Source organism: Aquimarina mytili, assembly GCF_016735115.1.
GTDB lineage: Bacteria > Bacteroidota > Bacteroidia > Flavobacteriales > Flavobacteriaceae > Aquimarina > Aquimarina mytili.
Window position 1 is genome coordinate 57,672 of sequence record NZ_JAERQJ010000005.1, and the last position, 57,671, is coordinate 115,342.

A 57,671-nucleotide genomic window follows, 5' to 3' on the forward strand; every position below is an offset into this window, starting at 1 on the left:
TTCGTTGCAAATTAATTTCGGCCTCTTTTAAAGTGATCAATTTGTTCTTCAACGCTTTGATGGTCGGAGCGAATTTTCGAGTATCCAACCAATTATCAAATTCCAACCTTACTTCTTCGATAATATTTTCTGCCTGAGGAATGTATTGCTGCCTTCTTTGTAAAGTATCATCGGTCATTTTTGACAAATGATCAAGGTGAACTAAGGTAACATTTGGTAATTCGGTAACATCATTAGCAACATTCTTGGGAATAGAAAGATCCAGGATCAATAATGGTTTATCCGAATGGATTAATTGTTTAGAAATTGTTGGATTATGTGCCCCAGTAGCAACAATTAGAATATCTGCATTTTTGATTTCGGATTGAATATTAGCATATTCTTTTACAACAAGATTAAATTTTCCTGCTACTTTTTCGGCTTTATCCTTGGTGCGATTGATCAAAACGATATGATCATTTTTAGTATGCTTTACTAAATTCTCGCAGGTATTCCTACCTATTTTTCCGGTACCAAAAAGTAAAATATTCTTACTAGAAATATCCTCAACATTTTTAAGAATATACTGTACTGATGCAAAAGAAACTGATGTTGCACCTGAAGAAATTTCAGTTTCATTCTTAATACGTTTACTTGCCTGAATCACAGCATTGATAAGCCGCTCAAGAAATGGATTTGTGACCCCAGCTTGTTTAGAGGCTTTAAAACTAAGTTTTAACTGACTTATTATTTCGAAATCTCCTAAAATCTGACTATCTAAACCTGTACCTACTTTAAATAAGTGTGCTACAGCTTTGCTATTTTTATGCACATAGGCTACTTTCTCAAACTCTTCTACTGTACCATGTGTATGTTCACAAAGTAATTTGATTAACTGAAATGGGTGTTGCGCAAAACCATGTAATTCTGTACGATTACATGTAGAGGTAACCAATAAGGCCTCGATACCTTCTTCTTTAGCTTGACGCAGTATTGCATTTTTTGCCTCATCACTTACACTAAAGTGACCTCTGATCTCTGCGTCAGCTTTTTTATAGCTAAGTCCAATGGTATAAAAATTCGTTCCTTTTGCTCTTAGGTGAGGCTCCATCCAATCAAATCTAAATTTTCCGTCACAAAAATATCCTACCTGAATCAGAAAAAATAACGCTAGAAGGGTTTTTAGTATCGAAAAACGTTGTTTAAGACATTATTTGCATTAAAATAAGCAAAAACGCTTATTTTTGTGGCAGTTCATAAGATTCTCTCATCGATAGTTTAGATTTATTCTAAATAAATAACACAAACACAAATGGAAATTGAATTAAAAAATAACGCTCCGGGTATTTTAGAAGAAACTTTAATTGAAGAAGGGTTTCATATTCTTAAATTTCAAAACGAAACTACTGAAAATCAAAAAGTTGTTAGAGACATTGATAGTAATTTTATTCAGTTTCACTTTTGTGTTAAAGGTGCTATTACCTTCAATTTTAACAATGGTAGTTACGCTTTGAACCTTTCTGAAGAACATTCGTTGTTGCTATACAACCCCCAACGCGATTTGCCCATGAATCTGGAAATGAAAAAAGATTCATGGCTGATTACAGTACTCATATCCATTAAAAAATTTCACTCTCTCTTCTCGAAAGAAGCTGACTATATTCCTTTTTTAGGTGAAGGTAACCGAGATAAAAAATATTATAACGATGGGAGTATTTCGCCATCGATGGCCGTGGTATTAAATCAAATTATGAACTATAGTTTGCATCAATCTATCAAATTGCTATACTTCAAAGGTAAAGCGTATGAACTTTTAAGTCTATATTTTAATAGGCCCGAGGATGCCGATATAGAACAATGCCCCTTTTTGGTAGATGAAGAGAACGTGCTCAAAATCAAAAAAGCTAAAGAGATCATAATCGCTAGAATGGCCGAACCGCCAACGCTTCAAGAATTGTCAAAAGAGATTGGATTACCTCTCAAAAAACTTAAGGATGGTTTTAAACAAATCTATGGAGAACCAGTATATGCTTTCTTATTTGATTACAAAATGGAAGTTGCCCGACAACTATTGGCTACCGGAAGTCATAATGTAAACGAAGTAGGCTTAAAAGTAGGCTACAGTACGGCAAGTCATTTCATAGCCGCATTTAAAAAGAAATTCGGCACTACTCCAAAAAAATATGTAACAAGCTTAAGTTAAATACCTGTTACTCTGTTGATTCCACTCTAGGAATCCCAACACCTTTTTGTAAAGAAACAATAGAATCATACATTCCTTGATCTTCTTCATTAGTATCTGCCAATACAGATACAAATTCAAATTGTTCTAATAGTTCCAGGACAAAAGGTAGCTTGTCTTTTTCGACATCTACAATAATACGTTTCATGTGGTTTAATATTGTTTGTTAACAGTCACATGCAACCCATATCTACATTATAGCAGATCGACAATTAAATATTGTTTAATTGCACAGGGTTCATCTTTGCTTTTTTAATCTATATAAAAATACTAAAATAAAACTTCTCAACTTTCAGTTTATAACAATTTAACGTAATTATAAGGTGTGTTTTACCTATGCTAGCAGATTAATCGCACTATTGAAAAGTCTTATCGCTTTTTTGTATTCATGCTCTTAATAGTTTGTATTTTTGCTAAACGCGAAAAAGAAAAAATTTATGAGTAAAGGCGTTCTTCTTGTTAATCTTGGATCACCAGATAGCACTGACCCGAAAGATGTAAAGAAATATCTTGGAGAATTTTTAATGGATCCCAGAGTAATTGATGTCCCGCTTTGGGCAAGAACTTTATTAGTCAAAGGAATCATTTTAAATACCCGTCCAAAAAAATCGGCTGCGGCATATAAAAAAATATGGTGGAAAGAAGGTTCTCCTCTTATTGTGCTTTCTGAAAGACTACAAAGTAAAGTTGCAGAACGCACTGCGATCCCCGTTGGATTAGCTATGCGCTACGGAAGCATGTCTCTTAAAAAAGGATTGCAATCACTGGTAGATCAAGGTGTAACAGAAGTTCTTACAATACCACTATACCCTCAATTTGCAATGGCTACTACTGAAACGATTGATGTTAAAGTCGAAGAACTTAAAAATGAATTCTTTCCAACGCTCACCATCACTTCCTTACCTGCTTTTTATAACAAACCTGAGTATATCGAAGTTCTTTCTAATAGCATTTCAGAAAAACTAAAAGATATTGATTATGACCATCTTTTATTTAGCTATCATGGTGTTCCTGAGCGACATATTAGAAAAAGTGATATTAGCAACGGCAACTGTAAAATGGATGGGAAATGTTGTTTTAAAAAAGGTTCAAAGCAACATGAATTCTGTTATCGTCATCAATGTGAAATGACCACAGTACACGTAGCAAAAAAATTAGGTCTTAAAAACGGAACCTACTCTACCTCGTTTCAATCTCGATTAGGTTTTGATCCATGGTTACAACCTTATACAGATCGTACCATTGAAAGAATGGGGAAAGAAGGCATCAAAAAAATGGCTATTGTAACCCCTGCATTTGTATCAGATTGTTTAGAGACTTTGGAAGAAATCGCCATGGAAGGTCAAGAAATTTTTCATGAAGTTGGAGGTAAAGAGTTTACAACAATTCCTTGTCTTAATGATCGTGATGACTGGGCAGATATACTAGCCAATTGGATAAACGAATGGGTCGCCGTTAAAACTGCTGTAGTATAATGGCAAAAGTCTCTTCTGAAACTTTAGGCACCGAACCTATAGGGAAATTACTAATAAAACAAGCCGTTCCAGCTTCGATCGGGATACTGGTAATGTCTCTTAATATCGTATTCGATTCTATTTTTGTCGGGAACTGGATAGGAACAATAGCTATTGCCGCTATTAGTGTAGTTTTACCTGTTTCCTTCTTTATCGCAGCATTAGGAATGGCCATTGGTGTTGGAGGTTCGAGTATCATTTCTAGAGCATTAGGTGCAGATAACAAAGAAAAGGCTTTACATACTTTCGGAAATCAAATTACACTAACTCTACTTTGCACTGTTTCTCTGGTAATTCTTGGATTAACCTTTGTTGATCAAATTATTCCAAAGTTCGGAGGAAAAGGTGATATTTTTGATCCAGCCAAAATCTATTACATTATTGTTTTATATGGAGTACCGATTCTTGGATTTGCCATGATGGGTAATACGGTTATAAGAGCTGAAGGAAAACCTAAATTTGCTATGACCGCTATGATTATTCCAACAGTTGGAAATCTTCTTATGGATTATTTATTCATTAACGTAATGGATATGGGAATGTATGGGGCCGCTTGGGCAACAACAGGATCATACCTAGTCTGTTTTTTATATATTTTCTGGTTTTTTTCTTCAAGAAATTCTGAACTCAAAATTCGTTTTCGACATTTAGGGTTGCAAAAAGATATTGTTTCTGAAATTGCTTCACTCGGTGGAGTTACATTAGCGCGACAAGCTGTTGTGAGTATCACCTATTTGTTAATGAATAACATTTTATTTGATCTAGGACAAGAAGGTCTGGTTGCTGTATACGCCATTATCGGTAGAATGTTGATGTTTGCCTTATTTCCCGTATTTGGAGTAACACAAGGTTTTTTACCTATTGCAGGATATAACTATGGAGCTCAACGATACCCAAGAGTACGCGAATCTATTAATACGGCTATTAGATACGCTGCGATAGTTGCTACCTTAGTATTTATATGCTTAATGGTATTTCCTACACATATTGTCACTCTATTTCTTAATCTTGACACAAAAGATCCATTTGAAATTCAAAGAAATATTTATGTGATAGAAAAAACTCCAACAGCAATGCGTTGGGTTTTTGCTGCTACCCCAATAATTGCATTACAACTTATTGGCGCTGCTTATTTTCAGGCTGTGGGTAAAGCTATTTCTGCTTTGCTACTTACTTTATCGAGGCAAGGGTTCTTTTTTATTCCATTAATCTTAATTTTACCAAAATTTTATGGCGAGTTGGGCGTTTGGATCTCCTTTCCTATCGCTGATGTATTAGCTACTATTGTTACCGGATATTTCTTGAACCGAGAAATACGAACAAAACTTATGGTATAAAACAGTCTAAACCTTGCAGATCTTTATGACCTGCAAGATCTGTCTTTTACTTAATTCATTTTGGTAGCAGCTTTGCTTATAATCTTCCACTCTCCTTCAATCTTTTTTAGAAGAAAAATATCAATATATCGAACATCTTTATCTTTTGCTATAATTTCGGCTTTTGCCATGGCAATGTCGTTTTCCTGATCAATAGACAGTATATTTCCTATTCGTCCGTTAAACTTTCCTTTTTCCTTCTTCTCAAACCAAGAAACATATTCTGCAATGGGCACTATCCATAACGCTTTTTCTTTATGGGTAAGAAATAAATTAGCTTCTTTATAAAAAGCTTTCTTTATGATTTCTGGTTTATTATACGAGGTTCCCTCGAGATATTGATTAATAGTAACTCTTATCTGGTCATCTTCAGATTGTGCAATGGCACAGGTGCACACTATTAAAAATAAGGTTGTTAAAAAATGTATTTTCATGTGTTTTAATTTTGAAGTGTATTATTCTTTATTCTTACGATCTTTCCGTTATCTTCGTCTGTGAGCATATATAATTTCCCTTTAGGGCTTTGTGCAATTTTCCTGGATCGCACTCTATCATCAATAAATAATTCTTCGGCACTTTTGATCGTATCATTTTCAATGTTAAATCGCCAAAGGCTTCCTTTTGATAATCCCGGCACTAGTAGATCATTTTTCCATTCAGGAAATTCTTCACCAGTATAAAATAACAGCCCGGTGGGTGCCACGGTATGTGGCCAATACCAAACCGGATCAGTATATATAGCATCTGTAATCGTGGGCGGAACATAATCTCTGCTACGATATCCACCAGTGGTTATAATGGGCCACCCATAATTTGCTCCAGCTTTTAGTTGGTTAACCTCATCCCCTTGTCGTGTACCATGTTCGGTAAACCAAATGTTTCCTGTTTTAGGGTCTATGGTAATTCCTTGTGCAGCTCTAATTCCTGTAGCAAAAACTCCGGGTACTGCACCATCACCAAAATCAGGATTATCATCCGGGACGCTTCCATCATAGTTTAGACGATATATTTTTCCGCGTTTATCTTTTAAATCTTGAGCAATAGGGATTTCGGGTTCATCGATTTCTCGAAATAACCGCTCACCCATAGTGATATATAATTTGCCATCGGATCCAAAAGTCATACCACCTCCATAATGAAAATACTCCCGAGTAAACGGTCCTGCTTCGAGTATAGTTTTAATGTCTGTTAAAGAATCATTCTGTAATATTGCTCTAATCACCTTAGTAGCACTCCCCTTTCCTTGTTTTTTGGCAGCATAAGAAATATATAGTTGGTTATTGGTTTTGAAATCGGGATGAAGCAATACTTCAAAAATACCAGAATTATCCCCCCTCCATACAGTACGTATACTATCGGTTAAGTCTCCAGGGAAACCCTTTATGATTTTCTTCTTTTTTGAAGAAAGGTTTACTCTTAAAAGATCCCTATCTTTTTCTGAAACCAGTACCTCGTCTTCAGACAAAAAAGCCATGCTCCAGGGATGTTTAAGGCTATCGATAATGGTTTCTTTAACCGGTTTTGTCTTTGAATATACAGAAATAGGGGTCTCATTTTTTTTACATCCTATAATCGAAATACATATAAGAATAATGAATTTGTTCATGTCTTAATTATTTGGATGCAAAATCGAAAAGACGGTATCAAAATCCTTTAAAAAACATGATTTTTAAAATGATTTCTCTATTTTTTTGAGAAATGAAACCTATAAGCCCATTTGAAAAAGCAAAAAGGTTCTAAAAAGAACCAAAAAGGTATTTCGAAGAACCTTTGAGGTTCTTTGAAGAAGCTAAAAGGTTAAAATTTGAAGCAAAAAGACTCAAAATAGAGGAAGCTTCTTGTTTAAAGGTTACTGAGTATAAAATTCACTTCAATCTTCAAGCTACTCGAAACTGATTTCTATATTGCGAAGGAGTGATCTCGGTTTCAGCTTTAAAGGCCAGATTAAAAGATGTGACATTGCCAAAACCACAATCATAAGCAATGGTAGCAATTTTTTCATTGGCATAGCTCGGATCTACAAGTAATGCTTTAGCTTTTTTGACTCGATAATGATTTATAAATTCAGAAAAATTCTTTTGTTCATTTTCATTAATTACCTGCGATAATTCCCGCGGAGAGATCGAAAGTTGACTTGCGATACTATGCAAAGAAATATCATTTTCTAAGTATACCTCGTTTTCTTCTAATAAATTTTTTACCTGCTGCAGTACCTTTTTAGAAGTAAGACGATCTATAGTAGAATTACTGTATTTTTCCAAAGCAAATACATGGCGTTTTAATAAAAGGTATGAAAACAAATACATTAAAAATGAGAACGAAATAGCACCTAAAATATAAAATGGAATCCACCTTAGAAGAATACCTACATATAACACCCAAATCACACTAACCCCTATAACAATATTTCTATACCACTGTATAAGAGTTTTAGATACTTCATGCATAGTATTCAAAATATATTTCCAACATATCAAAAGGTATATTCCTAAATGTGCAAAAACTAACGCATATGCCAAATACGACATAAAATCTCCTCTATTAGGAATGATAGGGCTACCAAGTACAAACAATCCAAAAGGAATCAAATGAAAATATCGCGTATTTGAAAACGATTGTTGTTTTTCAAAAAGTACCTTACCATACATCCAAAGAAAAGGACCCACTGCCAAAATACTTGAAATTGCCAAATTGCGTATTCTTGGATCCACTTCGATATAGTTATGAAAAACTGATTTTCCAATTCTAATGGTTAATCCTAACAACACAAAAGCCAGCAATCGATTGGCTCTTCTATTCCCTTTTTTGACGGTAAACAGATAAAAACATAAAAATAGAGCCTGAATAACTCCAAGACAACTAAGTACTAATATAAATCCTTGTTGAAACATGTTTCAAAAATAGGGATCATACCCCAGTATACAAGGTTAAAATTACGTGAAAATCTTTTGAAATTATTTTTAATTCCAGACTTTAGTACCCCCTCAAATCTACATGTACAAAATGCTAAGGGTTTCAACTAAAGCTCAACAAATATGCACTCACATTTTAACAGAGTACTTTGCATGCTCTTTTTCGCTTTCGGAAGTATTTTTATTAGCAATTCTCAAATCTATAATCAAGAACTTTATGATGCCCTGGAGTATCGCTTGATTGGTCCTTTTCGAGGGGGAAGAAGTGCTGCAGTAACAGGGGTGCCAAACAAACCCAATTTGTTTTATTTTGGAGCAACCGGCGGTGGTATCTGGAAAACTACTGATGGTGGTCGTACATGGGAAAACATTTCGGATGGATTTTTTGGAGGATCTATCGGCTCTATTTCGGTATCCAAAAGCGACCCTAATGTAATTTATGCCGGTGGGGGCGAAAAAACACTTCGTGGAAATGTATCTTCTGGATATGGGGTTTGGAAAAGTGTAGATGCAGGAAAAACATGGATACAGTCTGGTCTACCTAAAAGTAGACATATCCCCAGGATATCAATTCACCCTACTAATCCAGACATTGTTTATGCGGCAGTTCTAGGAAATATTTATAAACCCACTCAAGATCGAGGAGTCTACAAAAGCATCGATGGAGGGAAAACATGGAAGAAGGTTCTATTTGCGAATAATGATGCGGGAGCAGTTGATTTAACACTAGATCCTAATAACCCAAGAATTCTATATGCCTCTACCTGGAACGCCAGAAGAACCCCTTACAGCTTAAGTTCTGGAGGTGCCGGTTCTGCCCTATGGAAAAGTAATGATAGTGGAAAAACATGGAAAGAAATTTCAAAAAATAAAGGGTTTGCAAAAGATACTTTAGGGATTATGGGTGTTACCGTTTCTCCTGTTGATAGTGAACGCGTTTGGGCCCTGGTAGAACATAAAGAAAAAGGTGGTGTATACCGAAGTGATGATGGTGGCGAAACCTGGAACCTTTTGAATAGTGATCGTAGCCTACGCCAGCGTGCCTGGTATTATACCCGTATTTATGCAGACCCAAAAGATAAAGATGTAATTTATGTAGTAAATGTATCCTATCATAAAAGTAAAGATGGAGGTAAGAACTTTAGCAGTTATAGGGCGCCCCATGGGGATCACCATGATCTCTGGATAGCACCCGAAAACCCTAAACGCATGATCATTGGTGACGATGGCGGTGCCCAAATCACATATGATGGTGGTGAAACCTGGAGCACTTATCACAATCAACCCACTTCACAATTTTATAGAGTTACCACCGATAATAGTTTCCCATATCGTATTTATGTGGCTCAACAAGATAATTCTACCATTCGCATCAATCATAGAAGTACAGGTTGGACCATCTCTGAGGATGATTGGGAACGAACTGCAGGAGGAGAATCTGCCCATATCGCAGTAGATCCAGAGGATAATGATATTGTGTATGGAGGTAGTTATGATGGATTCCTTACACGAGTAAATCACAAAACAGAGACTCTAAGATCGATCAGTGTTTGGCCAGATAATCCCATGGGACATGGTGCCGAAGATATGAAATATCGTTTTCAGTGGAATTTTCCGATCATGTTCTCTAAGCACAATCCAAATAAGTTATATACCTTTTCTAATCATGTGCATGTGACCGAAAACGAAGGACAAAGCTGGCAGGTAATCAGCCCTGATCTTACAAGAAATGATCCTGAAAAACTAAAATCATCCGGTGGCCCTATCACACAAGATAACACTTCAGTAGAATATTACTGTACCATTTTTGCTGCTGCCGAAAGTTCTGTAAAAGAAGGGTTGCTTTGGGTTGGTAGTGATGACGGATTGGTTCACATAAGTCAAGATGGTGGCGCGACATGGAATAATGTTACTCCAAAAGGAATGCCCGAATGGATGATGATCAATAGTATCGAACCAAGTGTTTTTAATGAAGGAACTTGCTATATCGCCGGAACCAAATACAAGTCTGGAGATTTTGCGCCATATCTTTATAAAACTACAGATTACGGTAGATCATGGAGTAAAATTACTACCGGTATTGCCCCAGAACACTTTACACGTGTTCTACGAGAGGATCCTAAACGTAAGGGATTATTATACGCCGGTACCGAAACCGGTATGTACATCTCTTTTAATGATGGTGCAACCTGGCAATCTTTTCAATTAAACCTACCTATTGTGCCAATTACTGATTTGACCATCAAAGAAAATAATCTAATCGTTGCTACACAAGGACGAAGCGTTTGGATAATTGACGACCTTACCGTTTTGCATCAGTTAAATGATGATTTAAAAACTAAACAACATATTTTGTACCAGCCAAAAAATGCATATCGTATGCGAGGCGGTAGTATAAAAGATTCTAAAACCGAAGGAACCAATCATCCTGCTGGTGTTATGACATATTTTTATTTGAAGAATTTTGATAAGAAAAAAGATACCATTGCCCTTACCTATTTCAATGCAAAAAATGATACTCTTAAATCCTATAGCTCAAATGCTAAAGAAAAGAAAGATCAATTAAAGGATCTTAAAAAAGGAGGAAACATGTTTGCCTGGAATATGCGTGGTAGTGGTGCAGAAAAGTTAAAAGGAATGATTCTATGGTGGGCCGATCTTGATGGACCCAAAGCTGTACCCGGCGATTATAAAGTGAGCTTAAGTGTAAATGGTAAAGAAGTATCAAGACAACCTTTTAAAATAGTTGCCGATCCTAGGGCAGAAGCAACACCTCAACAAATGCAATCCCAATTTGATTTTATTACGGATGTAAATAAAACTGTGGACAAAGCTCATAAATCAATCAAAAAGATACGGAAGATCAATGCACAACTAAAAGCTTTCGAAAAACAATATAAATCGGACGAAAAAACCAAAAATTTAGTAAAAAAAGCTTCAGAACTGCAAAAACAGTTTGATGAAATCGAAAAAGCGTTGTATCAAACTAAAAACAGAAGTAACCAAGATCCATTAAACTTCCCTATTAAATTGACGAATAAACTTGGACATCTTAATTCTTTGGTGGGGATGGGAGATTTTGCTCCTACAGAGCAAGATATTGCTGTAAAAAATGAACTCACAAAAAAGATAGAAGAACAATTACAAGCTTTTGATAAATTAATTTCTACAGAAATTGCCGCATTTAATGCCTCGTTTAATACCTTGCAGCTTAATTATCTTTTTGTCGAAGAATAAATGCTCGAATACTATAATTACATAAAATCACTGCACCTTATCTTTGTGATCACATGGTTTGCAGGATTATTTTATATCCCCCGATTATTTGTATATCAAATTGAAGCCTTTGATAAGCCTTCTCCAGATAAAGAAATTCTTGGAAAACAACTTAAATTAATGGCCAAACGTCTTTGGTTTATCATCACTTGGCCATCAGCAATATTGGCTACATTATTTGCAATTTGGCTATTGATTTTAATGCCTGCTTGGTTAGAACAGCCTTGGATGCATGTCAAATTAGGTTTTGTCGTGTTACTTTTTGGGTACCACTTCAAATGTCATCATATCTACAAACAGCTACAAAACGATATTATAAAATGGTCATCTAATCAAATGCGGATGTGGAATGAGGGTTCAACCATTATTTTATTTGCAGTGATCTTCCTGGTTGTTGTCAGAGATGCCGTAAATTGGATTTATGGAGTTGTTGGAATCGTGCTTCTTTCTGTTTTATTAATGTTGGGGATAAAGCTTTATAAAAGAATTCGTAATAAGAATCCAGAAGCTTAATACATAAGAGTACAAAACAATATGTTCTGTATTCCATAATGGATATTTTACGGTTTATATTTCATCATTCGTAATTCGTAATTCTGCATTCGTAATTAGTTTGTATCTTCGTGCCACTTATTAGCATACTACTATGATCAAATCTATGACAGGCTTCGGAAAGTCTATCCTACAGCTACCTACAAAAAAAATTACCATTGAGGTTAAGTCTCTTAATAGCAAAAACTTAGATCTTAATGCAAGAATTCCTTCGCAATACAGAGAAAAAGAGTTGGCAATGCGTAATACCATAGCCAAGAATTTAAGTAGAGGTAAAGTTGATTTTGGGTTGTATGTAGAAATAACTGCAGAAGAAACATCGACAAAAATTAACGAAGCTGTAGTTAAAGATTATATTAAACAACTAGAAGCTATACACAGTGGCGAAACCACAGAGCTATTAAAAATGGCTGTTCGCATGCCAGATGCTTTAAAAACGATTAGAGAAGAAATTGATGAAGAAGAATTTAAAGCAATTAATAACGCGCTTTTAGATGCTTTAAGCGAAATTAACACCTATCGAACAGACGAAGGAAAAGCGCTCGAAAAAGACTTTAACCTTCGAGTTAGCAATATTGGTAATCTACTGGACAAGGTAATCAAAATAGACCCTGAACGAATCGAAGCTGTTAGAGAACGATTACACAAAGCGGTATCAGATCTAAAAGAAGAAGTAGATCAAAATCGTTTTGAGCAAGAACTGATTTACTATCTTGAAAAGTTTGATATCACAGAAGAAAAAGTACGTCTCGCAAATCACTTAGAATATTTTACGACCACTTTACAATCATCAGATTCTAACGGAAAAAAACTTGGATTTATCACCCAGGAAATTGGTCGTGAGATCAATACAATAGGTAGCAAATCTAATTATGCTCCTATGCAACAATTGGTTGTACAAATGAAAGACGAGTTAGAAAAAATTAAGGAACAATTACTAAACGTGTTATAAATGGCCCAGGGAAAGCTTATTGTACTTTCGGCACCGTCTGGTAGTGGAAAAACTACTTTAGTTAAATATTTACTCAACAAAGAAGAATTAAATCTTGGGTTTTCGATCTCTGCTGCATCCAGAGAACCTCGAGGAGCAGAAGTACATGGTAAAGATTATTATTTCTTATCCTTAAGAGAATTTAAAGACAAAATCAAAGCCGATGAATTCTTAGAATGGGAAGAAGTATACCGAGATAACTTTTACGGAACTCTAAAGACAGAAGTGCAACGTCTTTGGGATAACGGAAAACATGTAATCTTTGATATTGATGTAGTAGGAGGTCTAGATATAAAGAGAATTTATCCAGATCGTACTTTGGCTATTTTTGTAAAGCCTCCAAGTATTGAAGAGCTAAAAATTCGACTTAAAAAACGCAAAACAGAATCTGAGGATAAGATTAATATGCGTGTTGCCAAAGCCTCTACAGAAATGGCTACGGCTCCACAATTTGATGCTATTGTTACCAATGATGATCTTGAAAAAGCCAAAGCAGAAGTATATCAATTGGTGAAAAAGTTCCTCTTAGATCAATAGGAAAAATTAAAAGGTTTTTGCTTTCGCAGAAATAAAAAAGGCTTTTTTTAATGAAAAAAATCGGACTATATTTTGGAACCTTTAATCCAATACATGTGGGTCACCTTGCTATAGCAAATCATATAGCAGAGTATTCTGATCTTGATGAAATATGGATGGTAGTAACCCCGCATAATCCTCATAAAAAGAAAAGTTCTTTATTAGACAATCATCATCGATATGAAATGGTGTATCGGGCGACAGAATCCTATTCTAAATTAAAGCCCAGTGATGTAGAATTTAAATTACCTCAACCAAACTACACCGTGTATACCCTTGCACATCTTGAAGAGCACTACCCCGACTATCAATTTAATCTTATTATGGGCGAAGATAATCTCAAAAGTTTTCATAAATGGAAAAACTATGAGGTGATTCTAGAAAATCATCATATCTATGTCTATCCCAGAATAGCTGAAGGAACTGTAGAGACTCAATTTAAAGATCATCCAAAAATTCATAAGGTAGCCGCTCCTATTATGGAAATTTCGTCAACGTTTATTCGTAATGCTATCTCTGAGAGTAAAAATATAAGACCTTTACTTTCGAAAGAAGTTTGGGAATATATCGATCAGATGAATTTTTACAGATAGACTAGTCTTTCCATACCCCCATTAAAAAACTAGTATCACCACCTGATCGATTTTGATGTGATTAAAACTGAAAAGAAACACCTGCATTAAAAATTCCTTTGTATCCGTATCCAAACTCTGCGAATATCCCGAAAGATTTACCATATCGGATTCCAAAAAAATTGAATTGGCAATTAAAATGGTTAACGTTTTCGCTTTCTGATCTTTGACCTACACCAGGTTTTCTTATCAAATCCTGTTCTCCAAAAGTATACCCTACTCCAATTCCCGAATATAACTGCAGTTTTTCTTTAAAAACATATCGATAATCAAACTCTAAAGCAAATGTATTGGCCCTCACAGTTATTTGTTCAGAAATAGTATTCTCGGGTCTTTCTATCTCTTCACTTTCTACTTTTTCTCTAATAAATAATGCACCCAGCCTAAATCTTTTAGAAACTGCTATTTTATAAGATATATAGAAGGCACCACTAGAATTAGTATTAACATTATCATCACCAGAAAATAATGCCGCTCCAAAAGCATTAATTGCGGTTGTCGATGTACCTAATCCGTACCCAATATTGACTTCATTACTTAGGTTCTCTTGGGCCATTAAAAAGCTCAAGTTTAAAAAAAACAAAAGGATACTTAATCTAATCATTTTCATACTACTGAATTTTAAGATTAAAAAAGCATAATCTTACAGGTGGCAGGTTCGTTTTTGAAAAAAGCTAACACATATATAAGATTGCAAGGAACAATACATAGGGGTCCCCTTTACATTATGCATAGTAGACTACTATTAAAATAGTTAATACCAAATAGTACCATTGCTACCTCCAACATCAAATTGTTTTGCATTTATAGGTGGTTGTTGTACTAAAATGCTATGTCTAATACTAAATCTAAATAAAGTACTTGATGTTCTTCTGGATCTTTTCATAGAAACAAAGATTTCACTATTACCTGAACAAGCGATATCATAGAACGACCAAAAATTTTGATCAAATCCTTTAGGTTTTTGAATAATTTTTGGCTGGCCATATACCCAACCATTAATCTGATTATTGATAATGGTCCAGGGTCTTCCATACCCGTCTACGCTTACCCGTGCCCTACCATAATTGCTTGTGAGCCGTTGAACAAATATCCAGTTGTTTCCTTCTTTTTTGAATAATTTGTGAGAATTACCATTACGCGCAACGCCATAAATATTTCCTCCCCCTTCTGAAATATCAACAATTGTATGCCTGGAATACCTACCACTTCCATATGTAAATGTCTCTCCAGAAAAAATCATCTGCCCGTATTGAGTAATATCAATGCTAGTGTTGGAGTTTGACTCTCTGTAACGAAGTATTACCCTGTTATGTTTTACCGCTTCTATATAGCGACCATTTTTCCTTGTATAGACCCAATCTCCTCTGTCATTAGCCCCTATATCCAATGCCCCGGTTGGCGCTGATCTAACATCTTTGGGATACATATCAAGTAAGGCATTTCTATCGATATAAGACAAATATGATTCATTCACAGGATATAAACTGCCATTCTTACGAGTTATGGTGGCTTTATCTGAAGTACAATCATCGAAGGGAAACGAACTAGATATTGAAAAGTTACAAGGATTATATATCATTATCGATCCAAAGTCAAAAGGACCATAATTACGAGTGAATTGTGTTGTAAAATTATGTTCAAAACCAGGTCGAATATTGCTGTAATTGATATTTATATATTGATTTCTATCAGGCCTTGATTGCTCATGAAAAATCCCTAAAGCGTGTAATAATTCGTGCAGTATCGTTCCTGATTTACAGAATTCTGAATTTATTTTGATTTCTTGTCTTCCTCCTATCATTCCCAAAAAGGAAGAACATCCATTTGACTCTACAAAAGCAATATAATTTCCTGATCTTCTTTCTATAAAATCCAGATTTGTTTTATCTTCTAAATACCTAACCACCCAATATATGTTATCTCGTGTTTCTGCGTTCGAGGTTTCTATCCAATAATTAACCCTACTATTTGGCCATTGTTTAAAAATAATTCCTGGGGCAGATTTTGAAACATTATCTTCAACATCAGCATTTTTAAACGCATTAACTTGTTCATCTGTCAATATGATATCTCCTTCTAAGATATTTTGACCATTAATTCGTTCATAAGCAAGTGTTCCTAAAGTTTTTGATTCAAGAGTGATAATTTCTCCATTGCCATCTGATGTTGTAATTTCGGTATCTATTGAAGTTTCTGTACTCACTTCGTTGTCATCTAATTTTTCACAACCAAAAACAACAAGGATGGCCATGATTAAAAATAAAAATTTGGTTTGCATGGTTTTAAGATTTTATATGAGTTTATACTTACTTGGTTAATACCATCTTTTTAGTATCGATAATTTTTCCATTCACAATTAGGCTGTACATATACATTCCTGATGGAAATTCTCCTGAAGTAATGGTAATCTGTTGTTTGCCTAAAAGGTTTTTGTATACTCTCTTTTGTGTTCCCCGCATATCAAAAACATGGATGCTTGCGTTTGATACTTCATTAGGCAGTTCATATCGTATCGAAGTAGAAGTATCTGATGGATTAGGTATATTTTGGTATAGCTTTATTTGCTCTACGGTTCCAAAATCTTCAGGTTGATCCTTAATACCTCTCGATTGTTCTGCATTTATCTGTTGAGATTTTAATTCTTTGATTTCTTCTTTCAGTTCTTTATTGCTGACATTAAGTTCTTTTAACGCTTCAATTAATACCGGTATCAGTCCTTGATAATTTACAGCCTTATACCCATTATGATTGGTTTTTACCAAATCTGGTAATACGGCTTCAAGTTCTTGAGCGATTAGACCATATTGTTTTCCGTTGGGCAACTCAACTCCTGCATCCTTAGTTTTTTTTGAATCCTTAAATTGGTAGCTTACTCCTTCTATCTTATTGATAGTTTCCAAGGCATTATCGATTCTTTTCCTATCTTTTTTAAACTTCTTATCAGAGCCTAGCCACAAACCTGTTGCAAATGCATCCCCGTTTACAAAAAGACGATAGTTATTTTCGATGGATGTGCTTGAAATTGCAAGGTTTCCTGATGTAAAATCTCCTAAAATAAGAGGGGTTGCATTGACTCTACCATTTTGAATGTATAATTTATTATTGGCATCTGTAATTCCTATAGCAGAAGATGTTCCTATAAATACATTATTACTTCCTTTGTTAGATGACCCGGAAACAGTGCCAACATACGTATTGCCCCATCCGTTCTCACTATTAATCCCTGCATTAAGACCAACAAACGTATTATTTGAACCTGTGGTGTTTGAAGCGCCAGCAGACCTGCCTATAAATGTATTTTGTATACCTGTAGTATTTAATTCACCAGCAAATGTTCCCATAAATGTATTATGCCTACCCGCAGTATTTGAATACCCCGCTCGCGTACCATTAAATGTATTATACCACCCAGTGGTGTTTGAATACCCAGCAAGACTACCATTAAATGTGTTATTAAATCCAGTTGTATTTGAGAAACCGGCTTGATATCCTAAGAAGGTATTAAAAGTTCCTGTAGTATTGGATCGTCCGGCATTTGAACCTACAAAAGTTAAGTTATGCGTCCTGGTCACATTCATACCTGCTTCACGGCCTATAAACACGTTATTACTAGCAGAAGTGTTAGAACTACCCGCAAGATGTCCTAAAAAAGTATTGTAATCTCCTGAAGTGTTTGAGTAACCAGCACTTGCTCCGCTAAAGGTATTATTATCTCCTGTAGTATTTGAATACCCGGCAAAACTACCATTAAATGTGTTATTAACTCCTGTAGTATTTGAATATCCAGCTATACTACCACTAAAAGTATTATTCCTTCCTGCAGTATTTGAATACCCGGTTAGTTGTCCTATAAATGTATTATAACCTCCAGTGATATTAGAACGACCACTCTCATATCCTATAAAAGTATTTCTACTACCAGTAGTATTTGATAATCCAGCATTTGTCCCTATAAATGTAAGATTGCTCGCCGTGGTTACACTCCTACCTGATTCGCTACCGATAAAAATATTATGACTACCAGTAGTAAGTCTATTACCTGTAAAAAAACCTATAAGCGTATTCTCTTTACCTGATGTAACTATAGATCCTGACCAATGACCTAAAAATGTATTAGCATTTCCGGTAACTATGTCTCCCGCCACTCCTCCTATCGAGGTATTAAAAAAACCTGCGTTACCAGCATTTTGCCCTAAGTTTGTATTAAGTTGTGCAGTTGCCTGCTGAGATACAATTATCAATAGCAATAGGGCACCACATCTTATACTAAGATTTTTCATGATTATTACGTTTTCAATGAGTTACTAAAATTCTACGGCATATATATAATTCCGTTTTAATTGGAAATCAACATCTTTTTAGTATCGATAATTTTTCCATTCACAATTAGGCTGTACATATACATTCCCGATGGAAATTCTCCTAAAGCAATGGTAATCTGTTGTTTGCCTAAAAGGTTTTTGTATACTTTCTTTTGTGTTCCCTGCATATCAAAAACATGGATGCTTGCGTTTGATACTTCATTAGGCAATTCATATCGTATCGAAGTAGAAGTATCTGATGGATTAGGTATATTTTGATATAGCTTTATTTGCTCTACAGTGCCAAAATCTTCGGGTTGATCCTTAATACCTCCCGATTCCTTAAGGTTTGTTAATTGAGATTCCAGGTTTTCGATTTTTTCCTGTAATACTTCGTTAGCAGCATTCATCTCTTTGAGTGCTTCAATTAATACTGGTATCAGTCCTAAGTAATTTACTGCCTTATACCCATTTTGATTGATCTTTACTAAATCTGGTAAGACCCCTTCAAGTTCTTGGGCAATTAGTCCATATTGCTTTCCACCAGGGAATTGAACTCCTATATCCTTTGTTTTCTTAGAATCCTTAAACTGGTAGCTTACTCCTTCTATCTTATTGATAGTTTCCAAGGCATTATCAATTTTTTCTCTGTCTTTTTTAAACTTCTTATCCGAACCTAGCCACAAACCTGTTGCAAATGCATCTCCATTTACAAAAAGGCGATAGCTGTTTTCGACCGAGGTACTTGAAATTGCAAGGTTTCCTGTTGTAAAATCTCCAATAATAAGAGGGGTAGTATTGACACTACCATTCTGGATATATAGTTTATTATTGGCATCTGTAATTCCAATAGCGGCAGATCTTCCAACAAATACGTTATTACTTCCTTTATTAGATGACCCGGCAACAGTGCCAATATACGTATTGCCCCATCCGTTCTCACTATTAATCCCTGCACTAAGGCCGATAAACGTATTATTGGAACCTGTAGTATTTGACGAACCGGCAGACCTGCCAATAAAGGTATTTTGCATACCCGTAGTATTTAATTCACCAGCAAATGTTCCTATAAATGTATTATGTCTACCTGTCGTATTAGAATATCCTGCTTGAGAACCATTAAACGTATTATACAATCCAGTGGTGTTCGAGAAACCGGCATATGCACCACTAAAGATATTCAGCTGACCGGTTGTATTTGAATACCCTGCATAACTACCATTAAATGTATTATTAATTCCAGTGGTATTCGACAAACCAGCTTGATATCCTTGAAATGTATTAGACTGACCCGTAGTATTAGAAACACCTGCATTATATCCTAAAAAGGTATTGAAGGTCCCAGTAGTATTGGATTTTCCGGCATTTGACCCTACAAAAGTTAGATTATGCACCGTGGTCACATTCCTGCCTGCTTCACGACCTATAAACACGTTATTACTAGCAGAGGTGTTAGAACTACCCGCTTGATGTCCTAAAAAGGTGTTATAATTTCCTGAAGTATTTAAGTAACCGGCACTTGCACCATTAAATGTATTATTATCTCCTGTGGTGTTTGAGTACCCGGCAAGACTACCATTAAATGTATTATACTTACCACTTATGTTTCTAAACCCAGCATTATATCCCTGGAATGTATTAGCCCGGCCCGTAGTATTAGAAACACCTGCTTGATTTCCTAAAAAGGTGTTGAACGTCCCAGTAGTATTGGATTTTCCGGCATTTGACCCTACAAAAGTTAGATTGTGCACCGTGGTCACATTCTTGCCTGCTTCACGACCGATAAACACGTTATTACTAGCAGAGGTGTTAGAACTACCCGCTTGATGTCCTAAAAAGGTGTTGTAATTTCCTGAGGTATTTAAGTAACCGGCACTTGCACCATTAAATGTATTATTATCTCCTGTGGTGTTTGAGTACCCAGCAAGACTACCATTAAATGTATTATACTTACCACTTATGTTTTTAAAACCTGCATTATATCCCTGAAATGTATTAGACTGACCCGTAGTATTAGAAACACCTGCATTATATCCTAAAAAGGTATTGAAAGTCCCACTGGTATTCGATCTTCCGGCATTTGACCCTACAAAAGTTAGATTATGCACCGTGGTCACATTCCTACCTGCTTCACGGCCTATAAACACGTTATTACTAGCTGTAGTAAGATTATAACCTGTATAAAACCCAAGAAGCGTATTGTCATTACCTGATGTAACTTTAAGACCTGACCAATGACCCAAAAATGTATTGGCATTTCCGGTAACTTTGTCTCCCGCCATTCCTCCTATCGAGGTATTAAAATACCCTGCATTACCAGCATTTTGTCCCAAGTTTGTATTAAGTTGTGCAGTTGTTTGCTGGGATACAATTATCAGTAACAATAGTGCACTATATCTTATGCTAAGGTTTTGTAGAATCATTATTGACTTACGAAACATATAAGCTCTAATAATTGAAATAGTTGTAGTCGTTTTCATGAGTCTTAATTTTAAAAATGATAGTTGATTAAAGAAGGGGTAGAAATAGAAAGATGAACATTCATCTCTTAAATAGGTATTGTAACTCTATTTACAATACTATTCAGGGATATTGAATAGCGTAATAATCTCTTGATAAGACATTGCTTTATAGTCTTCTAACGAAGCATTTTTACTGGCAGCAGTGCCCCCTGGAATAATGATGTACCGATACGATCCAAACGAAGTACTGCCTACATTACTGCCGTCAAGAGTTTGTACGAAGATATTTAGTTGACCTGCTGATATACCTAATGTAGTATTATAGAATTTATTACCAGAAAGTATTACAGGAAGTTCAATAATATTATTTAAGGATGCCGTTCTACCATAAACAAGTACAGCGCCCGAATTTCTTATTTCGTCGGTTATTTCGGGAGCATCGATCACAAAAAAATCTGAAGAATCCATAATATCTGCAGGAAAACTTGAGTCTGTCCAGTCTGAATAAATAACATTGGCTGTTCCTGTTTCTCCTTGAGCTCCTTGATCACCCTGAGATCCTTGTTCCCCTTGTAGCCCCTGTTCTCCTTGCGGTCCTATGGCGCCATCTTCTCCTTCACAAGAAAACATAAACAATAAGGTTATCAGAACTGCTGTTACTTTTAAAAAAAAATCCATGGTTTTACTTTTTAGAATTACTATTTATTTAAGCCCCTAACGAGTAGGTTAAAAATTTTGTAAGAATAAAAGTATAACAGACATACTCTAACAACTTTTAGATATGTAACAAAAGCTAACAGGTATGTAACAATTCAATAAAAATAAGGAGAGGTACGCTATACAAAATTTAGCTGGCATTACTTCTTCTATACTCCGTCGGTGTACAATGGTAGGCTTCTTTAAAGCACTTATTAAAGTATGAAATGGTTTCGAAGCCAACATCTACTGCAATCTCTGAAATATGTAAATCAGAATTGTTCAAGAAATGAGTTGCTTTTTTCAAGCGCTCGGTGGTTATAAATTCTGTAGTAGACAGGCCAGTAAGGTTTTTTAACTTTCTGTGCAAAGTCATTCTTGCCATATTCATTTCTTTACTAAATTCCTTTGCAGAAAACGAAGAATCTGTCAACCGGCGTTTCAAAATTTCTTTTACTCGACCCCAGAACCTTTCTTCTGTGGTATTGATCGCGATTACTTTAGGGTCGATTTGGGATTCTTGTCGATAAAGAGCTCGCATTTTTTTTCGTGATGCTATTATATTATTTACTTTGTGAACTAAGACCTTACTTCTAAACGGCTTAGTGATATAATCATCTGCACCCATTTCTACACCTTCTAATTCGTATTCATCGCCCACTTTTGCCGTTAGCAAGATAATTGGAATATGACTGGTGCGTTCATCATTTTTGAGTTCCTTTGTTAATTCAATCCCATCTTTAACAGGCATCATCACATCAGAAATAATCAGGTCTGGAATGTGTTTTTGGGCCAGTTTAATACCTTCTTCACCATTTGCAGCTAATAAAATTTTATAGTTAGTTTCAAACGTTTTTTTCAGTACTCTTCTTAAATCCTGGTTATCTTCTACAATTAAAACCACAGGAATATCATCATCGGTCTTATCATGTGCTGATTTAGAAACTGACTTGTCATTGTTTGAAAATGTAGAATAGAAATCCTCAACCACATCTTCTTTTGTTTCTAACATAAAATCAGAAGCTTTAAACCCATTTCTATCTACCAAAAGCTCAACGGTAAATGTAGTCCATTTGGGATTGCTATGAACTTTTATTTTGCCATGATGTAATTTTACCAATTGTTTTACTAAAAAGAGGCCGATTCCAAAACCCGATTGAAGTTTTTCTGCTTGGTAAAATCTATCAAAAACATTTTTTGCTTGTTCTTCTGTCAAACCTGTGCCCGTATTTTGTACTTCAGCATATAGTATATTGCTACTCACTTTGGCTTTACACAAAATCTTACCACCTGAAGGGGTGTATTTACAAGCATTAGATAACAAATTTGTTATGATTTTTTCTATGATATCTTTATCAAACCAATACCACAATTGACCCGAATTATTGATATCAATCGTATAATCTATTTGTTTTTGTCGGGTTTGATATACAAACGAATGTGCCAAAACATGAAGAAAACCCAATACATCTTCCTTTTGAACTTGAAGTGTGTGTATCCCCGATTCAACTTTGGACACGTCCAGCAATTGATCTACTAAACCCAATAATCTTTGATTATTTCGCTGAATCATTTCAAAATCGGTGCGGTCCTCTTCAGAAAGAGATTGATTTTCAAGTTTTTCCTGGATCGGAACAGACATTAGTGTTAATGGCGTTCTGAATTCGTGGGTGATATTAGTAAAAAAATTACGTTGAAATTCATTGATTTTCTTCAATTTGTCACTTTCGAGAGCCTTTTTAAATTTTTGCAAGTCCAAATAGGATATTACGCTTATAAATAATACAGTTTCTAAAGCTATTAATGGAAGAACGGCGTTTTGATCCATTCTTGTAATAACAATTAGCATATAACCTATTAGTAACAATAGAATCCCAATAAAGACGATTGAAGTATGCGTTACCTTCTTTTTAAAAAACATATAGGTTACGCTAAAAATTATGAAGAATAAGCTGAAACTTACCGTAAATCTCAATAATGAACTTATGTACGGGTAAAAAGGATCAAATATGATAATGGTATTTACCAGTATAGCAAGACCTATACATATGTAAACTATCGTAGTATAGGCTTTTGCGAATTCTTTGTAATCTTTTTTTATATCTATAAAAGATTTTAAAAAGAACAAGTAAAATACCGAAGCAATAATTTGTGAATCTAGGATGATGTAGAAGGAATAGAAAAAATGTTTACTGGAATAAAGAAAATTATTATAGACAAATGGAGTAGAAACAGAATAAGGAACAATCAAAAACAATAGATGTAAGGCGTAGTATAGAAAATATAATTTTTGATGGAAAAAGTAATAAATGAACATATATACAAATGAAATAAACAGTGCACCATACAGAAGCCAGAAAATTGCCTGTTTATAACTTTCTTTTATTTCTCGTTTTCTTTGATCAGGATGTGAATCTATCGGTTTTCTATTATAACACGACACATAGATTTCTTTAGAAAAAGACCCCAAACCATAAGCGGTAATAGGTATGCTTTTAAAAAAGAAAAACTTCTCAAAATCAATTTTTTCTGAATCAATAATGATACTGGATGTCTTTGGAAGAGATGAAATAGGCCCTTTAGGGTACAACAAACCTATGTCGTATTGTTTAAAAGAGCCATCTTTAAGAGGAACATAGATGACAAGATCATCTGATACCGGAAATTCAAACTCTAATCGACTAGGTTGTATTTCAGATTTTAGATCCAATTTGAAGATCGCCCAGTACGAAGTTTTAGTTTTCGGATTCTTGATTCCACGAATTGAAAACATACCGGGGTTAACATCTGGCAAATCTTCAGCCTTTATTTCTTTTGATTCAGAATAGTAAGCTAAATGTAATGGATAAGGTTTGTTTAAGGAATCTAATATTGTGTTTTGGCAGGTTCCGACACACACAACGTGTAGTAAAAAAAACAATACGATATACTTCAAAGCCACTTCTTTTGTTTTGATATCTCTTCTTGTTGAACCGAAACTATACATTTGACTTTATAGCTAATACTGTCCTAACACTTCTTTGAGTCGTTTAAGAAGACGATGCATGCGGCCACTTCCTCCGGCTATAATACCGGCAGTCAATACAATATCGATAGATTGAATAATAGTGACCTGTATTTTAAACAATTCTTCTTCGGTTTCGGGCTGACTAAAAATAATACCGGATATCAGGCGTAACCCAGAGAATGAAAGTACTAACCCAATGGCAAATGCAATAATTGTGGTTCTTCGATGTCTCTTTAATCCATGATTTTCAATTCGTTCTTCTAACCCTTTTTTTTCTCTCATCATCATGGCTATTTTTCGATCCTCCTCTTCTATTTTACCACCTTCCCCTTTGTCGGCTAAAGGTTTTTCTGGATCAATCATCATAGGATCAATAGGAGCATCAATATCATCCATATACTCTTCAATATCGGCAATGCGGTCTTTACATTTCTTCTTCTCTTTCTCTCCTGGATCATCTACAAAAATCTCAATAAATTGTTCTACAATAAGCATCACAACCGATATATACCCCAACATCGCAATAACATTACCCGGGTCTAAATTAGAAAGGTCAACAGGTGGAAACTGCTCTTCAAAATAAACATAAGCTGCAATGGCAAGTACAATAAGAATTATCGCTATTGGATTTTTATACAGCGCTTTCATGTGTTATGGGTTTAAGAGTACTATAAAAGTACAAAAACTATAACATACAATTTATTTGAAATAGTGTATCTATAAAATACCCTATTCTATCGATCTATGTATTGTTGAATATTGTTACATTTATGTAAAAAGTAATTAATAGTAGTTGCTATTATGTGATTGTTAACCCAAATTAGAATATACATGCATGAAAAAACAACAAATGAATCCCTACACACGGTTAAAAATCTAAATAGTGGAGATCTGTTTTTGAAGTTTGGAAAACCTTGTGTAGAAATTGGAATGTTAATTAAAGGCATAATGCGTGGCTTTGTATATGATAATGAGGGAAACGAAATCACAACACATTTCTACCAGGAGGGTGATATGATTATTGGAAGCTTTATTCCAAACACAAATGTAGCAATGACCGTTGAAGCTCTGGAAAACTGTGAAATTTCTGTTGCGAATTATTCTGAAGTAATGAGTAATGTAAATAAAGATAAAGAAATAACAGACGTTATTACCAAACAATTTCAGAAACTAAATAATCAACTTCAATCTCGATTAGTTGCATTATTAAACCTAAACTCGTTAGAGAAATATGAGCTATTTCTTAAAGAATACTCAAGTTTAATTAATCGAATTCCACATTATTATATTGCCAATTATTTGGGAATAACACCAACACAATTAAGTAGAGCCAGAAAACAACTTATTGATAAAGAACGAAGTAAAACACAGAAATAAGATAATTTCAATAACTATTTCTTCTTTTAATACCCCAGGCTCATATTTTCTTATTTAAGAAAATCACTTATCAACAAATGTCGATAGAAATCATCTATCGGCAATATACCTTTGTCCAAAAATAAAGTATAATTATAAAAGTGAATTATGAACAATGGAAAATAATGTAAGCCATACCAAATTATCTGATAACGAGTTTATAACGCAATTCAAAAACTGCACGCTTAACCCGTCAATATTTAACCATGAAGCTCATCTGCGGTTATCTTGGATTTTAATTAATGAATTAGGTCTGGATAGTGCCATAAAAACAATCCAACTGCAATTACAAAATTTCGTAAAGAGCGTGGGTGCCACCGATAAATATCACGCGACTCTAACAATTGCAGCTATGAAAACAGTTCATCACTTTATGCAAAAATCAAAAACTGAAAATTTTGAAAATTTTATTTCCGAAAATCAAAGGCTGAAAACAAATTTTAAAGACTTAATTAACAATCATTATTCAATAGACATCTTTACTTCAGAACAGGCTAAAGTAAATTTTTTAGAGCCCGATCTACTCCCTTTCGAATAAAGTAACTGATGAATACAACGTATAAAGGCAATAGCAGTTTCGATTGTACACACAAACCCCTATTGCTTTTAAGCTGTATATTGTTATCTGAAAAACAAATATCTTTTAATTTCCTACTCCTTTAATACTAATTATTACGTACAACTAAAACATTTATAATGAACTTTGAATTAAATAAATCCATAGAAATATTAGAAAGGACTCCAAAAGTATACTCAGCACTTTTCTATAACGCTAATTATGATTGGGATAAAATAAATGAAGGAATTGGCACCTGGAGTGCATACAACATTGTCGGGCATCTAATACATGGAGAAAAAACCGATTGGATTCCAAGGGCAGAAATAATTTTGGGAGACAACCAAAATAAGACTTTCGAACCGTATGATCGGTTTGCACAAGAACAATTATATTCTTCTCGAACTATGGATGAATTATTATCAGAATTTGAAACCCTAAGAAATCAAAATATCAAAAAACTACACTCCTGGAATTTATCAGAAAGTGATCTAAATAAAGAAGGTATACATCCCGATCTGGGAAGCGTAACACTAAGACAATTAATCTCTACATGGACAATTCATGATATTGCCCATTTAAATCAAATATCACGTGTAATTGTCAAACACTATGCAGAGGATATAGGGCCCTGGAAAAAATACACCACACTATTAAATTCCTAGAAACGATAAAAAATAAAAACCTTACAGGTTTTTCGCTTGGTATAAGCAAATAACCTATAAGGGTCTTAATAACTCTTCTTTTATCTTATTTACCAGGAAAGTTTGCTTTGCGTTTTTCTAAAAATGCCGTGGTCCCTTCTTTAAAATCTTCGGTACCAAAACAGTTGCCAAATTGCTCGATTTCTACTTTAAATCCATCAACTCCATCCTGATACACTGCATTTATAGATTGAATCGCTGCACTAATGGCTACAGAAGAATTTCTCATAATTTTGCTAGCCAGTTTTTCTGCAAGAGGTATTAATTCTTCTTGGGTAGTAACATGATTTACCAATCCATACTGCAAAGCTTGTTGTGCATCAATCATTCCTGCTGTCATCACCATTTCCATAGCTCTACCCTTCCCTACTAACTGTGGTAAACGTTGCGTACCGCCATATCCAGGAATTACACCCAGAGATACTTCTGGCAATCCCATTTTAGCATTATCACTTGCCACTCTAAAATGAGCAGCCATTGCCAATTCTAAACCACCCCCCAATGCAAAACCATTAACAGCCGCAATAACAGGTGTAGAAAGATTCGCTACAAAATCAAAAAGCAACTCTTGTCCTTTGGCAGCAAGTTTTCCTCCTTCGGCAACAGAAAAATCGGCAAATTCGCTAATGTCGGCACCTGCAACAAAAGCTTTTTCTCCAGAACCAGTAACAATAATTACTTTGGTATCGGCATCAAGATCTGCAACTCTAAAGGCTGCATGAAGTTCTTGAATAGTTTCTTTATTTAGCGCATTTAATTTAGACGGACGATTGATTGTAATTGTAGTAATTCCGTTGTTTTGTGATGTAGTGATATTTGTATACATGAATATATTTTTTCTTTTCTGAACACGCAGAAATCTTACTATTGGAAATTATTCTTTCGGAAATTTAACTTTAAAAACTGTTCCTTTTCCTTCTTGCGAGGTAAAGGTAATACTTCCGCTGTAGGTTTCCACAATATTTTTTACCATTCCCAATCCAAGCCCCATACCACTGGTTTTGGTTGTAAACTTAGGTTCAAAGACTTTTTTCTTATTTTCTTCGTTTATTCCAACACCATTATCAGTAACTGTAATTACTACTTCTCCATTTTCTGAAAATACATCTACAATGATCTTAGGCACGCGATCTTCTGGGATAGCTTGTATTCCATTCTTTATCAAATTGGTTACTACACGAATAAGTTGTGTACGATCAAATTTGGCAATAATTTGTTCTTTTTCTGAAGGAAATATGATATAATCTTCATTAAAAATATCAAGTGCCAGTCCCACAATTTTAACCACATCAAGTGTTTCACTTTTTTGGGCCGGCATTTGCGCAAAGTTTGAAAAAGCCGAAGCAATAGAGCTCATCGTATCGATTTGTTGAATCAATGTGTCGCTATATTCTTGTACTTTTTGCCCAATATTAGGATCGGTGGGATCAAACTTACGTTGAAAACTTTGCACCGTTAACCGCATTGGTGTCAAAGGGTTTTTGATCTCATGGGCTACTTGTTTAGCCATCTCTCTCCAGGCAGCCTCTCTTTCACTTTTAGCTAATTTAACAGCACTTTGCTCTAACTCATCAATCATACTATTATAGGCATTGACCAATGAATGAATTTCGTCACTGGCATCACCAATTTTAATTCTCTTATTCCGCTTATCAAGACGTGTTTGGTCTATCGTTTCTGAAATTGTTTTTAATGATCGTGTAATATATTTTGAGAGAAAATACGCCAATGCAATAGCAATAATCAACATTAGAAGATATACCTGCCCTACACGTCGAAGAAATTCTAATAATTCTCTTGTAATTAGATCATCATCCTCAAGGTATGGAAGGTTAAGTATTCCTAATGGTTTTGATCTGGCATCAGTAATATATGTATATGATGTTAAGAATTTTTCTCCGTTTTTTTCTGACTTCACAAGGTATTTCTTATCATAAAGAAATGCCAAAGTATCTAATATAACCGGGCTAAGGTTTTTGTTAATAGTATCTTGTTGAATAATGCCTTCCGAACCGATTAAAAGTTCTCCAGAAAGACTATAAATATTAATAGGTAAAGAATGCTCTTCGGCTATTTGATAGATCTTATGTTTGTACGCAAAAATTCTGGAAAGATGTTCTTCATCTATTGGATACGTTGTGCTTCGAAGCGCATTTTCGATAGCAATTTGAATTCTACTTTCTTTTCTTTCTAACCGTTCTTTGTGGTATTCTTCTGCTTCTTCTTTATATTGATAAATAGATACTGCAGCAATTAATATTGAAGCCAATAGTACTAACACCGTCATTGAAATGAATATTCGAGTACGTAGAGAAAGTTTTAGTAGCTTCATAGTCTATTTTGATAGGTAAATATAACAAATATCACACCAAAATAGTTTGAAAAAGAAATCTTCAAAAGTCCCGAATTTAATAAATTTACCTAGCTTTATATTTTATGGATAATACGATTCTACTTTCTGTACAAGACTTGTGCGTATCTTTTTTTTCTGAAGGAACAGAAAATCAAGTGCTTTATGATGTTTCTTTTGATATTTATACAAATGAAATCCTAGGAGTTGTAGGAGAATCAGGAAGTGGTAAATCGGTTGCTTCTCTAGCAATTTTGGGGTTACTGCCAGATAAAATTTCAAAAATCCGAAAAGGCACTATCGTTTATGATACTGCGCCATTACTCGGTCTTGATGAAAAGGAATATCGAAACATACGCGGAAACGAGATTGCTATGATCTTTCAAGAACCGATGAGTTCATTAAATCCTTCTGCCAAATGTGGTAAACAGGTATTAGAAATTCTTCTTCAGCATACAAATTTATCAAAAACTGAAGCTAAAACCGAAGTACTCTCTTTATTCGATAAAGTAAAATTACCAGATCCAGAACGTGCCTACAAATCCTATCCACACCAATTAAGTGGAGGGCAAAAACAACGTATTATGATCGCTATGGCTATAGCATGTAAACCTAAACTTCTTATTGCCGATGAACCTACAACGGCATTAGATGTTACCGTACAAAAAGAAATCATTGGTTTATTAAAAAGCTTACAGCGAGAATATAAAATGAGTATTTTATTTATTTCTCATGATTTATCTTTAGTTTCTGAAATTGCAGATCATGTTTTGGTTATGTATCAAGGAAAAATGGTAGAATATGGTGCAACTGAAGCTATATTTCATCATCCAAAAAAAGAATACACCAAAGCTCTTATTAATGCAAGGCCTACACTTGATGTTAGATACAAAAAATTGCCTACTATAACCGATTTTTTGGAAAATACAGATCAAGAAAGAGAGGTTATTACCAGAGAACAACGGGAAATTCATCACAAAACTTTATATAGCAATCCTCCAATCCTGGAGGTTATTAATGTAGAGAAAACTTATTTTTCTAAAGCGGGTCTTTTTGGTAAAAAAGAATTTAAGGCTGTAGATGGTGTAAGTTTTGCATTATATGAAGGAGAATCTTTAGGTCTAGTAGGAGAATCTGGTTGTGGTAAATCAACATTAGGAAATACCATTTTACAGCTGGACAAAGCCACCAAGGGTCAAATATTATATAAGGGTAAGGATTTAACAACACTATCTCTTTCAGAGATAAGAAACCTTCGAAAAGAGATTCAACTCATCTTTCAGGATCCTTTTGCATCATTAAACCCCAGATTAACGGTAGGAAAAGCAATTATGGAACCCATGCAAGCCCATGGATTATATGCCGATGATACCGAGAGAAAAAATAAAGTTGTCGAATTATTGGAACGGGTTGGTCTTAGTGAAATACATTTTAATCGCTACCCCCATGAGTTTAGTGGTGGGCAGCGGCAACGTATTGGGATTGCGAGAACCATTGCTTTGCAACCAAAGCTTATTATATGCGATGAATCAGTAAGTGCATTAGATATTTCTGTACAAGCTCAGGTATTGAATTTATTAAATGAGCTAAAAGATAGTTTTGGTTTTACTTATATTTTTATATCTCATGATCTAGCCGTTGTAAAATACATGTCTGATCAATTATTAGTAATGAACCAAGGAAAAATTGAAGAACGTGGCGATGCTGATCACGTCTATGAGCATCCTGAAAAAGAATACACTAAAAAACTTATCGAAGCTATTCCAAAGGGTAAGTAAATTTTGAAATAAGTCTAAAATTTGATCATAAAAAAAACCTGTTAAGCTTTTTAAGTCTAACAGGTTTCATTCATCGCGACTTGGGGGTTGCGATTTCATTAACAACAAAAAATCACATCAACAAAAATACTTTTTTCGCTAAATACATGCAGTTAGAAATCAATTCCATAGTTGGTTTAACTGATTTCTGTAGACGATTCATACGTTTTTTCATAATAGGGACAATAAGTGTGGGTTAATAATTTATTTTTTAATCCATAAAAACAATAATATAGGGGTATTGTTTTTATTAGGAATGCTAATATGCAAAAAAAAATCAATATCAACGTTTAAATACGTAATAAATCGACAAAATACTCAAAATTTTAACATTTGGACTCAAAAAGCTTGGTTTTACTGCTTAAAGGAAAGGTTTAAGGCCACGGAAAACTGGTTGAAAGTGTAGTATTTTTCTTTCAAAATTGAGTTTGATAGGCTTGCTACTATGTAACGTTCATTTTTCAGAATTATTATTCGTCGGGATTAAATTATTATTCGTTCTACTGTATATAGAATTAGTAAATAATCAATCCAAAACCATTTCAGGGATTTCTCCCTTGATTACAAGATTTCCTTCGGTAGCCTTTTTAATATCTTCAACAGATACTCCTGGTGCTCTTTCTAACAATACAAATCCATTATCTGTAACTTCTAAAAGGGCCAAATTGGTAACTACTTTTTTTACGCAGTTTACCCCGGTTAATGGCAATGAGCACTTTTTAAGTAACTTGGACGCTCCCGCCTTATTTGTATGCATCATTGCCACGATGATATTTTCTGCACTCGCTACTAGATCCATAGCTCCCCCCATTCCTTTAACCATTTTACCAGGAATTTTCCAATTTGCGATATCACCATGTTCTGAAACCTCCATAGCACCTAAAATAGTAAGATCTACGTGCTGCCCTCTAATCATATTGAAACTTGTTGCAGAATCAAAAAAAGAAGCTCCCGGCATGGTCGTAATTGTTTGTTTTCCGGCATTAATTATATCGGCATCTTCTTCTCCTTCATATGGAAAAGGCCCCATGCCTAAAACACCATTTTCGCTCTGAAATTCGACTTCAATGCCTTTTGGGATATAATTTGCTACCAAGGTTGGTATTCCAATTCCTAAATTAACAAAATATCCATCTTTTAGTTCTTTTGCAATACGTCTTGCTATTCCGTTTTTATCTAGCATAAATAATTCTAAATTAAAATCAATTTAAGTTTGGTTGTGGAGTCATCCTTAAATAAGGTTTGATTTCTTTGTGTCCTTTCGGAAATAATTGTGGTATTTCTTCATTAGTAACCGATGGCACTATAACACAATCTTCTCCTTCATTCCAGTTTGCTGGTGTAGCGACCTTATGATATGCAGTTAATTGAAGTGAATCTATAACGCGTAACAATTCATCAAAATTTCTTCCTGTTGAGGCAGGGTACGTAATAGTAAGTTTGATACTTTTATCTGGCCCAATTACAAAAACTGAACGTACTGTTAATTGACTATCGGCATTAGGATGAATCATATCATATAATTCGGATACTTTTCTATCTTCATCAGCAATAATGGGAAAATTAACCGTTGTATTTTGTGTTTCATTAATGTCTTTAATCCAACCATGGTGAGATTCTAATCCATCAACACTTAATGCGGCAACCTTTACATTTCGTTTATTAAACTCATCAGTATATTTTGCAACCGTTCCTAACTCTGTTGTGCATACTGGTGTATAATCTGCCGGGTGCGAAAATAATACTCCCCAGCTATCTCCTAACCAGTTATGAAAATCAATTTCTCCTTCTGTTGTTTGCGCTTTGAAGTTTGGCGCTTCATCTCCTAATCGTAATGCTGCCATGATTTGTATGTTTTTTAGGTTTTAAATGTGTGATTATTCTTTTTTACGCACAGTGCGTTGTTCAATTCTCTTCTCGTATCGTTCTCCCTTAAAAATTCGTTGTACAAATATCCCAGGGATATGAATATGATCAGGATCCAACGTACCTGCCGGAACAAGTTCTTCTACTTCGGCAACAGTAATTTTAGCTGCACCGCACATACACGGATTAAAATTTCTTGCGGTTCCTTTAAAAATTAAATTTCCAGCTTCATCTCCTTTCCAGGCTTTTACAAAAGCAAAATCGGCTTTAAACGCATGTTCAAGTACATACATTTTTCCATTAAATTCTCTGGTTTCTTTTCCTTCGGCAACTTCAGTACCATACCCAGCAGGAGTATAAAATGCAGGAAACCCTCCTTGAGCAGCTCTACATCTTTCTGCTAACGTTCCTTGCGGTATTAATTCAACATCTAATTCTCCACTAAGCATTTGTCTTTCAAATTCATCATTTTCACCCACGTAAGAAGAGACCATTTTTTTTATTTGCCTTTGTTGAAGTAGCAACCCTAATCCAAAATCATCTACTCCTGCATTATTAGATATACAGGTTAGTCCTTTGATGTTTAATTTCACAAGTTGTGCAATTGCATTTTCGGGAATACCGCACAGGCCAAATCCTCCCAGCATTAGGGTCATATTATCTTTCACCCCTTGCAAAGCATCGGTAACGTTGGGTACCGTTTTACGAATCATAGTGTTCTAATTTTAGCAGATTAAAAGTACTAAAAAAACATCACTATATCGTTTGAAAACGAAGAGTTTTAAGATTAATTTAATTGATAGGTATCTTGGACTACATTGAAAATTCGTCGTCTAAATTTTCATCTTTGACATTACTCTTTTTAAATGCTTCGCAATCCACTTCAATTGTTAATCTATCAGGTTTTTTAAACGCTCCTTTAGAAACTTTCAAGGTTTTATCTGCGTAGCATTTTTTCATGTATAATCCCCAGATAGGTAACGCCATTGTTGCGCCCTGTCCGAACATAGTACTGGAAAAGTGAGTCGACCTATCATCTCCTCCTACCCAAACACCTGTACAAAGATTAGGGACCATCCCCATAAACCAACCATCACTTTGATTTTGTGTCGTTCCTGTTTTACCAGCTATAGGGTTGTCAAATAGGTAAGGATATCCTGTAATTACGTTTTTAAAATCATATCGATCTCTTGGTCCAGCACGAAGTCTTCGGCCCGATCCAGATTGGGTAACGCCTTCCATTAAATTAACAGTAACATATGCCGCTTCTTTACTAATTACATCACGAGTTTCTGGAACAAATTGATATAAAGCCATACCATTTTTGTCTTCGATACTTGTAATCATTACAGGTTTTGTATAAATCCCTTGATTAGCAAAAGTACTGTAAGCACCGACCATCTCTGATAATTTAAGATCTACAGATCCCAAAGCAATTGATGCCACAGGTAAAATATCTGATGACACTCCACTTTTTTTGGCTAATCTAGCAATAGGTTCTGGACCAATTCTATCCATTAAACGCGCAGAAATAGTATTTACTGATTTTGCTAACGCCTCTTTCAAGCTCATGTAGCCTGTATATTCTGCATCACTATTTTTTGGTGTCCAATCTTTTTCAAGTACACCATGGGAGCCTATTGAAATAGTAATTTGTGACATTGGTAGCGTATCACATGGTGATAATTTTAATTGATCAATTGCGGTTGCATATACAAAAGGCTTAAATGTTGACCCTACTTGCCTAGCTCCTTGATATACATGATCGTATTGAAAATGTTTATAATTAACTCCTCCTACCCATGCTTTAACGTGACCAGTTTGCGGTTCCATAGACATTAATCCAGAACGTAAAAACTTTTTGTAATACAAAATAGAGTCTTTTGGAGTCATAATGGTATCTATTTCTCCTTTCCAACTGAAGATTTTCATCTCGGTTTTCTTATCAAACGAAGCCAGAATCTCCTTTTCGCTCTTTCCTTGAGATAACATCTTTTTTCTCCTTGCAGAGGACTTTATACTTCTATTAATTATACCTTTTAACTGATCTTTGGTAATATCTCTAAACGGACTGGTTTTATTATCTTTTTCCTGCTTATCAAATTCTTTTTGAAGATTAGCCATATGCTCTTGAACAGCTTCTTCGGCATATTTTTGATTACGTGAATCTATCGTTACATTAATTCGTAAACCATCTCGGTATATATCATAGTACTCTATCTCCCCATCCTCGTTTTCGCCTTTTGGGTTATTTTTTACCCAATTAGACATCCAGCTTCTCACATACTCTCTAAAATAGGTTGCGGTACCATCCTTATGCCCTTCTGGAGAGTAATCCAATGTAAGTGGTAATTGCTTTAAGCTATCGCGCTCTTTTTCATTAATATACCCATATTTCTCCATTTGATTAAGCACCACATCTCTCCTGTTCTTTACCATTTCTGGTCGTCGTAACGGGTTAAAAAGTGAAGAGTTTTTAAGCATTCCTACTAAAACGGCTGCTTCTTCTTTTTTAAGCTCTTTTGGATTCTTACCAAAATAAATACGCGATGCCGAGCTAATCCCAATAGCCTGATTTAAGAAATCGTACTTATTAAGATACATGGTAATGATCTCATTTTTGGTGTATTGTCTTTCTAATCGGGTTGCGATTACCCATTCTTTCAATTTTTGTTTAAAGCGCTCCCAAATATTTTTAGATCCCCCGGTAAATAGCTGTTTTGACAACTGTTGAGATATTGTACTAGCTCCTCCTTTACTCCCCAGAAAAATAAAAGCTCTTAATGTACCTCTGGCATCAATCCCAGAATGATCATAATACCTGGCATCTTCTGTTGCTACTAGTGCATCAACCAAATGTTGTGGTAGGTCTTCGTAGCTTACCGGGGTACGGTTTTCGTTGAAAAAAGTTCCTATTTGAACTCCATCAGACGAGATAACCTGGGTTGCAAGGTCATTTTGAGGATTTTCTAGTTCAGCAAACTTGGGCATCTCTCCATAAAACCCCCAGCTTGCAAATAGAAATAATAAAACGATTAGAAAGACTCCTGATGCAAATATGATCCAAAAGCCTTTGATAAACTTTAGAGTATTTATTTGTTTAGTTTTTGTTCTCTTTTTTGTCGATTTGGGTTTTGCCTTTGCCATGATTTAAGGGTTTTGCACATATTCTATTCTAAATCCAACATCTGTAATTCCTTCTAAAGAATATACTCCATCTACTTCACCATTCTTTCGCATTGCATGTTCTATACTAATGTTGTATGCTCCGTCTTCAATAAACTTTACGTTTTCTTTGTACCATAATTTATTTTCTTTAAGATCCGAGAAACCAGTACCTAGCCATGTTCCATCTGGCATAGCCATTTGATACTCGAGGGTATCTGTTATAACTTTTCCATTTGGAAATTTCATCTGACTGATTAAAAATAAATTACTGTATTTATACAAATTATTATTACGAATATTAATAAACAAATTATACGTCTGGGTAGAATCCAGTTTTGGTAACAAAAAGTTTATTTTTTCATTCATTTCCCAGGTGTCAGAAACTGATTGATACTCATCAAAGACCTGAGTATCATCACAAGAAGCTAAACTTAATACACTAAAAACTGCTATAACAATCCTAAGCTTTATCATTATTCTTGTTTGAAGATCTACGTTTTTTATTGCGTTGATTATTGGGCCTATTTCTTTTTTTATTTTCAGGATTTCCCGCTTCAGGCTTGTTTGAAACCATCGCCTTCTTTTCTGATGTTTTTTTGTTTGAATTTTTTCTTCTATTGCGATTTCTTCTTTTTTTGCTTCGTTTAGGTTGATCAAATCGAGTTAAGCTATCTTGACCTACAACGTTCTCAAAATCTGTTTTATTATCCTCAATTAAATCTGAAGCAAACTCCTCTAAACTGGCAATTTTTTCATCATTATTATTAGCAGCAATGATTTCATTAACATCATCTTTAGAGATTTTATGCCAATTCATCCATTCTCCTTCATAGGCATACCATAATAATCCTTTAAAAATATCTATTTTTTGACAAACGGCTGTTCCTTTTTCTGTCTGAAGTTTTGTATCTGTCTTTGGAAAACTATTAAGCGCATCTATATAGGCATCTAGTTCATAATTAAGACAGCATTTTAACTTCCCACATTGACCAGCTAATTTTTGTGGGTTTAAGGATAATTGTTGATATCTGGCTGCACTTGTATTTACAGATCTAAAATCGGTAAGCCATGTAGAACAACATAACTCACGCCCACAAGATCCAATACCACCAAGTCTTGCCGCTTCTTGTCTGAAGCCAACCTGGCGCATTTCGATACGTGTGCTAAACTCATGAGCAAACTCTTTGATCAATTGTCTAAAATCCACACGTTCTTCGGCAGTATAATAAAATGTTGCTTTGGATCCATCTCCCTGGAACTCTATATCAGAAATTTTCATTTGTAGTTCGAGTCGTATCGCAATTTCTCTGGCTCGAACCTTCATAGATTCTTCTTTATCTCTGGACTTTTGCCAAATATCTATGTCTTTTTGAGATGCTTTTCGATATACTTTTTTTACATCTTCGCTATCTACATCCACTTTCTTTTTTTTCATCTGTATCCTTACGAGCTCACCAGTAAGAGAAACAATCCCAACATCATGACCGGGAGATGCTTCTGTAGCTACAATATCACCTATGCTTAAAGAAAGATTTTCTGTATTCTTAAAGAAGTTTTTTCTACCATTTTTAAATCGTATTTCAACACACGAAAACGGTATAGCGCCACTGGGAAGTGACATATTTGACAACCAATCAAAAACTGTTAATTTATTACAACCATCGGTACCACAGGTACCATTGTTCTTGCATCCTTTTGGTTGTCCGTCTTTTCCGGAGGAACAACTACTACACCCCATATTTTCTTATATATTGAAATTTGTCTGCGATTATTATCGCAACAAATATGGTTCTTACTACGGTTAGAAATATAACCCATTTCTAACATCTTAATTGTTAAAGATACTATGAAAAAAATTATCCGCCATAGTATCTTTGGCATTTTACCTTTACTACTTGTATTTCAACACTTCAGAACGGCCTTTTTTAAAAATCTTATTGCTATTGCCTTTACCTTTTCTTAATGCTTTTTGTTCTTCAAACGGTAATTGGTTTATTTCCATACACTCTGTAGAACAACAATTTTGCATTTTTGTTGCACACGCTGAACATTGAATAAACAAAAGGTGGCATGCCTCGTTCTCACAATTTACATGAGTGTCGCAAGGGCTACCACATTGGTGACAATTGGCAATTACATCTTCTGAAATTCGTTCTGATCGCCTATGATCAAAAACAAAGTTTTTTCCTAAAAACTTATTTTCTAAGCCTTGTGCTTCAACTTGTCTGGCGTATTCGATAATACCACCTTCTAATTGAAATACATTTTTAAACCCTTTGTGTTTATAATAAGCGCTGGCTTTTTCGCATCGGATTCCACCGGTACAATACATCACCAGTTTTTTATCTTCTTTATGATCTTTAAGATCTTCTTCAATAATATCTAGCGAATCTCTAAATGTATCTACATCTGGAGTAACCGCGCCTTTAAAATGACCGATTTCGCTCTCATAATGATTACGCATATCTACCAATACAGTATTGGGATCTTCAATTAATTCATTAAATTTTGAAGCATCTACATGAACCCCTTTGTCGGTAACATCAAAAGTACCATCATCTAAACCATCTGCCACAATCTTATGTCTAACTTTGACCTTAAGTTTTAAGAAGGATTTTGCATCTTGTTCTCTGGCAATGTTTAGTCGTACATTTTCTAAAAATGAAATACTATCCAGGTGTTTTTTAAAGGTTTCAAAGTTTGGTGCCGGGACCGATAATTGGCCATTAATACCTTCTTTCGCCACATAAATTCGTCCGAGAACGTCTAATTCGTCCCAATGAATAAAAAGGTGGTTTCTAAAAATTTCAGGATTTCCGATATGTGCATATTTATAGAAAGAAAGCGTAAGACGGTCTGTACCGGCTTCGTCGATAAGCACTGCTCTTTCTTTTGCACTCAATTTGTTGTACAGTTGCATGCTATACCTACGTTTTAAGTTAAAAGATTCATTATTTGGGCAAAAGTACAAATCATGATGATATTACAAAAAAAATGCCCTGAAATTATATTCAAGGCATTTTTTGGCCAATTCGTTATTTATTATTTTAACGTATTTAAAAAAATAAAATAACGAAGCTAGCCACCTTCGACCATACAATTACTAATTGCAGTAGTTGCACAGCCATCAAGATTGTGTTTTATGACTCTTTTAAGAAACTTCATAGGTCACGCTCTCCTTACAAATTTGTTCAAGTTTGCTTTATTAATAGATGCGAAAAAAGTGGAAGGGTTGCGTTGAGCCTAAAAATTTATTTATTTGTTTTATAATTTCAGTTGTATAATTTCTTCCTTTAAGTAGAGTAAAACCTTTATTAAATTTGTTTCAATACTGGAACCATTTTCAACATATTATTCTTCTTAATTTACGCTTTGTGCTAGATGTAATTATCATAATTAAGTATTCTTCTACGACCTTTTTAGGTTGTTAATAATCATTTTAGAATCCATATCTCAACTACAAAAAGAAATAGTACTTTAGCAGAAAGTTAATTACCAATGTCAAATCCCGATATATTTGAACAACAAATGAGTACAGAGAAAGACGCAAAATTAAAAGCCTTAAAACTTACCTTAGATAAATTAGATAAAACCTACGGAAAAGGTACCGTAATGAAGATGAGTGACAATGCCGTTGAAGAAGTAGATGTAATTTCTACTGGATCCCTTGGTCTTGATTTAGCATTAGGAGTTGGAGGATATCCAAGAGGTAGAGTTATTGAAATATATGGTCCAGAATCTTCGGGTAAAACTACGCTAACCCTTCATGCAATAGCGCAAGCCCAAAAAGCAGGGGGTATTGCGGCGTTTATAGATGCTGAGCATGCTTTTGATCGTTTTTATGCAGAAAAATTAGGGGTAGAAATAGACAATCTTATTATTTCTCAGCCCGATCATGGTGAACAGGCTTTAGAAATTGCTGATAATTTAATTCGTTCTGGAGCTATCGATATTATTGTAATAGATTCTGTAGCTGCGTTAACACCAAAAAGTGAAATTGAAGGAGAAATGGGAGATTCTAAAATGGGTCTTCATGCCAGGTTAATGTCTCAAGCCCTTCGAAAATTAACAAGTTCGATTAGCAAGACGAACTGTACCGTGATTTTTATCAATCAGCTTCGAGAAAAGATTGGAGTAATGTTTGGAAATCCAGAAACAACTACCGGTGGTAATGCATTAAAGTTTTATGCCTCTGTACGTCTGGATATTCGTCGTTCTACACAAATCAAGGACAGTAATAGTGAAGTAATTGGAAACAAAACTCGTGTTAAAGTCGTAAAAAACAAGGTAGCACCTCCATTTAGAACTGCCGAGTTTGATATTATGTATGGAGAAGGAATTTCTAAAAACGGTGAAATTATTGATATTGGTGTTGATTATGAAATCGTAAAGAAAAGCGGTTCGTGGTTTAGCTACCAAGACACCAAGCTTGGACAAGGGCGAGATTCTGTAAAAGCCTTATTAAATGACAATCCAGAACTTATGGAAGAGCTCGAAGGAAAGATTAAAGAAGCTATAAAAATTATAAAAGAATAAAGTTTTCTTAATAAAAACCTTAAAATCCCGATCCTTCGGGATTTTTTTTTACCTTCTAAGCAACCAAATCAATCTTCAAACATCTTAGTATTAGGTTAATTATGTTGTTTCTCAAAACCCCAAAATATGAGAGAGATAAAAATAATTTTAGCTTTTTTTCTGGTGAGCACCATATTTGGTTGCTCTGGAGATGATAATACAAAATTCTTTTATGAATTAGTACCCATCGAAGAAGTTATGATTCCATCAGAATTTAATAGTAACGAAACCTATAGAATCACGGTTTCTTATTATCGCCCCTCTGATTGTCATGCTTTTAATGGGTTTGATTATGATAGATTAGACAATGAACGTACTGTAGCTGTAGTTAATGTAGTTGTTGACAGAGATAACTGTAGAGCTATCGAAAGGTTAGATCTTATTGACGTATCTTTTGATTTTCTTGTTGGTCAAGAAGAATCTTATATATTTAGGTTCTGGCAAGGAAAAAATGAAAATGGAGATAATCAGTTTTTAACTATAGAGGTGCCAGTAGTACAATAAATAGTATACACATCAAAAAAAGTTATTTGTGGGGTTGGATCAACTCATAAAAAAATGTAAGGAAAAAAACAGCAATGCGCAGGAGCAATTGTATCGATTATTTAGCAGTAAATTATTTTCTATCTGCTTAAAATATTCAAGTGATTACTCCAGCGCAGAAGATACCTTGCAAGATGCTTTTATAACGATTTTTGATAAAATAAATCAATACAAAAATCAAGGCTCTTTTGAAGGTTGGATAAAACGAATAACAATAAATACAGCTTTACAGAAATATCGAAAACAAAAAGTTTTTGATATTATAAATGAAGAGCAGATTGAAGAGGTTGAAGTTGAAATCAATGAAGAAGAAATCTCGTTGGATTATCTTCTTAAGATCATACAACAACTACCCGATAGATATCGATTAGTCTTTACACTATATGTGTTGGATGGCTTTTCGCATAAGGAGATTGCAGAAATGTTGGAAATATCGATTGGCACTTCTAAATCTAATCTTGCAAGAGCACGATATACGTTAAAAGAAAAAATTGAAACCAACCAAGAAGAGCGCTATGTTCGATCAATAGAAGGACAAAGATGAATGATAAAAAAAATATAGACCGTTTATTTCAGGAGAAATTCAAGAATTTTGAAGTTGCCCCTGATGAAGCAGTTTGGGAAAAAATTAAGGCTCGACAAGACAATGGTCGTAAACGAGCTGTACTCTTACCATTATGGTATAAAGTTGCAGGAGTTGCGGTATCTATCGCACTTATTCTTGCCATTGGATATGTATCGTTTAACACTGGATCCTCCCCAGAAGAAACCCTTGTAATTAACTCAAATAACACTGAAGAAAACCAGGTTGATTCTAAAAAATTTCTGGATAAAACTCCTGAAGTTACAGATCCTTCAAAAGAAATACGTGTAGCTACCAAAGAAGAAAAAGAAAACACTACCAATACGGTTGTTGAAAAAGCCAAAATGGATACCCAATTTGGTCAAGGTAATTATACTCCTTCAGAAAAAGAAGATAATACGATCGTTACCTCAGAAAAGAAAAGAATTTCTACATCTGATATACCAGTTAAAAAACAATATATTACTCCAGTCAAAAATTCGTCAGGTCAAGGTTTTGCTTCTCAAAATACTTTAAAAGATGATACGGTAGATAATACTCCAATGGATTATAAAGAAGAAAACACCTCTTCGAATACGATCGCTAACAATGCTTCGTCAAATGATCCTACAATTGATAATTCTTCTAAAATTCAAAAAGAAAACACTGTTTTTGAAGCTCCACAACAAGAGCCAACCAAAGACAGTACATCGGGTCTTGCAGCACATACTCTTTCAGAAAAAACAGAAAAAACACCTACTGAAGAAAAGACAGAACCCGTAGATGAAAATGATAAGAAATCCATTTTTGAGGCTATTGATGAAAAAGAAGAAGCCATTGCAGAAGAAGCAAAGTCTTCAAAAAAATGGAATATTGCTCCTAATGTAGCACCTGTCTATTATAATGTTATTGGTAGTGGCTCTTCTATTGATCCACAATTTGCAGATAATGCTAAAGATGGAGAAGTTAATCTTAGTTATGGTGTGCATATTTCTTATACTATAAATGAAAGACTAAGTGTAAGATCTGGGGTAAGCAAAGTAGATCTTAGCTATGGTACTCAGGATGTTGGTTTTACAGCTTCAACTAATGGTCAAAATCTACAAAGCATCGATTATGACTCTAATGCAGAGGCTATTTTGGTATCAGATGTTGGAACTCAAAATAATAATGTAGCATCAGATTTTACGCGTGCTCCAGTTAGTCAAACGCAAAATGTAGGCTTGCTTAATCAGCGTATTGGTTATATCGAAGTTCCTATGGAAATGAAATATGCTTTGGTGAACAAAAAAATTGGCGTGAATATGATTGGAGGAGTAAGTACTTTATTCTTACAAAACAATGAAATTTCTATAGAAGCAGGTGATTTCGAATCCTCTGTTGGAGAGGCAAATAATCTAAATGATGTGAGTTTTAGTGGTAATATTGGTCTAGGCTTAGATTATAAGTTTACGGATCAACTTCAGCTAAACCTTGAACCTATTTTTAAATATCAGTTTAATGCCTTTAATGGCAATGCAGAAAATTTTAGACCCTACTATTTTGGCATATATACGGGGATAAGTATCAAGTTTTAAAATATACAACAATCTTTAGTCGGTTAGGTCATTATTACTATACGTACTAATGTAGAAAGCTGTTCCTTATTTCAGGAACGGCTTTTAATTTTATCAATAATTAGTAGATTATGATGGTTTTGGTAACATTATGCAAAAAGTACTTCCTTCTCCTAGCACGCTTTCTACCATAATTTTACCATTATTGAGTTCTACCAGTTCTTTACATATCTTTAATCCAAGCCCGGTGCCTGTTTCATGCTGAGTACCTGTTGTGGTAAATGTTTCTTCGGCAAAAAGTTTGTTTAAATTTTCTTCGGCAATACCTACGCCAGTATCTTTAAAACAAATTTCAAAATGCTTCTCTTTTTCGGTGGATAATAGTGTTATCGAATCTCCTGGATTACAAAATTTTATTGCATTAGCCATTAGATTTTGAGCCACAATAGCGACCATGTCTTTATCTGCAAAGATTAATGTTGGTTTCAATGCGTTTGTAAGTGTAATATCTTTTGATGCCGCTTTTGGTTCAAAAAAAGTAAATTTACCGGCAATAATCTCATTAATATCAAAGGCAGTAGGTTTAGCGTTAAGCTCTTTCATTTGCGACTTTGACCAATTCAACAAATTGTTTAACAAGATTGATGTTTGATGCGTTCTGTTGGCCAATAATGGTACGATTTCTTTAAACTCTTCGGGAGAAATTGTGTTATCCTTTAACAAGTTTAAACTACCATCCAGTCCATGAATTTCATTTTTGAGATCATGAGAAATAATCGAAAACAATTTGTTTTTGACCTGGTTAGATTCATTTAACTGATTAACATATCTTTTTCGTTCTTTTCTAGATTTGACAATAAAACCTAAGAATATCAATATAATGAGTGTGATACCGATACTTACGTATGTAAATATTCTATACCTAAATAACTCATCTTTGCTTTGCTGTTCTCTTTTTTCTTGCGCATCGATAAGTTTAAGTTGTTCCATCTCTGATTTGAACCGAGCCTCTGCTAATTCTATTTTTTGTGCCGTTTCGTCAGAAGCATTTTGATCTGACAACTCTTGATATCTTTTTTGCCACTTATAAGCTTCCGAAAAATTTCCCTTTGCCGAGTCTAGTTTTGCTGAATACTCATAATTGGTAAGAAGCAATGGATCCAACTTTAATTTTTTAATTTCTTGGCGAGCAGCTTTTAAGAAATTTTCTGCTTTCTTAAAGTTTTTAGTTTTTATTGCAATAAGCCCTAGCTGTTGTTGTACGCTGGCGGCGATACTCTCATTTTTTGATTTCTTTGCAGTGGTATACGAAGAATCATAATACTTTCTCGATTTTTGATAATCTTTATCAATAAGTGCTAAAGCTCCAAGTCTATTATATGCTGAGGCAATACTGGCTATTTTCTTATTCCTTTTACTAATGACCAAGGATTCTTTGAGCAAAATCTTAGCACTATCCAACTTTTTAAGGTCAATATATAATAGTGCAAGATTATTGAGAGAAGCTCCAATCCTTTTTGATTTATTTTTTCGTTTAAGGGCTATCGATTTAATGTAATATTCTTCGGCGAGTTCAAAATCATCAAGGGCCGAATATACATTTCCGATATTATTATATGTACTTGCAAGAACAACACTATCTTTTACTCTGGCAAAGTATAAATTAGCTTCTAATAAATAGTTAATGGCATTTTCAAAATTGCCTCGTTTTTGTTCTACTGTTGATTTATTATTATTAATTATTGCCAATCCCCTTTGGTGATTAGCTATTTTATAAAAAATCACGGCCTTATCATAATTGTAAAATGCTTTTATATGTTTATTGGTAAGGTTATAAATATTTCCAATTTGATTATAAACATCGCCGGTGCCTTTATTATGTTTGATTTTTTTAGAAAGTGATCGCAACTTATCTTCATAAGTCAATGCAAGGTCATATTCTTTTTGCTTCCAAATGTTTTCGAAATATCTCATTGCTATATCAAAGGCAACGGTGTCTCTTGGTTTATGGATTTTTAACAGAATGCTATCCAAAGGTTGCTGTTGTGAAAAGCAAAATGAGCTCACAACAAAGAGTAAGAAAAAGTAGGTTTTTTTCATAAATTCTATTTTGGGGACAATAGATTAAATGCAATTTATGGCTGCAAAATACCAAATATATACTTACAAAGCATTAATTAGTAGTATTATTCTTACAAAATTGATTATATTTATACGGTTTTAACGCAATAAAAGTGCGTATTCGGGCCAATTTCTAATATAACGATCAAAACGACAGAGTTCTTATATTCTGCAAATAAGACAATGCCCTACTATATGTCGCTATTTTCTTCCAGTGCTTTCAGAATAATACCTCTTGTCTTTTCTTTCAATTCTTTTTTATTATCCTGAGTTAATCCTGCAGTAGGTATTTCTTTATGAATATAGGCTCTCATTTTGCCAGGGCTTCCACTAAAAAACATATAAGAAAATCGTTTTTTATTGTCAAAAAAGGTTAAAGGTAATATCGGGATTTGATGATCTATAGCCAATCTAAAAGCTCCATCTTTAAATTGATCCAAAAGTACATTCTGATCATCAGGAACACCGCCTTCAGGAAAAATACAGATACTTGTACCATCATGAAGCCTCGCATGAGCTCGATCAAAAACTTCTTTTCGACTTTTTTGACTATTACGATCAACCAATATACATGTACGTTTATAGAAAAACCCAAAAATCGGAATCTTAGCTAACTCTTTTTTACCCACAAAAACAAAAGGATGTTTTACACAATGTAGCATAAACATGATATCGGTCATAGAGGTATGATTAGCTACCACCATATAACTCTTATCAAGATCTGGTATGGCTTCTCTCTTTACTTTTGGTACAAACCCCATACCATATAATACAATTCTGGCCCAAAATCTAGCTACAACAAAAAACTGTGGATACCATTGTTCTCTTGAGGTAAGCACCAACAAAACAGGAAACATGATAATGATAGGAAGACCCATAAGCACATAAAACCAGATGCGCCAGAAAAGAATCAATACTTTTTTTAAAATCGACATGACCCAAAAATACACAATTGGTTTGAGCTTTATAAAAAAGTATAGATGAGTTCGCAAAAAAAATTACCTTTGCGGGAAACTACAAAAATCACTATGTCCAGAATTCTAACAGGAGTACAAAGTACAGGAACTCCACATTTAGGAAACCTATTAGGAGCAATAATCCCAGCGATTAAAATGGCAAATCAACCAGAAAACGAATCGTTTCTATTTATTGCCGATATGCATTCGCTTACGCAGATTAAAGATGCTAAGGTTTTACGAGAGAACACCTACTCTACTGCGGCTACCTGGTTGGCTTTTGGATTGGACATAGAAAAAACTGTTTTTTATCGACAAAGTGATATCCCACAGGTTACTGAACTATCCTGGTACTTAAGTTGTTTTTTCCCTTATCAAAGATTAACATTGGCACACTCGTTTAAGGACAAAGCTGACCGTCTCGAAGATGTTAACGCAGGTTTATTTACATATCCCATGTTGATGGCTGCAGATATTTTATTGTATGATGCCGAGATTGTACCGGTAGGAAAAGACCAAACTCAACACCTAGAGATGACTCGGGATGTAGCCTCAAGAATACATACGCAAGTTGGTGAAGTATTCGTATTACCAGAGATTCAGCTACAAAAAGAAACCATGTATGTTCCAGGTACAGATGGTGGTAAAATGAGTAAATCAAAAGGTAATATTATCAATCTCTTTTTGCCTGATAAAAAGTTACGCAAACAAATCATGTCTATAGAAACAGATAGTACGCCACTAGAAGACCCTAAAGATCCTGACACCTGTAATGTATTTGCTTTATATAGTTTGGTTGCAACACCAGAACAGCTAGAACAAATGCGTAAGAACTATCTTGGCGGCAATTATGGTTATGGGCATGCAAAACAAGCTTTATTCGAATCACTTATCGAAAAGTTTGCTAAAGAGCGTGAACGATATAACTACTATATGGATAATCTTGACGAAGTAGATCAAGCACTGGCTATTGGTGCCAAAAAAGCTACTGAAGTTGCTGATAAGGTATTGGCCCGAGTACGAGAAAAAGTAGGATATTAGTTTCAGGCCCTAGGTTTCTGGTAAAAGTTTAATAATTTACCTGCTTATCCCTATACTCACTTCTAAATTTAGTGCTCGAAAAGCATTTTTTGATAAAAAAAGTAATTTTCACAAGTAATTGTTTCCCCTTCATCTATTTGCTTGAAGAATAGTTTATGAGTCAGCTTAAGCAATACAAAATTACTGAAATACAGCTTCATATCATGATCTAAGAGTAACGAGTAGCACCTCACACCTCATCCCTCATACTTCAAATCTAATACTCCTTCATACGAAAAAATTTGTATACCCCCGATACGGGTTTCCGTAACATTTGCATAAAATTTTGTCATAGTTTGCAGGTTGAAAGTTTTTAGTCCCATAAAAACCCCATGATATGAGTAAAGAAGCAAATATTATTGTACATGAAATCGAAAAATATCTTACAGGTTGTAGTGGAAAAGACTATTCTAATTATTATGTAGGGGTAACCAAAGATCCACTTAAACGATTATTTATTGAACACAATGTTCCACAAGAGGACGGCTGTTGGACATATGAAAAAGCAATAGACTCTGATAATGCCAGGGAGGCCGAAAAAATATTGCTTTCCAAAGGAATGAAAGGTGGAGATGGCGGTGGAGACACTACTAGCATGTTTGTTTACTGCTATTTAATACCTACATAAATCAAAGAATATATCAAAATACAACTTTCTTTGGGGTAAGGAAGTGGTACAGTCTCTTATATGTTGTTAATGAGCCCTCTCATTTTTTCCGAATTGTGTAAAAGTGCAGCTGTAAGAGATTAATGAAGCCTGTGTTACGTGCACAGGCTTTTATTATAAATTATCCTTACTTTTACTCGATAATCGAGATTTGAATGCTCCGAGGCTTGCCTCGAAATCTAAATCATTTTTCAATCTGATGCCTTATGGGTTTGCCCTGAGGGAGTTTACTTTGGTAGCCTATAATCAAAAAACAACATTTTTGAAAAAAATAATCCTTCTTTTGGTCTTCGTTATTTTGTTGAGTGGTTTAGTAACATATTATATCACCAATATCAATTATTCTTCTGGTGTAGCAGGCTCTGCTATAGCCAATGATACCATAACTTTGTTTACTATACAAACCTTTGTTATATGGTTGATCTATTTTTCTACGTTGATCATCTTACCTTTTACGGTCAATTATTGGATTCAACGATTTTCGATTTCGCAACATGATTGGTGGAAAGTAATTCTTGTTCTCGAATCTTTTGCAATACTATTCTCTTATTTAGCAACTCCACCAGATATGATATCTACGTTATTATTCTTTGCTATATGTCAACCATTAGTAATTACAAATACTATTGTTGTCATCCTGAAACTAAAACGATAATCCTTCTTTTGCATCATAAAATATCCCGGGGCGTTAACTCCATGACAGAACAATTCATTTTTTTCCCTTTTAACCCTGTTTTTTCCTTCTCATCAATTTTTAATTGAATCTAAAACACGTTTGCCGGTACTTAGCTTTATAAAATTGAAGACTATGAAGGTATTTCAAAAACAACACATTATTAATCGTACGATGGATCAAAACATCCTACACTATAAATTTCTAAGAATACTCAAACAATTAATCTTAAAAACCTATTAATTATGAAACACACAACACTTTATGTCATTCTTATCCTAATCGGAATATTATCCCAGAGTTGCGAATATGATGATGGATATAGTAATGAAAATCCAATACCTGTTAATCCTCAGGAAGCCAGAATAGTTATTGGAAAGGGGCAAGAAAATCCAAATCGCAAAGAAACTATTGAGGCTTCAGAGATATACGATTTTGATATATTGACTGTCAAGTCTTTAGAAAGCAAGCTCGATTATAAAAATACTAGTCAAGTAAAAGAAAAAGTGTCAGACGAAATTATTAATCATCAGAAAAACCGACTAATGCACTAGATTAATTTGAAAGAAATAATTAGGAAGTTTGTGCTTTGCTTAGGGCACTATATTAGTTATTAGATCAGCCAGGCCTGTACATAAGTACAGGCTTTTTAATTCGTAAGTCTCATTAAACAACTAAAAATCAAATGAGTGCTTTATCACTATTTTCACATTTCTTTAAGAATTCTTATATTCGCGCTCGTACTTCGTGAATACGCCCCAAATCGTACTCACCGAAAGCAGTTACAATTAATTTTAACTTGTTATATAGTATTGATGCTTCATTAATAAAATATGACCAGTTACTAATAGTGATTATCTTTTAAAAAAATAAAAAAACCATGGTAACATTTAGTCTTACTATGGAACATCTATTAAAAGATAAGTGCATTTGTATATAAAAAACATGTATAAATTTTTTATAAATAATAGTCCCCTACGTATTATGAAAAACATCTATTTGATGACCCTGTTAAGTGTCTTACTTTTTAGCTGTTCTAGCGATGATAGTTCGCCAAGTATAGAAAACATGACACAACTTCCTACCATAGAAAGTGTATCTACTACCACAGCAACTGCTGGAGATGTAATTACCATTACAGGAAAAAACTTTGATTCTAATACAACATATGTAGTAAAGTTTAATGAAGTTGAAGGAACTGTTACCGAAGTAACTCCTACCTTCCTAAAAGCACAAGTACCAGAAAATGCTACCTCTGGAGATATTACACTAACTTCAAATGGTGAGACCATCGTAGTTGGAAGTATCCAAATTACACCGCCCACTCCCACAACGGCAAGTAGGTTATTTGGATATATTGCTAATGATAAAATTGTAGAATTAAATATCGAAACTGGTGAAGAGATCAATACCCTTATAACTATTGGCCAGGATTATTTTAGCGATGTTACATTTTCTAAAAGTACCAATGAAATTATTGGGCATCTTCCTTCGCAAACTAATATGAACGATGAGATTTTTTATAAAATTAATGTAGCAACCGGTGAAGCTACTCAAAAAGAATATTCGGGTTACGAACGTTTAATAGCCACTAATACCGGAAAATTATATGGATATGTAGCCTATGACAAAATCGTAGAGTTAAATATCCAAACAGGAGAAGAAATATCAACACTTGCAACCATTGGTCCAGATTACTTTAAGGATATCGTATATTCTGAAAGTACTAACGAAATCATCGGACAAATATCTGTTTTTGATGACATGTCCAACGCTTACATGTTTACCTATTATCGGATAAATGCAGATACTGGTGAAATCACGACAAAAGCATATACTGGTTATGAGAGTTTAATTATTACCGATTCTGGAAAATTGTATGGATATGTAGCCTATGACAAAATTGTAGAACTCGATATAGAAACTGGTGAAGAATTATCTACACTTGCTACTATTGGTCAAGATTATTTTAGCGATGTTGTGTATTCCGAAAATACCAATGAAATCATTGGGCAGGTATCTACTTTTGATGGTAATTCAAACTCGTATACCTACTATAGGATAAATGCTACTACAGGAGAGATCACTACAAAAGCATACGCCGGTTATGAGCATTTGATCATTAAGAACGACTAGAATATAATCAATTAAAGAGTCTATAGCATTAATCGAGAAAATCTAAAAAACTTATAAATCCTATGAAAAATATTTATTTAATTGCCCTATTAAGTGTTCTCATCTATAGCTGTTCTAGCGATGATAGTGCTCCAAATATAGAAACCCTTACGCAACTACCTACTATAGAAAGTGTATCTACTACCACAGCAACTGCTGGAGATATCATTACCATTACAGGTAAAAACTTTGATCCTAATAAAACGTATGTAGTAAAATTTAATGAGGTTGAAGGAACTGTTACCGAACTAGCTCCTACCTTTCTAAAAGCACAAGTACCAGACGAAGCAACATCTGGCGACATAACACTTACAGTTGATGGACAAACTACTGTGGTAGGATCGATAGAAATTAATACCACAGATATTTTTGTTTTTCATTCTTCTGCAAAGAAACTTGCAAAAATAGATGTTACCACAGCTAATTTTACATATATCGGAGAAAATATTGATTATGGAACCAATACTCGAGGGGCCGTAATTCACTCAACGAATAATGAATATATTGGTTTTGAAAATGATTTTACGCAACCATATATTGTTCGTATTAATTTAGAAACAGGTACAACAACCAATGTATCTATACCCACTTCTTTTCTTACTGTTGGTACTGATTTTGATGATACAGCGGTTGATAAAGATGACAACGTATACATCTTTCATAATTCTGCAAAAAAACTTGCAAAAATAGATGTCGTTACGGGTAACCTCACCTATCTCGGAGAAAATATTGATTATGGAGCCAATACTCGAGGAGCTATAATTCATAAACAAAATAATGAATATATCGGTTTTGAAAATGATTTTACGCAACCGTACCTGGTTCGTATCAATCTGGAAAATGGTAATGTTACCAACGTATCTATACCTACTTCTTTTCTTGCCGATGGTATTGACTTTAGCGATATCACTGTTGATGAAAACGATAATATATACATCTTTCATGACTCGGTAAAAAAACTTGCAAAAATAGATGTCGTTACAGGTAATCTTACTTATATCGGAGAAAACATTGATTATGGGCGCAACTCCCTTGGAGCTGTAATTCACGCTCAAAATAACGAGTATTTCGGGTTTGAAGATAATTTTGGAGAACCATATACTGCTCGTATTAATTTAGATACTGGTGCCGTAATTAATACACCTATACCAAACTCTTTCCTTACCGTTGGTAAAGATTTTGATGACATTGCTATAAAAAGATAAAACGATACTAGATATACTACAAAAGGCTGTCTAATTGGCGGCTTTTTTTGATTTAACAGTTTTTTTAAAAAAGAATTCTTATCTTGATTATAACCTCTTACTTGCTATTTCTCAGGTCCCTGATTTCTTTTTTTTTATCTTATGAAGGATTCTTTTTATTAATATAGCAGCACTAAAATCGAAACCAATGAATTCGCAAAATGACGACCAGCCAGCGCAAAGAAAAGCTAATATTTTTACAGGATTTTTACTTTTTCTTGTATCTATAGTCCTTTTTATAACCACTACTCCTTTGGGTTTTATCTACGGTATTGGGTATACATTGGTTACGCATTTTTTTAAGGGGTTAGGTGGCTTTTTTCTAGAAATTGCAATCTCAATTGATCAGTTAGGAAATGTAATCATGCAACATCTATTAAACATGTTATGGCTTAAAAAAGGAGGTTATAAATTTGGCAATAGAGACGAGACAATATCCAGTGTATTAGGAAAAAACAAGGTGCAAAATACGCTTACAGGTTTTGGTAAATTTATTGTAAAAATACTTGATACAATTGACAGCAATCATGTATTAGACTCTATCGATTATTACGTAGAGCCAAAAAACTAAGTACATATAAACTAAACCTAATAGACTTTAGAGTAGATAAACTTAAGAAAGGTTTCTGAATCTAAATCCGGATCATTGTGCAATAAAGCAACAACCAGGTTTTCGTTTTCGATAGTTATTCTTGATTTCTTGAATGACAGATTATCTTTTTTATCATAGGTGAATAGAAAGAAATTACCTCTTCCTTTTTTCCATTTTCCTATAGTATCCTGATTATCCATAATACATTCGCCTCCTGTACCCAAATCTTCGTAATAGCTTTTTTCTATAAAGATGCCATTCTCCATAATTTCTAAAACAGTTTCTTTATCGCAAGCAGAAAGAGGGAACTCTTTTAGAGGTACATCAGATCCTTCGCTACTAAACTCTTTTTCTAATTGCCACTTGCCAACAACATTGGCTTCTAAAGGATTAGAAGTATTGTTTTCGCAAGAATATAAGCATAGTAGTAAACATAAAATAACAACTCGTGTTGTGTAGACAAGTAAAAATTTCTCCATAAAATGTATTTCCAATTACCAATACAAATTTGAGAAAAACGCGTGCGGTTAGCAAGTTTTTAGTGTTAAAAATATGTATTTAATCGCTAAAAAACATCATTTAGTCGACAAAATACGTGATAACCGTACTGTTCTTTACGGATTATGAAAATCTGTTGTAATCCAGAAATGCATCAATCTGTGCATAAAATTTCATAGATTTTATACAGAATTCATTGCTTTTTAAGACTAATCTGAAACGAAATAAATTTAAAAATAGAGCGCTAGAAAGTTTATATTACTTCATCAAAACACCTCTTTGGTCCATAACTGGCAAATCCTGAAATGCCTTTTCGTTAATGGTATGCTTTCTGAAAATGTACTTTTTCTCATACAATTTACTGTCTGCAAAAAAAGTAACCGAAAATTCATTATTCATTCCCAGCAATTCTTCTTGAATCATTTCGATTTTCGCAAAGGATTTTGGATCTATGGTGCCAATACCATGTCGTAATAATGAAGTTTTTCGATCCTGATCATAGCCTTTTGTTACTACCAAAACCATTTCAATAGGCGTATCTCGATCATTGATAATATAGGAATTCCAATCCTGAGCCAAAAACTCTTCATTCCATTCTTTGACCACAGCTATGTATACGTTTTCTACTACTGGTATTTCAATATCCTTTTTCATATTATTATGTCGCACTGAGCTTGTCCAAATGCTATCAACTACATGCAAAAAAGAGTCTTCGACAAGCTCAGACTGACAATAGAAAACTCTATGAAGATATTCTAAATTTAATACTCAAACAAGATCAGGTATATATTATAAAGCTGATTTGAATTGCTCTAAGAAACGAACATCATTTTCACTTAGCATACGAATATCTGAGATACCATATAAAAGCAATGCGATACGATCTATACCCATTCCAAATGCAAAACCACTGTACTCTTCTGGGTCAATATTACAATTCTTAAGTACATTTGGATCTACCATTCCGCAGCCCATAATTTCTAACCAACCCGTACCTTTTGTCATCTTATAATCCGTTTCGGTTTCTAATCCCCAATATACATCTACCTCTGCACTAGGTTCTGTAAACGGAAAGTAGGATGGCCGCAATCTAATCTTGGACTTACCAAACATCTCTTTAGTAAAGTATTGCAATGTTTGTTTAAGATCAGCAAAGGATACATCTTTATCAATATATAAACCTTCTACCTGATGGAAAAAACAATGCGATCTTGCTGATATTGCTTCGTTTCGATATACTCTACCTGGTGAAATGGTTCTAATCGGCGGCTGATTATTTTCCATATATCGTACTTGTACCGACGAGGTATGAGTACGCAATAATATATCGGGATTTGTTTGCACAAAAAAAGTATCCTGCATATCTCTAGCTGGATGATATTCGGGTAAGTTAAGTGCCGTAAAGTTGTGCCAGTCATCTTCAATTTCTGGCCCCTCACTAACATTAAACCCAATACGAGAAAAAATATCGATGATCTGATTTTTTACTAAAGAGATCGGATGACGAGATCCTAATGCTATTGGTTCTGCAGGACGAGTAAGATCTCCATACACGCCTTTTTCTTCTTCGTTAGACTCTAATTCTTCTTTTAAAGACTTAACTTTATTTTCTGCAGCGACTTTAAGAGCATTAATTGCCTGTCCAAATTCTTTTTTCTGATCATTGGCCACATTCTTAAATTCTGCAAAGAAATCATTGATTAATCCTTTTTTGCCAGAAAATTTAATTCTGAATGTCTCTACTTCTTCTTTAGTTTTTGCTTTAAAGGCATCAACTTCTTCTATATACTCTTTAATCTTATCAATCATCACTATTTTCTTAATAGAACGGCAAATTTACGCAATTTCAGTAAATCGAAGTCTTTTCAAATCGAATATTATCCCGATACAAATACAACATCAGAAAGAAAACTGAAATCCCTCCAAAAAGATGCCATAACCAATGCGTACCCATGTATAAAAACTCAGTATTCAAAATTCTGTCTAAGCTTCTAAAACTAACTGCCAAAACAAAGCTTAATACCGCCGCAATAATTAATTCTTTATGCTGACCCTTGGTTTTAATTAAATATAAAATAATAGGCGACAAGACTGTGATTGCAGTAATTACATACCCTAATGAAATTCTGATTACCGGGGGAACTGGAAGTAATCGAATAGCAAACGAAACTGCAAAGAGAACAATTAAGGCTACAAGTCTTTTCCACCAAACGTAGAATAATTTAAAAATGAAATAGAAAACCGATGCCATACATAGTAGCATAATAGGCACCCAATCCATAAACAACCATATTTCATGGCTTCGTGTACCATGAAAAAGGGTTCCACCAACAAAACCAATGGCCAAAACAGGCAAACAAAAACCTAAAAAGGCGTGATCACGGAAATTCTTGTATACCCTAACCGAAAAATAAATAATAATAAATAAAAAGATAAGATTACTAAAGGTATTAAAAGGTTCTACCGGTAATCTACTCATTACTGTTTCTCGATAAATAGGTCCAGTATCATTAGGTAACTGTAGACCTTCTACCAAATCAAATAACATATTTCTTTTTGTATTAAAGTTAAGAAATATGCTTCAGATGTATGCTTGAATTTATTGTATATATTGACTGGTCAAAAAATAGTTTACAATAGCCTCTTTCATTAAAATAGATTGTTCGCCTGCTTTAAGATTGGGCAATTGTTCTTTAACCTTGTAGTGGGGCCAACCCTCGTCATCATAATAATCAAACTCATAATACCCATAGGGTTCCAAAAGTCTGCAAATAGCAATATGCATCAGGTCTAATTTCTCATCTTTTTTAAACCTTCGATGTATTTGTCCCAGTTCTTGAACTCCAATAAGGTAAATAATACCATCTAGATCCAAATCTTCTCCCTCGGCAAATTGAGTAGAAAGCTTATTTACGAGAATTTCCCATCGCTCTTTTAATTGTTCATCTCTTGCCATTTATTTTACTATATATAATTTATAATCCTATTCTTGATACATTTCAATAAAAAACGGAAATACTCGAATCGACGGATTTTAATAAAAAGTTAAGCGCCACAAAAGTAACGCTTAACAACATAAAAATAACCACTATTTTGGGAGAAATCTTAAAACTCCCACAATACACCAATTCCGGCATATTGATTTCTATAATTTCTAAAGGAACGAGCATCGATATCGGTATAATTAGTACTTCTAATTCTAGAATATAAAATGCCCGTTACCGAAAATCCTTTCCCGATTTTATGTGCTGCATTGACCTGAAAATTTGCATATCCATACTTTAGTTTTTCTCCTATTCTTTCTTCTGTATTTCTTGCTTCAATCTCTTTATATTTTCTGGTGATATACGAAAATGTCGAACGCACTTTTGTAGTTTTACTTTTATACATCATATTAATTCCGGGGCCAAACTGATTAAACCCAGAGCGTCCTTCAGTAGAATTATCAATCCTTACATAATACAGAAAATTAGGCTTGATTTTGAATGTAGAACTAAAGGGTAATTCATAAAATATACTTCCTTTTGCATAATCCCAATCTCTCTCACCATCTGTAATAATTTCACTGGCATTAAATGTATCGTACAAACGTTTTTTAAAATATCCATTAACACCAAACTTATGTTTCAATCTATTCACTTCAAAAGATTGCACACTAGAGAATTGGATTCCGGTTTCGTTAAATTGTAAGTCTCTTACGCCAAAGGCATCAAAATCTTTAAAGTTGTAAAATCCCCCAAGTGTTGTCTCATTGTTCTCAAATGGCACCACTTCTAGTTCAGCAGTAGCTCCATAGTTTGTATATCCCAATGGATTAATCAATACATCCTGATCCCCACCTAAACCTTCTCTATTCATGCGCTTAAATCTAGCTTCGGCCAAAAAACTAAGCTTCTTGGTAAACTTATGGTCGTATTTTGCTCGTGCATCTAAACTCCAATAACTGTCATCAAAATTCTCATAAAACAATCGCGAAAATGGAGTTAAGAATACCCGTAATCTGTTTTTTTTATTCCACTTATAGCGATATTTA

Annotated in this window: 52 protein-coding genes (2 of these 52 cut by a window edge); 23 read left to right on the plus strand and 29 right to left on the minus strand. The window is 34.3% G+C overall.

Annotated features, from left to right (window positions below; genetic code table 11):
- A protein-coding gene (hemA, locus tag JJQ60_RS13435) for a glutamyl-tRNA reductase (RefSeq protein ID WP_201920915.1) crosses the window boundary here: on the minus strand, nucleotides 1-1,090 show its 5' portion. Its footprint begins 161 nt before the window's first position; the window shows 1,090 of its 1,251 coding nt (coding positions 1-1,090); it begins with the start codon at nucleotides 1,088-1,090; its stop codon lies beyond the left edge, outside the window.
- 201 nt (nucleotides 1,091-1,291) lie between these two features.
- Here hemA and JJQ60_RS13440 point away from each other — a divergent pair, with 201 nt between their 5' ends.
- Nucleotides 1,292-2,182, plus strand: a complete 891-nt coding sequence (locus JJQ60_RS13440) for a helix-turn-helix transcriptional regulator (RefSeq protein ID WP_201920917.1) — start codon at nucleotides 1,292-1,294, stop codon at nucleotides 2,180-2,182.
- Between the two features lie 7 nt (nucleotides 2,183-2,189).
- Here JJQ60_RS13440 and JJQ60_RS13445 read toward each other — a convergent pair whose 3' ends face one another.
- A complete protein-coding gene (locus tag JJQ60_RS13445; protein ID WP_201920920.1) occupies nucleotides 2,190-2,369 on the minus strand; it encodes a hypothetical protein in 180 nt (59 codons plus the stop codon).
- Between the two features lie 289 nt (nucleotides 2,370-2,658).
- Between JJQ60_RS13445 and hemH the strand changes: the two genes are divergently transcribed.
- Both hemH and JJQ60_RS13455 read left to right on the plus strand, forming a co-directional pair.
- On the plus strand, nucleotides 2,659-3,696 hold the full coding sequence (gene hemH / locus JJQ60_RS13450) for a ferrochelatase (RefSeq protein ID WP_201920923.1): 1,038 nt from the start codon (nucleotides 2,659-2,661) through the stop codon (nucleotides 3,694-3,696).
- Entirely contained in the window at nucleotides 3,696-5,072 is a 1,377-nt protein-coding gene (locus tag JJQ60_RS13455) for an MATE family efflux transporter (protein ID WP_201920926.1), read from the plus strand. Before hemH ends, JJQ60_RS13455 begins: the two co-directional genes overlap by 1 nt.
- 50 nt (nucleotides 5,073-5,122) lie before the next feature.
- On the opposite strand, the gene JJQ60_RS13460 is transcribed toward JJQ60_RS13455, so the two are convergent.
- The 3 genes from JJQ60_RS13460 to JJQ60_RS13470 form a co-directional block, all read right to left on the minus strand.
- Entirely contained in the window at nucleotides 5,123-5,545 is a 423-nt protein-coding gene (locus JJQ60_RS13460; RefSeq protein ID WP_201920929.1) for a nuclear transport factor 2 family protein, read from the minus strand.
- A 5-nt stretch (nucleotides 5,546-5,550) separates the two neighbouring features.
- A complete protein-coding gene (locus JJQ60_RS13465) occupies nucleotides 5,551-6,717 on the minus strand; it encodes a PQQ-dependent sugar dehydrogenase (RefSeq protein WP_201920932.1) in 1,167 nt (388 codons plus the stop codon).
- 271 nt (nucleotides 6,718-6,988) lie between these two features.
- A complete protein-coding gene (locus tag JJQ60_RS13470) occupies nucleotides 6,989-8,002 on the minus strand; it encodes a helix-turn-helix domain-containing protein (protein ID WP_201920935.1) in 1,014 nt (337 codons plus the stop codon).
- Between the two features lie 174 nt (nucleotides 8,003-8,176).
- Here JJQ60_RS13470 and JJQ60_RS13475 point away from each other — a divergent pair, with 174 nt between their 5' ends.
- The 5 genes from JJQ60_RS13475 to nadD all read left to right on the plus strand — a co-directional run bounded on the left by JJQ60_RS13475 (nucleotide 8,177) and on the right by nadD (nucleotide 14,011).
- Nucleotides 8,177-11,260 carry a VPS10 domain-containing protein gene (locus JJQ60_RS13475; RefSeq protein WP_236669131.1) on the plus strand — a complete coding sequence of 1,028 codons (3,084 nt, stop codon included), beginning with the start codon at nucleotides 8,177-8,179 and terminating at the stop codon, nucleotides 11,258-11,260.
- Nucleotides 11,261-11,812: a CopD family protein gene (locus JJQ60_RS13480; protein WP_201920940.1), complete on the plus strand. Its 552-nt coding sequence runs from the start codon at nucleotides 11,261-11,263 to the stop codon at nucleotides 11,810-11,812.
- 133 nt (nucleotides 11,813-11,945) lie between these two features.
- Nucleotides 11,946-12,803, plus strand: a complete 858-nt coding sequence (locus tag JJQ60_RS13485; protein WP_201920942.1) for a YicC/YloC family endoribonuclease — start codon at nucleotides 11,946-11,948, stop codon at nucleotides 12,801-12,803.
- Nucleotides 12,804-13,379, plus strand: a complete 576-nt coding sequence (gene gmk, locus JJQ60_RS13490; RefSeq protein ID WP_201920944.1) for a guanylate kinase — start codon at nucleotides 12,804-12,806, stop codon at nucleotides 13,377-13,379. It begins immediately after the preceding gene.
- Nucleotides 13,380-13,429: 50 nt separating this feature from the next.
- Entirely contained in the window at nucleotides 13,430-14,011 is a 582-nt protein-coding gene (gene nadD / locus JJQ60_RS13495; RefSeq protein WP_201920947.1) for a nicotinate (nicotinamide) nucleotide adenylyltransferase, read from the plus strand.
- A 61-nt stretch (nucleotides 14,012-14,072) separates the two neighbouring features.
- Here nadD and JJQ60_RS13500 read toward each other — a convergent pair whose 3' ends face one another.
- The 7 genes from JJQ60_RS13500 to JJQ60_RS13530 all read right to left on the minus strand — a co-directional run bounded on the left by JJQ60_RS13500 (nucleotide 14,073) and on the right by JJQ60_RS13530 (nucleotide 25,167).
- Nucleotides 14,073-14,606 carry an outer membrane beta-barrel protein gene (locus tag JJQ60_RS13500; RefSeq protein ID WP_201920950.1) on the minus strand — a complete coding sequence of 178 codons (534 nt, stop codon included), beginning with the start codon at nucleotides 14,604-14,606 and terminating at the stop codon, nucleotides 14,073-14,075.
- 198 nt (nucleotides 14,607-14,804) lie between these two features.
- Nucleotides 14,805-16,331 carry a M12 family metallopeptidase gene (locus JJQ60_RS13505; RefSeq protein WP_201920952.1) on the minus strand — a complete coding sequence of 509 codons (1,527 nt, stop codon included), beginning with the start codon at nucleotides 16,329-16,331 and terminating at the stop codon, nucleotides 14,805-14,807.
- Between the two features lie 28 nt (nucleotides 16,332-16,359).
- Nucleotides 16,360-18,333, minus strand: coding sequence for a tail fiber domain-containing protein (locus JJQ60_RS13510; RefSeq protein ID WP_201920959.1), 1,974 nt, complete (start codon nucleotides 18,331-18,333; stop codon nucleotides 16,360-16,362).
- Nucleotides 18,334-18,389: 56 nt separating this feature from the next.
- The gene (locus JJQ60_RS13515; RefSeq protein ID WP_201920961.1) at nucleotides 18,390-20,834 is read right to left on the minus strand and encodes a tail fiber domain-containing protein; all 2,445 of its coding nucleotides are present in this window, start codon (nucleotides 20,832-20,834) and stop codon (nucleotides 18,390-18,392) included.
- A gap of 99 nt (nucleotides 20,835-20,933) precedes the next feature.
- The gene (locus JJQ60_RS13520) at nucleotides 20,934-21,494 is read right to left on the minus strand and encodes a collagen-like protein (protein WP_201920964.1); all 561 of its coding nucleotides are present in this window, start codon (nucleotides 21,492-21,494) and stop codon (nucleotides 20,934-20,936) included.
- A gap of 169 nt (nucleotides 21,495-21,663) precedes the next feature.
- Nucleotides 21,664-24,453, minus strand: a complete 2,790-nt coding sequence (locus JJQ60_RS13525) for a response regulator (RefSeq protein ID WP_201920965.1) — start codon at nucleotides 24,451-24,453, stop codon at nucleotides 21,664-21,666.
- A 57-nt stretch (nucleotides 24,454-24,510) separates the two neighbouring features.
- Nucleotides 24,511-25,167 carry a hypothetical protein gene (locus JJQ60_RS13530; protein WP_201920966.1) on the minus strand — a complete coding sequence of 219 codons (657 nt, stop codon included), beginning with the start codon at nucleotides 25,165-25,167 and terminating at the stop codon, nucleotides 24,511-24,513.
- 183 nt (nucleotides 25,168-25,350) lie between these two features.
- On the opposite strand from JJQ60_RS13530, the gene JJQ60_RS13535 reads away from it, so the two are divergent.
- The 3 genes from JJQ60_RS13535 (at nucleotide 25,351) to JJQ60_RS13545 (ending at nucleotide 27,156) form a co-directional block, all read left to right on the plus strand.
- The gene (locus tag JJQ60_RS13535) at nucleotides 25,351-25,896 is read left to right on the plus strand and encodes a Crp/Fnr family transcriptional regulator (protein WP_201920968.1); all 546 of its coding nucleotides are present in this window, start codon (nucleotides 25,351-25,353) and stop codon (nucleotides 25,894-25,896) included.
- A gap of 154 nt (nucleotides 25,897-26,050) precedes the next feature.
- A complete protein-coding gene (locus JJQ60_RS13540; protein WP_201920972.1) occupies nucleotides 26,051-26,473 on the plus strand; it encodes a hypothetical protein in 423 nt (140 codons plus the stop codon).
- Nucleotides 26,474-26,631: 158 nt separating this feature from the next.
- Nucleotides 26,632-27,156, plus strand: coding sequence for a DinB family protein (locus JJQ60_RS13545; RefSeq protein WP_201920975.1), 525 nt, complete (start codon nucleotides 26,632-26,634; stop codon nucleotides 27,154-27,156).
- Between the two features lie 85 nt (nucleotides 27,157-27,241).
- Here the strand turns inward: JJQ60_RS13545 and JJQ60_RS13550 are convergent, their stop codons facing one another.
- Nucleotides 27,242-28,021: an enoyl-CoA hydratase/isomerase family protein gene (locus JJQ60_RS13550; RefSeq protein WP_201920977.1), complete on the minus strand. Its 780-nt coding sequence runs from the start codon at nucleotides 28,019-28,021 to the stop codon at nucleotides 27,242-27,244.
- A 48-nt stretch (nucleotides 28,022-28,069) separates the two neighbouring features.
- Nucleotides 28,070-29,527 (minus strand): sensor histidine kinase, encoded by a 1,458-nt coding sequence (locus tag JJQ60_RS13555; protein WP_201920980.1) that lies wholly within the window; start codon nucleotides 29,525-29,527, stop codon nucleotides 28,070-28,072.
- Nucleotides 29,528-29,631: 104 nt separating this feature from the next.
- On the opposite strand from JJQ60_RS13555, the gene JJQ60_RS13560 reads away from it, so the two are divergent.
- On the plus strand, nucleotides 29,632-31,323 hold the full coding sequence (locus JJQ60_RS13560) for an ABC transporter ATP-binding protein (protein WP_201920984.1): 1,692 nt from the start codon (nucleotides 29,632-29,634) through the stop codon (nucleotides 31,321-31,323).
- A gap of 565 nt (nucleotides 31,324-31,888) precedes the next feature.
- On the opposite strand, the gene JJQ60_RS13565 is transcribed toward JJQ60_RS13560, so the two are convergent.
- The 7 genes from JJQ60_RS13565 to trhO all read right to left on the minus strand — a co-directional run bounded on the left by JJQ60_RS13565 (nucleotide 31,889) and on the right by trhO (nucleotide 39,316).
- Complete coding sequence (locus tag JJQ60_RS13565) at nucleotides 31,889-32,545, minus strand: CoA transferase subunit B (protein ID WP_201920988.1); 657 nt, start codon at nucleotides 32,543-32,545, stop codon at nucleotides 31,889-31,891.
- A gap of 19 nt (nucleotides 32,546-32,564) precedes the next feature.
- Entirely contained in the window at nucleotides 32,565-33,206 is a 642-nt protein-coding gene (locus JJQ60_RS13570; RefSeq protein WP_201920990.1) for a peroxiredoxin, read from the minus strand.
- Nucleotides 33,207-33,239: 33 nt separating this feature from the next.
- Entirely contained in the window at nucleotides 33,240-33,941 is a 702-nt protein-coding gene (locus JJQ60_RS13575; RefSeq protein ID WP_201920992.1) for a CoA transferase subunit A, read from the minus strand.
- Between the two features lie 100 nt (nucleotides 33,942-34,041).
- Nucleotides 34,042-36,375: a penicillin-binding protein 1A gene (locus JJQ60_RS13580; RefSeq protein ID WP_201921007.1), complete on the minus strand. Its 2,334-nt coding sequence runs from the start codon at nucleotides 36,373-36,375 to the stop codon at nucleotides 34,042-34,044.
- A 3-nt stretch (nucleotides 36,376-36,378) separates the two neighbouring features.
- Nucleotides 36,379-36,870, minus strand: coding sequence for a gliding motility lipoprotein GldH (locus JJQ60_RS13585; protein WP_201921010.1), 492 nt, complete (start codon nucleotides 36,868-36,870; stop codon nucleotides 36,379-36,381).
- Nucleotides 36,857-38,134: a PSP1 domain-containing protein gene (locus tag JJQ60_RS13590; RefSeq protein ID WP_201921013.1), complete on the minus strand. Its 1,278-nt coding sequence runs from the start codon at nucleotides 38,132-38,134 to the stop codon at nucleotides 36,857-36,859. The genes JJQ60_RS13585 and JJQ60_RS13590 overlap by 14 nt, the downstream gene beginning before the upstream one ends.
- A 153-nt stretch (nucleotides 38,135-38,287) precedes the next feature.
- The gene (gene trhO, locus JJQ60_RS13595) at nucleotides 38,288-39,316 is read right to left on the minus strand and encodes an oxygen-dependent tRNA uridine(34) hydroxylase TrhO (protein ID WP_201921016.1); all 1,029 of its coding nucleotides are present in this window, start codon (nucleotides 39,314-39,316) and stop codon (nucleotides 38,288-38,290) included.
- A 608-nt stretch (nucleotides 39,317-39,924) separates the two neighbouring features.
- Here trhO and recA point away from each other — a divergent pair.
- The 4 genes from recA to JJQ60_RS13615 all read left to right on the plus strand — a co-directional run bounded on the left by recA (nucleotide 39,925) and on the right by JJQ60_RS13615 (nucleotide 43,653).
- Complete coding sequence (recA, locus tag JJQ60_RS13600) at nucleotides 39,925-40,932, plus strand: recombinase RecA (RefSeq protein WP_201921551.1); 1,008 nt, start codon at nucleotides 39,925-39,927, stop codon at nucleotides 40,930-40,932.
- A 126-nt stretch (nucleotides 40,933-41,058) separates the two neighbouring features.
- Complete coding sequence (locus tag JJQ60_RS13605; protein ID WP_201921020.1) at nucleotides 41,059-41,475, plus strand: hypothetical protein; 417 nt, start codon at nucleotides 41,059-41,061, stop codon at nucleotides 41,473-41,475.
- 28 nt (nucleotides 41,476-41,503) lie between these two features.
- On the plus strand, nucleotides 41,504-42,058 hold the full coding sequence (locus JJQ60_RS13610; protein WP_201921023.1) for an RNA polymerase sigma factor: 555 nt from the start codon (nucleotides 41,504-41,506) through the stop codon (nucleotides 42,056-42,058).
- Nucleotides 42,055-43,653: an outer membrane beta-barrel protein gene (locus tag JJQ60_RS13615; protein WP_201921028.1), complete on the plus strand. Its 1,599-nt coding sequence runs from the start codon at nucleotides 42,055-42,057 to the stop codon at nucleotides 43,651-43,653. Before JJQ60_RS13610 ends, JJQ60_RS13615 begins: the two co-directional genes overlap by 4 nt.
- A gap of 108 nt (nucleotides 43,654-43,761) precedes the next feature.
- Here the strand turns inward: JJQ60_RS13615 and JJQ60_RS13620 are convergent, their stop codons facing one another.
- On the minus strand, nucleotides 43,762-45,732 hold the full coding sequence (locus JJQ60_RS13620; protein ID WP_201921031.1) for a tetratricopeptide repeat-containing sensor histidine kinase: 1,971 nt from the start codon (nucleotides 45,730-45,732) through the stop codon (nucleotides 43,762-43,764).
- Nucleotides 45,733-45,944: 212 nt separating this feature from the next.
- Nucleotides 45,945-46,688, minus strand: coding sequence for a lysophospholipid acyltransferase family protein (locus JJQ60_RS13625; protein ID WP_201921033.1), 744 nt, complete (start codon nucleotides 46,686-46,688; stop codon nucleotides 45,945-45,947).
- A 93-nt stretch (nucleotides 46,689-46,781) separates the two neighbouring features.
- On the opposite strand from JJQ60_RS13625, the gene trpS reads away from it, so the two are divergent.
- From trpS to JJQ60_RS13660, 7 genes are all read left to right on the plus strand, one after another.
- Nucleotides 46,782-47,750 carry a tryptophan--tRNA ligase gene (trpS, locus tag JJQ60_RS13630; protein WP_201921554.1) on the plus strand — a complete coding sequence of 323 codons (969 nt, stop codon included), beginning with the start codon at nucleotides 46,782-46,784 and terminating at the stop codon, nucleotides 47,748-47,750.
- A gap of 376 nt (nucleotides 47,751-48,126) precedes the next feature.
- Nucleotides 48,127-48,417, plus strand: a complete 291-nt coding sequence (locus JJQ60_RS13635; protein WP_201921035.1) for a hypothetical protein — start codon at nucleotides 48,127-48,129, stop codon at nucleotides 48,415-48,417.
- A 301-nt stretch (nucleotides 48,418-48,718) separates the two neighbouring features.
- The gene (locus JJQ60_RS13640) at nucleotides 48,719-49,111 is read left to right on the plus strand and encodes a hypothetical protein (protein ID WP_201921039.1); all 393 of its coding nucleotides are present in this window, start codon (nucleotides 48,719-48,721) and stop codon (nucleotides 49,109-49,111) included.
- A gap of 263 nt (nucleotides 49,112-49,374) precedes the next feature.
- Nucleotides 49,375-49,683, plus strand: coding sequence for a hypothetical protein (locus tag JJQ60_RS13645; protein ID WP_201921041.1), 309 nt, complete (start codon nucleotides 49,375-49,377; stop codon nucleotides 49,681-49,683).
- Nucleotides 49,684-50,113: 430 nt separating this feature from the next.
- Nucleotides 50,114-51,265, plus strand: a complete 1,152-nt coding sequence (locus JJQ60_RS13650) for an IPT/TIG domain-containing protein (protein WP_201921054.1) — start codon at nucleotides 50,114-50,116, stop codon at nucleotides 51,263-51,265.
- Nucleotides 51,266-51,327: 62 nt separating this feature from the next.
- On the plus strand, nucleotides 51,328-52,509 hold the full coding sequence (locus JJQ60_RS13655) for an IPT/TIG domain-containing protein (protein ID WP_201921057.1): 1,182 nt from the start codon (nucleotides 51,328-51,330) through the stop codon (nucleotides 52,507-52,509).
- Between the two features lie 187 nt (nucleotides 52,510-52,696).
- Nucleotides 52,697-53,119: a hypothetical protein gene (locus tag JJQ60_RS13660; protein ID WP_201921060.1), complete on the plus strand. Its 423-nt coding sequence runs from the start codon at nucleotides 52,697-52,699 to the stop codon at nucleotides 53,117-53,119.
- 17 nt (nucleotides 53,120-53,136) lie between these two features.
- On the opposite strand, the gene JJQ60_RS13665 is transcribed toward JJQ60_RS13660, so the two are convergent.
- The 6 genes from JJQ60_RS13665 to JJQ60_RS13690 all read right to left on the minus strand — a co-directional run.
- On the minus strand, nucleotides 53,137-53,619 hold the full coding sequence (locus JJQ60_RS13665) for a hypothetical protein (RefSeq protein ID WP_201921064.1): 483 nt from the start codon (nucleotides 53,617-53,619) through the stop codon (nucleotides 53,137-53,139).
- Nucleotides 53,620-53,896: 277 nt separating this feature from the next.
- Nucleotides 53,897-54,292: a hypothetical protein gene (locus tag JJQ60_RS13670; RefSeq protein WP_201921067.1), complete on the minus strand. Its 396-nt coding sequence runs from the start codon at nucleotides 54,290-54,292 to the stop codon at nucleotides 53,897-53,899.
- A gap of 135 nt (nucleotides 54,293-54,427) precedes the next feature.
- Entirely contained in the window at nucleotides 54,428-55,447 is a 1,020-nt protein-coding gene (gene pheS, locus JJQ60_RS13675; protein WP_201921070.1) for a phenylalanine--tRNA ligase subunit alpha, read from the minus strand.
- A gap of 37 nt (nucleotides 55,448-55,484) precedes the next feature.
- Nucleotides 55,485-56,186 (minus strand): ceramidase domain-containing protein, encoded by a 702-nt coding sequence (locus JJQ60_RS13680; RefSeq protein ID WP_201921073.1) that lies wholly within the window; start codon nucleotides 56,184-56,186, stop codon nucleotides 55,485-55,487.
- A gap of 51 nt (nucleotides 56,187-56,237) precedes the next feature.
- Nucleotides 56,238-56,594: a hypothetical protein gene (locus JJQ60_RS13685; RefSeq protein WP_201921076.1), complete on the minus strand. Its 357-nt coding sequence runs from the start codon at nucleotides 56,592-56,594 to the stop codon at nucleotides 56,238-56,240.
- 149 nt (nucleotides 56,595-56,743) lie between these two features.
- Nucleotides 56,744-57,671, minus strand: the 3' portion of a protein-coding gene (locus JJQ60_RS13690) for a hypothetical protein (protein ID WP_201921079.1). 212 nt of this gene lie beyond the right edge of the window; only the last 928 of its 1,140 coding nucleotides appear in the window; the start codon falls outside the window, past its right edge; its stop codon occupies nucleotides 56,744-56,746.

What these genes read in the sequence shown, in the direction of transcription:
- JJQ60_RS13545 (WP_201920975.1), top strand. Translation starts at nt 26,632, where the DNA reads ATGAACTTTGAATTAAATAAATCCATAGAAATATTAGAAAGGACTCCA.
- JJQ60_RS13460 (WP_201920929.1), bottom strand. Translation starts at nt 5,545, where the DNA reads ATGAAAATACATTTTTTAACAACCTTATTTTTAATAGTGTGCACCTGT.
- JJQ60_RS13500 (WP_201920950.1), bottom strand. Translation starts at nt 14,606, where the DNA reads ATGGCCCAAGAGAACCTAAGTAATGAAGTCAATATTGGGTACGGATTA.
- JJQ60_RS13565 (WP_201920988.1), bottom strand. Translation starts at nt 32,545, where the DNA reads ATGCTAGATAAAAACGGAATAGCAAGACGTATTGCAAAAGAACTAAAA.
- JJQ60_RS13560 (WP_201920984.1), top strand. Translation starts at nt 29,632, where the DNA reads ATGGATAATACGATTCTACTTTCTGTACAAGACTTGTGCGTATCTTTT.
- JJQ60_RS13680 (WP_201921073.1), bottom strand. Translation starts at nt 56,186, where the DNA reads ATGTTATTTGATTTGGTAGAAGGTCTACAGTTACCTAATGATACTGGA.
- JJQ60_RS13455 (WP_201920926.1), top strand. Translation starts at nt 3,696, where the DNA reads ATGGCAAAAGTCTCTTCTGAAACTTTAGGCACCGAACCTATAGGGAAA.
- JJQ60_RS13645 (WP_201921041.1), top strand. Translation starts at nt 49,375, where the DNA reads ATGAAACACACAACACTTTATGTCATTCTTATCCTAATCGGAATATTA.
- JJQ60_RS13480 (WP_201920940.1), top strand. Translation starts at nt 11,261, where the DNA reads ATGCTCGAATACTATAATTACATAAAATCACTGCACCTTATCTTTGTG.
- JJQ60_RS13635 (WP_201921035.1), top strand. Translation starts at nt 48,127, where the DNA reads ATGAGTAAAGAAGCAAATATTATTGTACATGAAATCGAAAAATATCTT.
- JJQ60_RS13620 (WP_201921031.1), bottom strand. Translation starts at nt 45,732, where the DNA reads ATGAAAAAAACCTACTTTTTCTTACTCTTTGTTGTGAGCTCATTTTGC.
- JJQ60_RS13590 (WP_201921013.1), bottom strand. Translation starts at nt 38,134, where the DNA reads ATGGGGTGTAGTAGTTGTTCCTCCGGAAAAGACGGACAACCAAAAGGA.
- JJQ60_RS13505 (WP_201920952.1), bottom strand. Translation starts at nt 16,331, where the DNA reads ATGCAAACCAAATTTTTATTTTTAATCATGGCCATCCTTGTTGTTTTT.
- trhO (WP_201921016.1), bottom strand. Translation starts at nt 39,316, where the DNA reads ATGCAACTGTACAACAAATTGAGTGCAAAAGAAAGAGCAGTGCTTATC.
- JJQ60_RS13670 (WP_201921067.1), bottom strand. Translation starts at nt 54,292, where the DNA reads ATGAAAAAGGATATTGAAATACCAGTAGTAGAAAACGTATACATAGCT.
- JJQ60_RS13465 (WP_201920932.1), bottom strand. Translation starts at nt 6,717, where the DNA reads ATGAACAAATTCATTATTCTTATATGTATTTCGATTATAGGATGTAAA.
- JJQ60_RS13570 (WP_201920990.1), bottom strand. Translation starts at nt 33,206, where the DNA reads ATGGCAGCATTACGATTAGGAGATGAAGCGCCAAACTTCAAAGCGCAA.
- JJQ60_RS13445 (WP_201920920.1), bottom strand. Translation starts at nt 2,369, where the DNA reads ATGAAACGTATTATTGTAGATGTCGAAAAAGACAAGCTACCTTTTGTC.
- JJQ60_RS13615 (WP_201921028.1), top strand. Translation starts at nt 42,055, where the DNA reads ATGAATGATAAAAAAAATATAGACCGTTTATTTCAGGAGAAATTCAAG.
- JJQ60_RS13510 (WP_201920959.1), bottom strand. Translation starts at nt 18,333, where the DNA reads ATGAAAAATCTTAGTATAAGATGTGGTGCCCTATTGCTATTGATAATT.
- gmk (WP_201920944.1), top strand. Translation starts at nt 12,804, where the DNA reads ATGGCCCAGGGAAAGCTTATTGTACTTTCGGCACCGTCTGGTAGTGGA.
- JJQ60_RS13485 (WP_201920942.1), top strand. Translation starts at nt 11,946, where the DNA reads ATGATCAAATCTATGACAGGCTTCGGAAAGTCTATCCTACAGCTACCT.
- JJQ60_RS13655 (WP_201921057.1), top strand. Translation starts at nt 51,328, where the DNA reads ATGAAAAATATTTATTTAATTGCCCTATTAAGTGTTCTCATCTATAGC.
- JJQ60_RS13530 (WP_201920966.1), bottom strand. Translation starts at nt 25,167, where the DNA reads ATGAAAGCGCTGTATAAAAATCCAATAGCGATAATTCTTATTGTACTT.
- JJQ60_RS13440 (WP_201920917.1), top strand. Translation starts at nt 1,292, where the DNA reads ATGGAAATTGAATTAAAAAATAACGCTCCGGGTATTTTAGAAGAAACT.
- JJQ60_RS13540 (WP_201920972.1), top strand. Translation starts at nt 26,051, where the DNA reads ATGGAAAATAATGTAAGCCATACCAAATTATCTGATAACGAGTTTATA.
- JJQ60_RS13650 (WP_201921054.1), top strand. Translation starts at nt 50,114, where the DNA reads ATGAAAAACATCTATTTGATGACCCTGTTAAGTGTCTTACTTTTTAGC.
- JJQ60_RS13685 (WP_201921076.1), bottom strand. Translation starts at nt 56,594, where the DNA reads ATGGCAAGAGATGAACAATTAAAAGAGCGATGGGAAATTCTCGTAAAT.
- nadD (WP_201920947.1), top strand. Translation starts at nt 13,430, where the DNA reads ATGAAAAAAATCGGACTATATTTTGGAACCTTTAATCCAATACATGTG.
- JJQ60_RS13470 (WP_201920935.1), bottom strand. Translation starts at nt 8,002, where the DNA reads ATGTTTCAACAAGGATTTATATTAGTACTTAGTTGTCTTGGAGTTATT.
- JJQ60_RS13555 (WP_201920980.1), bottom strand. Translation starts at nt 29,527, where the DNA reads ATGAAGCTACTAAAACTTTCTCTACGTACTCGAATATTCATTTCAATG.
- JJQ60_RS13605 (WP_201921020.1), top strand. Translation starts at nt 41,059, where the DNA reads ATGAGAGAGATAAAAATAATTTTAGCTTTTTTTCTGGTGAGCACCATA.
- JJQ60_RS13585 (WP_201921010.1), bottom strand. Translation starts at nt 36,870, where the DNA reads ATGATAAAGCTTAGGATTGTTATAGCAGTTTTTAGTGTATTAAGTTTA.
- JJQ60_RS13515 (WP_201920961.1), bottom strand. Translation starts at nt 20,834, where the DNA reads ATGAAAACGACTACAACTATTTCAATTATTAGAGCTTATATGTTTCGT.
- hemH (WP_201920923.1), top strand. Translation starts at nt 2,659, where the DNA reads ATGAGTAAAGGCGTTCTTCTTGTTAATCTTGGATCACCAGATAGCACT.
- JJQ60_RS13575 (WP_201920992.1), bottom strand. Translation starts at nt 33,941, where the DNA reads ATGATTCGTAAAACGGTACCCAACGTTACCGATGCTTTGCAAGGGGTG.
- JJQ60_RS13580 (WP_201921007.1), bottom strand. Translation starts at nt 36,375, where the DNA reads ATGGCAAAGGCAAAACCCAAATCGACAAAAAAGAGAACAAAAACTAAA.
- trpS (WP_201921554.1), top strand. Translation starts at nt 46,782, where the DNA reads ATGTCCAGAATTCTAACAGGAGTACAAAGTACAGGAACTCCACATTTA.
- JJQ60_RS13550 (WP_201920977.1), bottom strand. Translation starts at nt 28,021, where the DNA reads ATGTATACAAATATCACTACATCACAAAACAACGGAATTACTACAATT.
- JJQ60_RS13665 (WP_201921064.1), bottom strand. Translation starts at nt 53,619, where the DNA reads ATGGAGAAATTTTTACTTGTCTACACAACACGAGTTGTTATTTTATGT.
- JJQ60_RS13660 (WP_201921060.1), top strand. Translation starts at nt 52,697, where the DNA reads ATGAATTCGCAAAATGACGACCAGCCAGCGCAAAGAAAAGCTAATATT.
- recA (WP_201921551.1), top strand. Translation starts at nt 39,925, where the DNA reads ATGAGTACAGAGAAAGACGCAAAATTAAAAGCCTTAAAACTTACCTTA.
- JJQ60_RS13535 (WP_201920968.1), top strand. Translation starts at nt 25,351, where the DNA reads ATGCATGAAAAAACAACAAATGAATCCCTACACACGGTTAAAAATCTA.
- JJQ60_RS13625 (WP_201921033.1), bottom strand. Translation starts at nt 46,688, where the DNA reads ATGTCGATTTTAAAAAAAGTATTGATTCTTTTCTGGCGCATCTGGTTT.
- pheS (WP_201921070.1), bottom strand. Translation starts at nt 55,447, where the DNA reads ATGATTGATAAGATTAAAGAGTATATAGAAGAAGTTGATGCCTTTAAA.
- JJQ60_RS13520 (WP_201920964.1), bottom strand. Translation starts at nt 21,494, where the DNA reads ATGGATTTTTTTTTAAAAGTAACAGCAGTTCTGATAACCTTATTGTTT.
- JJQ60_RS13475 (WP_236669131.1), top strand. Translation starts at nt 8,177, where the DNA reads ATGCTCTTTTTCGCTTTCGGAAGTATTTTTATTAGCAATTCTCAAATC.